General features: G+C 59.9%; 42 protein-coding genes and 10 pseudogenes (2 of these 52 cut by a window edge). 30 read left to right on the forward strand and 22 right to left on the reverse strand.

Going from position 1 to position 57671, the window contains the following annotated elements:
• The 5 genes and pseudogenes from L0U80_RS29455 to L0U80_RS29475 form a co-directional block, all read right to left on the reverse strand.
• Positions 1-88 carry the beginning of a hypothetical protein gene (locus tag L0U80_RS29455; RefSeq protein ID WP_233874593.1) on the reverse strand. The gene continues 194 nt to the left of window position 1, outside the view, so the window shows 88 of its 282 coding nt (coding positions 1-88); it begins with the start codon at positions 86-88; the stop codon falls past the left edge of the window.
• Positions 85-690, reverse strand: coding sequence for an isochorismatase family protein (locus L0U80_RS29460; protein WP_233874594.1), 606 nt, complete (start codon positions 688-690; stop codon positions 85-87). Before L0U80_RS29460 ends, L0U80_RS29455 begins: the two co-directional genes overlap by 4 nt.
• A gap of 18 nt (positions 691-708) precedes the next feature.
• The gene (locus tag L0U80_RS29465; RefSeq protein ID WP_233874597.1) at positions 709-1446 is read right to left on the reverse strand and encodes a pirin family protein; all 738 of its coding nucleotides are present in this window, start codon (positions 1444-1446) and stop codon (positions 709-711) included.
• Between the two features lie 25 nt (positions 1447-1471).
• Positions 1472-1684, reverse strand: a pseudogene (locus tag L0U80_RS29470) (oxidoreductase); the annotation flags it as partial.
• Positions 1685-1741: 57 nt separating this feature from the next.
• Entirely contained in the window at positions 1742-2479 is a 738-nt protein-coding gene (locus tag L0U80_RS29475) for an SDR family NAD(P)-dependent oxidoreductase (RefSeq protein WP_233874600.1), read from the reverse strand.
• 180 nt (positions 2480-2659) lie between these two features.
• Between L0U80_RS29475 and L0U80_RS29480 the strand changes: the two genes are divergently transcribed.
• The 11 genes from L0U80_RS29480 (at position 2660) to L0U80_RS29530 (ending at position 12770) form a co-directional block, all read left to right on the forward strand.
• Positions 2660-3484, forward strand: coding sequence for a TraB/GumN family protein (locus L0U80_RS29480; RefSeq protein ID WP_233874603.1), 825 nt, complete (start codon positions 2660-2662; stop codon positions 3482-3484).
• Positions 3485-3740: 256 nt separating this feature from the next.
• Positions 3741-3974, forward strand: coding sequence for a hypothetical protein (locus tag L0U80_RS29485; protein ID WP_233874605.1), 234 nt, complete (start codon positions 3741-3743; stop codon positions 3972-3974).
• Positions 3975-4039: 65 nt separating this feature from the next.
• A complete protein-coding gene (locus L0U80_RS29490; RefSeq protein ID WP_233874607.1) occupies positions 4040-6235 on the forward strand; it encodes a sigma factor-like helix-turn-helix DNA-binding protein in 2196 nt (731 codons plus the stop codon).
• A gap of 72 nt (positions 6236-6307) precedes the next feature.
• Positions 6308-7147 carry a toll/interleukin-1 receptor domain-containing protein gene (locus L0U80_RS29495; RefSeq protein WP_233874609.1) on the forward strand — a complete coding sequence of 280 codons (840 nt, stop codon included), beginning with the start codon at positions 6308-6310 and terminating at the stop codon, positions 7145-7147.
• Between the two features lie 17 nt (positions 7148-7164).
• On the forward strand, positions 7165-7392 hold the full coding sequence (locus L0U80_RS29500; protein WP_233874830.1) for a hypothetical protein: 228 nt from the start codon (positions 7165-7167) through the stop codon (positions 7390-7392).
• Between the two features lie 8 nt (positions 7393-7400).
• Entirely contained in the window at positions 7401-7634 is a 234-nt protein-coding gene (locus L0U80_RS29505) for a hypothetical protein (protein WP_233874611.1), read from the forward strand.
• An 18-nt stretch (positions 7635-7652) separates the two neighbouring features.
• Positions 7653-8732, forward strand: a complete 1080-nt coding sequence (locus L0U80_RS29510) for an Lnb N-terminal periplasmic domain-containing protein (protein ID WP_444544287.1) — start codon at positions 7653-7655, stop codon at positions 8730-8732.
• A complete protein-coding gene (locus L0U80_RS29515; protein WP_233874614.1) occupies positions 8729-10690 on the forward strand; it encodes an esterase/lipase family protein in 1962 nt (653 codons plus the stop codon). Before L0U80_RS29510 ends, L0U80_RS29515 begins: the two co-directional genes overlap by 4 nt.
• Before the next feature lie 884 nt (positions 10691-11574).
• Positions 11575-11859, forward strand: a complete 285-nt coding sequence (locus tag L0U80_RS29520) for a hypothetical protein (RefSeq protein ID WP_233874617.1) — start codon at positions 11575-11577, stop codon at positions 11857-11859.
• A gap of 148 nt (positions 11860-12007) precedes the next feature.
• Entirely contained in the window at positions 12008-12352 is a 345-nt protein-coding gene (locus tag L0U80_RS29525; protein WP_233874620.1) for a hypothetical protein, read from the forward strand.
• 22 nt (positions 12353-12374) lie between these two features.
• The gene (locus L0U80_RS29530; RefSeq protein WP_233874622.1) at positions 12375-12770 is read left to right on the forward strand and encodes a peptide arginase family protein; all 396 of its coding nucleotides are present in this window, start codon (positions 12375-12377) and stop codon (positions 12768-12770) included.
• Positions 12771-12848: 78 nt separating this feature from the next.
• On the opposite strand, the gene L0U80_RS29535 is transcribed toward L0U80_RS29530, so the two are convergent.
• Positions 12849-13301, reverse strand: a complete 453-nt coding sequence (locus L0U80_RS29535; RefSeq protein WP_233874624.1) for a hypothetical protein — start codon at positions 13299-13301, stop codon at positions 12849-12851.
• Positions 13302-13362: 61 nt separating this feature from the next.
• Positions 13363-14406: a hypothetical protein gene (locus L0U80_RS29540; RefSeq protein ID WP_233874625.1), complete on the reverse strand. Its 1044-nt coding sequence runs from the start codon at positions 14404-14406 to the stop codon at positions 13363-13365.
• Between the two features lie 396 nt (positions 14407-14802).
• Between L0U80_RS29540 and L0U80_RS29545 the strand changes: the two genes are divergently transcribed.
• The 4 genes from L0U80_RS29545 (at position 14803) to L0U80_RS31990 (ending at position 15850) form a co-directional block, all read left to right on the forward strand.
• Positions 14803-15102, forward strand: a complete 300-nt coding sequence (locus L0U80_RS29545; RefSeq protein ID WP_233874626.1) for a hypothetical protein — start codon at positions 14803-14805, stop codon at positions 15100-15102.
• 95 nt (positions 15103-15197) lie between these two features.
• Complete coding sequence (locus L0U80_RS29550; protein ID WP_233874627.1) at positions 15198-15569, forward strand: hypothetical protein; 372 nt, start codon at positions 15198-15200, stop codon at positions 15567-15569.
• Positions 15570-15619: 50 nt separating this feature from the next.
• Complete coding sequence (locus L0U80_RS31620; RefSeq protein WP_267955016.1) at positions 15620-15754, forward strand: hypothetical protein; 135 nt, start codon at positions 15620-15622, stop codon at positions 15752-15754.
• A 9-nt stretch (positions 15755-15763) separates the two neighbouring features.
• Complete coding sequence (locus L0U80_RS31990; RefSeq protein WP_505880165.1) at positions 15764-15850, forward strand: hypothetical protein; 87 nt, start codon at positions 15764-15766, stop codon at positions 15848-15850.
• A 141-nt stretch (positions 15851-15991) separates the two neighbouring features.
• On the opposite strand, the gene L0U80_RS29555 is transcribed toward L0U80_RS31990, so the two are convergent.
• Complete coding sequence (locus L0U80_RS29555) at positions 15992-17146, reverse strand: porin (RefSeq protein WP_233874628.1); 1155 nt, start codon at positions 17144-17146, stop codon at positions 15992-15994.
• 130 nt (positions 17147-17276) lie between these two features.
• Here L0U80_RS29555 and L0U80_RS29560 point away from each other — a divergent pair, with 130 nt between their 5' ends.
• The 3 genes from L0U80_RS29560 (at position 17277) to L0U80_RS29570 (ending at position 19080) form a co-directional block, all read left to right on the forward strand.
• The gene (locus L0U80_RS29560; protein ID WP_233874629.1) at positions 17277-17825 is read left to right on the forward strand and encodes a hypothetical protein; all 549 of its coding nucleotides are present in this window, start codon (positions 17277-17279) and stop codon (positions 17823-17825) included.
• A gap of 288 nt (positions 17826-18113) precedes the next feature.
• Entirely contained in the window at positions 18114-18254 is a 141-nt protein-coding gene (locus L0U80_RS29565; RefSeq protein ID WP_233874631.1) for a hypothetical protein, read from the forward strand.
• A gap of 16 nt (positions 18255-18270) precedes the next feature.
• Complete coding sequence (locus L0U80_RS29570) at positions 18271-19080, forward strand: DUF4349 domain-containing protein (protein WP_233874634.1); 810 nt, start codon at positions 18271-18273, stop codon at positions 19078-19080.
• Between the two features lie 525 nt (positions 19081-19605).
• Here the strand turns inward: L0U80_RS29570 and L0U80_RS29575 are convergent.
• From L0U80_RS29575 to L0U80_RS29585, 3 genes and pseudogenes are all read right to left on the reverse strand, one after another.
• A complete protein-coding gene (locus L0U80_RS29575) occupies positions 19606-20682 on the reverse strand; it encodes a hypothetical protein (RefSeq protein ID WP_233874637.1) in 1077 nt (358 codons plus the stop codon).
• A 19-nt stretch (positions 20683-20701) separates the two neighbouring features.
• Complete coding sequence (locus L0U80_RS29580) at positions 20702-21766, reverse strand: hypothetical protein (protein WP_233874640.1); 1065 nt, start codon at positions 21764-21766, stop codon at positions 20702-20704.
• Positions 21767-23390: 1624 nt separating this feature from the next.
• Positions 23391-23771 (reverse strand): annotated as a pseudogene (locus L0U80_RS29585) (transposase); the annotation flags it as partial.
• A gap of 148 nt (positions 23772-23919) precedes the next feature.
• Here L0U80_RS29585 and L0U80_RS29590 point away from each other — a divergent pair.
• The 3 genes and pseudogenes from L0U80_RS29590 to L0U80_RS29600 all read left to right on the forward strand — a co-directional run.
• Positions 23920-24249 (forward strand): hypothetical protein, encoded by a 330-nt coding sequence (locus L0U80_RS29590; protein WP_233874835.1) that lies wholly within the window; start codon positions 23920-23922, stop codon positions 24247-24249.
• Between the two features lie 367 nt (positions 24250-24616).
• On the forward strand, positions 24617-24904 hold the full coding sequence (locus tag L0U80_RS29595; protein ID WP_233874643.1) for a hypothetical protein: 288 nt from the start codon (positions 24617-24619) through the stop codon (positions 24902-24904).
• A 363-nt stretch (positions 24905-25267) separates the two neighbouring features.
• Positions 25268-26931, forward strand: a pseudogene (locus L0U80_RS29600) (ShlB/FhaC/HecB family hemolysin secretion/activation protein); the annotation flags it as partial.
• Positions 26932-27244: 313 nt separating this feature from the next.
• On the opposite strand, the gene L0U80_RS29605 reads toward L0U80_RS29600, so the two are convergent.
• The 3 genes from L0U80_RS29605 to L0U80_RS29615 are packed head-to-tail and all read right to left on the reverse strand — an operon-like array spanning position 27245 to position 28954.
• Positions 27245-27811 (reverse strand): hypothetical protein, encoded by a 567-nt coding sequence (locus L0U80_RS29605; RefSeq protein WP_233874646.1) that lies wholly within the window; start codon positions 27809-27811, stop codon positions 27245-27247.
• A 2-nt stretch (positions 27812-27813) separates the two neighbouring features.
• On the reverse strand, positions 27814-28377 hold the full coding sequence (locus L0U80_RS29610) for a PAAR domain-containing protein (RefSeq protein WP_233874648.1): 564 nt from the start codon (positions 28375-28377) through the stop codon (positions 27814-27816).
• 10 nt (positions 28378-28387) lie between these two features.
• A complete protein-coding gene (locus tag L0U80_RS29615) occupies positions 28388-28954 on the reverse strand; it encodes a PAAR domain-containing protein (protein WP_233874651.1) in 567 nt (188 codons plus the stop codon).
• A 297-nt stretch (positions 28955-29251) separates the two neighbouring features.
• Here L0U80_RS29615 and L0U80_RS29620 point away from each other — a divergent pair.
• A pseudogene (locus L0U80_RS29620) lies at positions 29252-30929 on the forward strand (site-specific integrase).
• Between the two features lie 26 nt (positions 30930-30955).
• A pseudogene (locus tag L0U80_RS31895) lies at positions 30956-32674 on the forward strand (DUF4158 domain-containing protein); the annotation flags it as partial.
• Positions 32675-32690: 16 nt separating this feature from the next.
• Here the strand turns inward: L0U80_RS31895 and L0U80_RS29635 are convergent.
• Positions 32691-33501 (reverse strand): IS5 family transposase gene (locus tag L0U80_RS29635; protein ID WP_233874659.1). Its coding sequence is split into 2 segments (ribosomal slippage): positions 32691-33153 and positions 33152-33501, totalling 813 coding nucleotides; the frame shifts between segments, so codons are not numbered across the junction.
• A gap of 57 nt (positions 33502-33558) precedes the next feature.
• On the opposite strand from L0U80_RS29635, the pseudogene L0U80_RS29640 reads away from it, so the two are divergent.
• From L0U80_RS29640 to L0U80_RS29655, 4 genes and pseudogenes are all read left to right on the forward strand, one after another.
• Positions 33559-34452 (forward strand): annotated as a pseudogene (locus tag L0U80_RS29640) (Tn3 family transposase); the annotation flags it as partial.
• A 22-nt stretch (positions 34453-34474) separates the two neighbouring features.
• A pseudogene (locus L0U80_RS29645) lies at positions 34475-34765 on the forward strand (transposase); the annotation flags it as partial.
• 67 nt (positions 34766-34832) lie between these two features.
• Positions 34833-35990: an IS30 family transposase gene (locus L0U80_RS29650; protein WP_233874526.1), complete on the forward strand. Its 1158-nt coding sequence runs from the start codon at positions 34833-34835 to the stop codon at positions 35988-35990.
• A 9-nt stretch (positions 35991-35999) separates the two neighbouring features.
• A pseudogene (locus tag L0U80_RS29655) lies at positions 36000-36884 on the forward strand (IS3 family transposase); the annotation flags it as partial.
• Between the two features lie 331 nt (positions 36885-37215).
• Here L0U80_RS29655 and L0U80_RS29660 read toward each other — a convergent pair.
• Both L0U80_RS29660 and L0U80_RS31740 read right to left on the reverse strand, forming a co-directional pair.
• The gene (locus tag L0U80_RS29660) at positions 37216-38409 is read right to left on the reverse strand and encodes an ATP-binding domain-containing protein (protein ID WP_308444899.1); all 1194 of its coding nucleotides are present in this window, start codon (positions 38407-38409) and stop codon (positions 37216-37218) included.
• On the reverse strand, positions 38406-38681 hold the full coding sequence (locus L0U80_RS31740) for a DEAD/DEAH box helicase family protein (RefSeq protein ID WP_308444900.1): 276 nt from the start codon (positions 38679-38681) through the stop codon (positions 38406-38408). The genes L0U80_RS29660 and L0U80_RS31740 overlap by 4 nt, the downstream gene beginning before the upstream one ends.
• A gap of 112 nt (positions 38682-38793) precedes the next feature.
• On the opposite strand from L0U80_RS31740, the gene L0U80_RS29665 reads away from it, so the two are divergent.
• On the forward strand, positions 38794-39081 hold the full coding sequence (locus tag L0U80_RS29665; protein WP_233874661.1) for a CppA family protein: 288 nt from the start codon (positions 38794-38796) through the stop codon (positions 39079-39081).
• Positions 39082-39175: 94 nt separating this feature from the next.
• Here the strand turns inward: L0U80_RS29665 and L0U80_RS29670 are convergent, their stop codons facing one another.
• The 4 genes and pseudogenes from L0U80_RS29670 to tnpC form a co-directional block, all read right to left on the reverse strand.
• The gene (locus tag L0U80_RS29670; protein WP_233874664.1) at positions 39176-39475 is read right to left on the reverse strand and encodes an H-NS family nucleoid-associated regulatory protein; all 300 of its coding nucleotides are present in this window, start codon (positions 39473-39475) and stop codon (positions 39176-39178) included.
• Positions 39476-39518: 43 nt separating this feature from the next.
• Positions 39519-39722 (reverse strand): cold-shock protein, encoded by a 204-nt coding sequence (locus L0U80_RS29675; protein ID WP_233874665.1) that lies wholly within the window; start codon positions 39720-39722, stop codon positions 39519-39521.
• A gap of 468 nt (positions 39723-40190) precedes the next feature.
• Entirely contained in the window at positions 40191-40709 is a 519-nt protein-coding gene (locus L0U80_RS29680; RefSeq protein ID WP_233874666.1) for a hypothetical protein, read from the reverse strand.
• A gap of 60 nt (positions 40710-40769) precedes the next feature.
• Positions 40770-42087: pseudogene (tnpC, locus tag L0U80_RS29685) on the reverse strand (IS66 family transposase); the annotation flags it as partial.
• Positions 42088-42757: 670 nt separating this feature from the next.
• Here tnpC and L0U80_RS31900 point away from each other — a divergent pair.
• A pseudogene (locus L0U80_RS31900) lies at positions 42758-42880 on the forward strand (hypothetical protein); the annotation flags it as partial.
• 23 nt (positions 42881-42903) lie between these two features.
• On the opposite strand, the gene L0U80_RS29690 reads toward L0U80_RS31900, so the two are convergent.
• On the reverse strand, positions 42904-43386 hold the full coding sequence (locus L0U80_RS29690; protein WP_233874667.1) for a hypothetical protein: 483 nt from the start codon (positions 43384-43386) through the stop codon (positions 42904-42906).
• 461 nt (positions 43387-43847) lie between these two features.
• Between L0U80_RS29690 and L0U80_RS29695 the strand changes: the two genes are divergently transcribed.
• Positions 43848-57671, forward strand: partial view of an ESPR-type extended signal peptide-containing protein gene (locus tag L0U80_RS29695; RefSeq protein WP_233874668.1) — the 5' portion only. 14907 nt of this gene lie beyond the right edge of the window; the window shows 13824 of its 28731 coding nt (coding positions 1-13824); it begins with the start codon at positions 43848-43850; its stop codon lies beyond the right edge, outside the window.

Consider the following 57671-nt stretch of genomic DNA (forward strand, 5'->3'; position numbering starts at 1 on the left):
CTATCTCATTGCAGCGTACAAGCAGAGGAAAGGATCTGTTGGCCGAAGCGTCAGGCGCTTCGGTCAACAGGCCGAGGTTGTGGGTCAAGCGATGCTGGCACCAAGCGCCGGGAACACATCGCTGAACAGCAAGCCGATCAGTTGTTGTCCGGCAGGCGTTGACCAGTCCTGCGCGATCTCCGCCATGAGCGTATTGGTGGCGGTGAGCACCACGCCGGCATCGTGCATGCGCTGGCGAGAGAATTCTTCGGAAAGATCGCTGGGCGACCCCGAAGCATCCATCACCGCCTGCACGGCGAAGCCTTCGCGTGCCGCGTCGATGGCCGGGAAGATCAGGCAGACATCGGTGGTCACACCGGCCATGACCAGGTTCTTGCGCCCGGTGGCGAGCACCGCGTCGCGGAAGTCGGGATAGGCCCAAGCATTGACCACACCGGGACGCTTGACCCGCGCCGCGTGCGCTTCGGGCAGGATCGCGGCGATTTCCGGGAGAATCGGGCCTTGGGCGCGATCTTCCTGACTGGACGTAATCACGACAGGAAGGTTGAGAATCTTCGCCATCTTTGCCAATGCGATGGACTGCTTGGCGGCCAGTTCGCGGTCGATGTTCTTGATGAGTTGCATCGTGCCGACCTGATGGTCGATCAGCAGCAATGCGGTGTTTTCAGCGGTGAATTGTTCGTAAGCCATGTTGAAACTCCTTTGAGGTCAGGTTGCAGTGAAGTGCAGCGGCGACCCGGCGAAAGGCATGACCTTGGCACTGCCGCGGGGGGATCGGAGAGAGATTGCGTGCGATGTGTTTTGCGCCGGGAAAACGGGGAGCTTGAGGTCGTTGTGATCGAAGTTCTGGCCATCCACCATCGCCTTGCCGAAGATCGGCATGAAGAAGGCGGAATCTCCCGCCGCGATGGGTACGTCCAGCTCGTCACCTTGTTCCATCGAAATAACGAGCATCGTCACTTCGGTCGGCTGGTTCAGCGGGGAGTGTGCCTCTGCAAAGCTCCCAACGGGAATACGCACCTTGATTCCCGGCAACTGCACAAGAGGCACGTCATGCGATTCGAGCGTCAGAGGGAACGGCGCTATATCCCGTCGTGCCGGGGTAAGCGCGACGAAGATTTGCAACCCGTGAACCGTCTTGCCGGTTTCAGCCGGAACTTCCTCATGCACCAGGCCACGTCCGGCAGTAGTCCACTGCAAGCCACCTGGCCGAATCAGGTTGTGGGTGCCGATCGAATCACAGTTGACGATGCCCGTCTCGGAATCGAGAAGCAGGTACGACACCGCCGAAATGCCGGCATGAGGATGTGGTGGGAAGGTCGGCGCACTCATCCAGTAGTGATCGACCCCGATGATCGGAGAGATCAACGAGGCATCGCCGCGCAGACGGTAAGCCCGGAACTGGCTGCCGTGATGAACACGCTGGATTGGAGCGATGGTGGGCATGGCGGCGGCCTCAGACGCTCTGGGTGCCCGGCGTGGTCAGGCAGCCCTGTCCATCGTCGGACGGCTGGGTGCCTTCGGCGACGATCAGGCCCATGCCAGCTCGCTGGGCGTAGTACGTGGCGGCCCGTTTGCTCGGCGTGCCGTCGAACTGCGCGCGCGAACGGGTCATTGACCCCATGACCAAGCGATTTTGCAGGGTGTAGCGGCCAACGCGGATGGGATCGAACAGTTTGTTCATGACGAATCCCTGGTAGTTGAAGTAAGGGTTGCGGAAGCTGTTGTGGCTAGGGCTTGCTCAAAGCCGAACTTGGCCACCGTCAACGGCGATGGTCTGACCCGTGACAAAGGCGGAGTCCGCGGAACAGAAGAACGCGACAACACCTACGAGGTCTTTCGGCTCGATCAATCGCGGGATGGCCTGCTGCTTCGGCAGGTAGTCGTAGATTTCTTCGTTGACCCCACGCATGGTCTTGGTGTTGGTCAGACCCGGTGCGACGACATTGGCTGTGACGCCAGACGTACCAATCTCACTGGCAAGTGCGCGGGTGAAGCCGATGACACCCCCCTTGCTTGCAATGTAGGCGGTCATCTGCGGGGCGTTCAGCCAGAACGTCGTGCTTGCAACGTTGACGATTCGCCCTGATTTGCGGGCGACCATCCCCGGAACAAACGCCTTGCACATGAGGAAGGCTCCGTCGAGATTGACGCCGATCACCTTGCGCCATGTCGCGTAATCGGTTTCCTCAAACGACTTCCAGGGGTAAATGCCAGCGTTGTTGACCAGCGCGACGATGGGCGGCATGTTAGCGTCAACATCAGCGGCAAATTGCTTCGTGGAATCGGGCGAAGTCACGTCAACGATGGCCGAAAAGAACTTTCGGCCCGCCGCTTCGACAAGGGCACGTGTGGCTGCGGCCTCGACAACATCGGCGACGGCAATATCGAATCCGTCAGTAGCCAGCCTTTGCGCATATGCCTGGCCGATGCCGTTGGCCGCGCCGGTTACGACTGCGGTTCCTTTGGAAGTGCTCATTATGATCGCCTCTGAATACGGGTGGAGGCATCATCATCTTCCGCTTCTCGTCCGGGATAAATATGGTATTTCGGAGAACATTGATCCACCATTGGAGCAATGAAAGCGGGGCGATTGAACGACAATTCATGTCCTTTCCTCCACTGACGTGAGTTCCATGAACACTCGCGCCCGATTGGAGTGGAAGATGCGGCGACGTTCTACCGGATCATGATCGAAGAGCGTAACCGGGCGTGGATGACGCCGCTGCAGCGCTACCTCGACCAGGGCAACGCAGTCGTGCTGGTCGGTGCCGGCCACCTGCCTAGCCCTGCGGGCCTGATCCGGCTACTGACTTTGGCCGGCTACCGGGTTGAGCCCACCAAGCTGACCCCGGTCAGGGGTTCAAAGGCGACGGTAGTACGTGTTAGGCAATCGAAGACTGGTCCGATGGTGCGGTGTATGGGTGAGGCCAATAGACGGGGAAGCCGCGAACAGCGCGTCGTGGAGGCAAAAGAGCGGACTATGGGTTCGCTTTCACAGATGGCAGAGTGGGTGAATTTGCCTGTTGACGAGAACCTGTACCTGTTCTGTAGCAACCTGTACAGCGCGGCGGCTCATATGAGCATGCCGGTTGAGAACCCCGAATCGAAGGAGCTTCGTATTGATGGGTTCGGGACGGTCGCCTTCTCGGACATTCCCGTCAATCGAGGCATGCTTGCGGTGACGAACGAACTCAACGAGCAAGGCGTTGACCAAAAGACGCGCTTCTCAACGTGTTGGCGGATCATGCACTTCGGCGACGTGTTGGGCGAAACGGAACGCTTTGCGAAGTGGCTGAGGCCCGGAGAAGAGCCCGGCGCGATCGACGTGGCAGAGGCGCTTATCAGGGCGTGCGCGATTGCAAGAATCGATATGTCCAACGACAAGGGCTCGTTCGACATGGATGACGTAGCCCGACACGCAGCAGAAATTGCAGTTCGACTGGACGCCGAGGACCGCGTCGGTCCGTCAAGTGGCGCATAGGAAAAGCAAATGGGTATTAAAGCGAGCATCAACGCAATGGAGTTTTGTGAACCGACAATAGAGTTCGACACAAAACAATAGTGTTTGACACAGTATGCAGGGGCAACGCTGGCGAACGAACTGCACTGTACGGTAGCGCAAGCGTGCTACAGCGATGTTTGTGTCAAACGGTATTGTCGCGAGGTCAATGGCGACTTGCGCATCGAGGCGGTTGTGTCAAACTCTACTCTCGTTGCTCGAGTGCGAACGGGGTTCTATGTCCCTGATTGAAAACGGGGCCCTGTGGCAAACACTATTGTTCGTTCACAAGTTTCCGAAACAAGGCACGCTAGCCGGTAAGCGAGTGGAGGTGTGCTTTCACAACGATACGCCTCGCGTGATCGAGAGCGTCGTGATGCGCGACGACGTGGAAAGTCCGTTTCGCACGATCATCGACCTGGACGACGGTCGTATGGTGCTCGATGCCGAGTGCCAGTTCCGGCCACTTTGACGCACTGGAAAAAGCCGTGCGTTCGGTACGCACGGCAGTACGTTTGAGAACCGCAGCGTATGGTCATGGCAAGAGAAAAAGAAACGGGATTGCCTCGTCACGCCCGTGTGGTACCAGCCTTTGTGGCCGCGATAATTCGCCGCCCTCTGGACACCTGGATTGGATCAGTTAGACCAGCAGAACTGTTGCGATGGGAGCGCAAAGGCGATCCGCCCGAATCGGTACGTCGGGATCTTCGGCAGACCATCATCCGGCGCACGCGCGTACGCGCCGAGCGCCTCTGGACGCAACGCGTCAATGTCCGGGTTGCCGATGGATGGCGTGAGCATCTCAGTGAGCAGGATCGAAAACGCATTGAGGCGCTTCCCCTCAGCGAAGACAAACCCCTCGAGAACTGGACCTTGCGGGAGGTGAAAGAAGCCTTGCATGTGCCCCTAGAGCACACGCTGGACCTCCTCGCGCGCCTCGAGGCGATCTACTGGGAACCTCCACCTTTGTCGTTGCGCCGTGCGGTCGAACCCCCGCATGTGCAGGGCCCGCCTGTCGAGATGACACAGGCATTGCGTGAACAGGCGCAGGCGGTGCTTGCCCTGCCTTGGCTCGATAAGGTAACCCGCTACGACCTCCGGTTTGCCTATGACGGTGATGAACCGTTGTTCAACTGGATTAACAGACTTATCGATTCGACGAGAGTGCCGGAGTCTTTTCCTGGCATGCTGGAGCGGCTGCTCCAGGCCGACAGGTTCACGGCTGAAACTGAAGCCCGTGAACTGGCTATATGGGCTGCCCGGGAGTGTGCTCCGCGATCGGGAAGCGAAGAGACCGCTCAACGATGGGTCGCGATCCTGATGCGCCGACATATCAGTCGTACAGGCGCCGGACGTACTCTGGCTGAAGTTGGCGCCGAATTCGGCGTGACACGTGAGCGAATCCGGCAGATTTGCGAAGCGTTCGAAGATCTGTTTGTGCAGGCACAAGCCGTTACCCCGGCGCTTGACCGCGTACTCCAGGCAGCGGCCAGAGTCTCACCTGCAGGCGTAAATGAGCTCGACGAGCAATTTCGCCGTTTTATCGGCGAAGACGCTGGTATTGAATCACTTGTTTCATGGGCGGCATTATTGGGACGGGAGAACACCCCGGTTCAATGCGAACGTGTTCGCACCAAGGCACGCGGTCAAGTCGTCGAGGTGACGATGGTGCAGGTACCCGATGCAGCACCGTGGGTCGAAGCACTGATTCGTCACGTTAGCCGAGATAGTTCGATGTTTGGTTGTACAAACATTTTGCGGGTCGCAGGTAGGCTCGCACTGAAGGAGGGTGTCGCTCCCGGACAGGAAGCCATCGAGTCGGCGATCGAAGCCGCCACGGGATTCCGGTGGCTGGACAAGTCGGCCGGGTGGTTCACACTTGGCGACAGCGCGGGCTGTTCGGCAGCGTCGCGGGTTCGGAAGATCGTGGCCGTTGCTCACGACAGCATTGGAACCGACGAGATTGCGGGTGCGCTGGCTAGCGACGATATGTGGATGCTCCGCGAATCGGGCAGCCTGGGTCTGGCGACACCACCGGTCCACGTGTTGCGCGAACTGTTCCTCGGCTGGCCATGGCTCAGTGTCGTACAGCGGGGACGATTTGTAGCCAGCCCCGAGTTTGACCCAGCCGGCGTACTCTTCGCAATCGAACAGACCATCGTAGAGGTCATTACAGCGCATGATGGCGTGGTCTGCCGGTTCGAACTCAAGGAAGCTGTGGTCGAGCAACTGGGCCTGACAGATATGCTGCTGGCTGCGCAACTTGGCAGTTCGCCTATTGTCGAGCGCGTTGAACATGGTCTGTACCGGCTTCGTGGCCGGCGAGTCGGGAATGGCGCGCTTAATGCCGCACGGCAGAGGCTCAGTAACCGCGCAATGCTACCAGGCAGCCTTCTGCTGGAGGCAGGGCCCAATGAGTTTTTTGCCCGTGTCACGGAGGCGTCCTTAAGGAACGAGCAGTACCACATTCCTACGCGATTTCACTCCAGGCTTGCCGGAAAGCGCCACAATACGGTTTCTGCGGAAGGCGGCCCACTTGGCGAAAGTCGCGTCAGCCAGTCGGGCTCGCTGTCAGGGCTCAACAGACTTTTCCCGGAAGTGAAGGTTGGTAATCACTACCGCATCGAGGTGGTGGAAGACGGTCTTCGTGTGGCTCTTTGTGTGGGACCGCTTAGTGATCTTCCGGGCAAAGAGAGTAGGCGCGTTGACGATGTTCGTGAAGCGTTGAATTGATCGGAAAAGCATCGACACCGAGCGATGCACACCACTGAGCAACGGTAAGGGTAAACAGGGTAGAAAGCGACAATGAATCTATGGGCACGAATCCGAAGCACCGTCCGCGGCGCACAATCTGCAATCGCATCAGAGCCGAAGCAATTGGCCCCCCTGCAACCGATGGTCGAGGACGCACTTGCAATTCTCGCAAAAAATCCGTCGGAAGGTGCTTTGAACGAGCTTGAATACCTTCTCACCAAGATTCAAGAATTTGTTGTGCGCTGGCGTCCTTCGCCTCAACCGACGCCGGGGATTTTCTACGTGCAACCAGGCTGGGCGCGTAGCACGGACGAACAAGCGGGCGAGGCACTTTCCATCCTGAAGCAACTGCGGGAGGACGGCCACCGAGGCACCCCAAGTCAGGATATCGCTACGACCATGAAGGTATTCGTCAGCCACAGCAGCATTGATGCACCAGCAGCCCAAGCGCTCGTCGAGTTCATTCGCGCCGGATTGAATATCGGCGCCAAAGAGATTCGCTGCACCAGCGTAGCGGGATACAAGCTGTCAGCAGGGGCTGACTCGAACGAACAACTCCGTGCCGAAGTCTTCGAATGCGAGGCGTTCATCGCCTTGTTGAGCCCGTCAAGCATGGTTTCGACCTATGTCATGTTTGAGCTCGGCGCTCGATGGGGAGCCAGGCGCTATCTGGCTCCCGTCATGATAGGCGGAACGACCGGCGTCGATCTAAGGGCACCGTTGTCAGCGATACATGCCGTCAGCGGTTCCTTGGAGGCCGACCTACATCAGCTTCTGGCAGATCTTGCCGAGCGACTGGGCCTTCAACTCGAAAATCCGTCTGCGTATCTTCGGGCGCTTCAAACCTTCGCTAAGTTGGCTTCGGTGCCACGCCACAAGAGCGGCGCATAGGAAAGGCAACCGTGACAATGATCGATGATGCGCGTCACTACCGAGAGCAGGAAGCGCTTGTTGGCAAGGGTGGCGTCGTGGTGTTTTTTCAAGGTGAGGTCCAGGGCGGGGTGAACCAACTGCGTAACCCCGAGCATTGGCAACCCGGCTGCGTCGCGGTCGATGAGCAAGGCCGCAAGTGGACGACTATCGCGGGTAGCGAGCGCGATGGCGCGCTGATGTGGCTCGCGAATCACGAACTGTAGGAAAACCCATGATTCCGCAAGAGCTATTCGACTACGCCAGTAGCTTCGCGCATCCTCGCTGCCAGCACCCGACTGTGCGTGAAGTGGCCAGGCAGTTTCGTAACACGCAGAAAGCCGTGGTCGATGCGTGCGAAGACTGGCAGGGCGATGGCAACATGAAGCTCGCGACGGGCTTTCGTGCCGGTAGCGGAATCGGCTCTTTCGAGCGCGTTGGTGACTATCTCGTTGAAGCGTACAAGTAAAGACAGAACGCGATGAATATGACGATGAACCCCTATCTCGCCGGTCTCGACCTGGTGAGGCGCATGCTCGGCGGCGCCCGACGTTGCGCCTTGATCCTGCTTGGCCTTGCCGCCTCGGGACTGACCGCCTGGGGCGCACTGGCGCTTGGGTATCTGCTCCAGGACCATCCGGCCTGGCGCTGGGCGGTCGTGCCGGCGTGGACGGTGCTCGGGTTCGTCGCGGCGGTGCAATTGCTCCGGTCGCGAAGCCGCGGGACCGGAGCGGTCCCGGTCGTGCTGTACGCCTGCGCCGTACTGGCGCTGCTCGCGGCGTGGAGCCTGCAGCGGCCCTCCCACCAGCGGCTTTGGGCCGATGATGTCGCCCGGCTGCTCAGGGCGCAGGTGCACGGGAACCGCGTCGAACTGGAGAACGTGCGCAACTTCGACTGGCGCAGCGAGACCGACTACACCCCGCGCTGGGAGCGGCGCAGCTACGATCTGGACCGCCTCACCGGCGCTGACCTGATCCTCTCGTACTGGATGGGGCCGCAGATCGCCCACACGCTGGTGTCTTTCGAGTTCGATGACGGCCAGCGCGTGGTGTTCTCGCTGGAGATCCGCAAGGAGCGCCACGAATCCTTCTCGGCGATCGGCGGCTTCTTCCGCCAGTTCGAGCAGGTGCTGGTGGCGGCCGACGAGCGCGACATCGTGCGCACGCGCAGCAATGCGCGGGGCGAGGACGTCTACCTCTACCGGATGCAGGCCGATCCCAGCCAACTGCGCCAGTTGTTCCTCAACTACGTCGAGGCGGCCAACGACATCGAGCGTTCGCCGCGCTTCTACAACACGCTGACCAGCAACTGCACCACGATCGTCTTCGATCTGGCCCGGTTGATCGCGCCCGGCCTGCCGGCGGACTACCGCCTGCTGCTGTCGGGTCATTTCGCCGAGTACGTCTACGACCAGAAGGCGCTGACGCCGGGCTACTCGTATCAGGAACTGCAGCAGGCCGGCCACATCAACGCGCGTGCGAAGCAGGCCGACGCTTCCGGACAGGACTTCTCGCTGACTATTCGCGAAGGCGTGCCCGGCGCACTCGCCAGAAAGGCCCAACCATGAAATACCCCCATGCTGTCCGGCGGCTGAGGCTGGCCTCAGCCGCCCTTGCGCTGATGCTGCTCAGCGGTTGCGCGACGCTGCGCGAATTCGGCCCGTCGGTCGAGGTCCAGACGATGGACGCTGGCGAGTACATCACCCTCAAGCGCGGCGACATTCTGACCCGCGGAAGCCTCAGCGACGCCACCGCCCAGACCCTGCGTGTTGCGGGACTGGACGAAGGCGCCTGCGAGAAGGCGTCATCGCTGCCGTGCGTCGAAGGCCTGTCCGCCCTGACGCGCCTGGCCGAGGATCGCCGCCTCTCGGCTGTTTCGGAACTGTGGATGCTCAGGGCCTCCGAGGCGAAGACCACTGACGAACGCATGGTCGCGTGGCTGGAGGCAACGCGGTTCGCCTATGCGTATCTGTTCTTCAGCAGCCGGCGGCCGGGCGACCGTGCCTTCGAAGATCGCCAGACCCAGGTGCGGGACTGGTACAACTACGCGGCACAGCAGGCTTCGGTGACCTTGTTCGACCGCAGCCGTCAGGAAGGCTCCCAACCCGTCGAAGACCACGTCACCCGGGTCGCGGGCGGCTGGACGTTGCACATCGACAGCCGTGGCGTCCGCCTGCCGGCTGGGGCCTCGATGCCTGCGGAATTGCTGCCGGCGGCGTCGTTGTCGTTTCGCGGACTCAGGAGCCTGTACCGGCACGATGGCCTCGGCGCCGAACTGGTGGCCGTGATGGAGGATGCGCCCTTGACCGCCGCTCCGACGCCGAAGGGGCGGCCGGTGACGGGGGAGCGGCCGCCCGTACCGTGGAGCGAGATGCCGACACCGTCGATGACGGTGCTGCTGCGCCCTGCGGGCGCTTCGCTTGAGGCGGTGCTCGCCACGAAGGAAATGACCCTGTCCGCGCACGACCCTTATCTTGAGGATGCGGTCGACTGGCAAGGGCAACGCGTCCCCTTGGCCGCTAACTACACCGCTGGTTATGGGTTGTGGCTGGCGCGCTCCGGCTTCAGCCGGCAGTCGCTGCGCAGCCTGTTCGGCCACGAGGGAGGCATCGACCGGCCGCACATCTATCTGATGCAGCCCTACGATCCCAATCGGCGCATCATCGTCATGCTGCATGGACTGGCCAGCAGCCCGGAAGCCTGGGTCAATCTCGCCAACGAGATCATGGGCGACGAGGAACTGCGCAAGCAGTACCAGATCTGGCAGGTCTACTATCCGACCAATGTCCCCATCGTGATCAATCACGCGATGATCCGCCGCGCCCTGGATCAGACGCTGGCGCATTTCGATCCCTCGCGGCAGGCGCCGGCCTCCAAGGGGCTGGTGCTGGTCGGGCATAGCATGGGCGGCGTGATCTCGCGGCTCATGGTGTCCTCGGCCGACCAGCAACTGGTGCAGTGGGCGCAAAAGGACTCCGACGTTTCCGAGCAACAGCTCGACCGCGCCAATGCGCTGCTGCGCTTCGCCCCGTTCCCGGAGGTCGAGCGGGTCATTTTCGTCGCGGCGCCGCACCGTGGTACCGTGGTGGCCGGCCAGCGGCTCGCGCGCTGGATGTCCGGTTTCATCCGGCTTCCGCGGACAGTCGTTGAAGGCATCGTGCAGAACGTGCTTCCGGGAGCTACGGCCGCCGACCACCAGCGGCTTGAACTGATGCCCAACAGTGTCCATAACCTCGATCAGAACGATTCGTTCATCCGCGCCGCTGCCGACCTGCCGATCTCGGCCGACGTGCACTACCACTCCATCATCGCCCAGGCCGACCCCCGGGTGACGCTGGAGGACTCCGACGATGGGCTGGTTCCGTACCGTAGTGCCCATCTGCCGGCAGCAGTGTCGGAGAAGGTGATCGTATCGGGCCACAGCGTGCAGCAGAATGCTGCCGCGATTATGGAAATCCAGCGCATCCTGCAAGAAGACGCACGGTGGCCTGAAGCTGCCGCCTCGCTTGATCCCGAAGCACTGTGATTGCGGCCGTGGGTTCAGCATTGCAGGGAGGAAGTTGACTTCCCCGGCTTTCACTGGCGCCGTTCGACCAGCACATGGTTCTCTTGCTCGGAACCCTTGCCTGTCTCAGTGACTGCTGACTGATTCGCCACCGTGCAGAGTCAGGTACTCGCCATGCAGGTCGGGATGATGCACGAGCAAAACGATTTGTTGCAGCACATTGCGGGGCGTGTTGGCGATATGGCGACGACCAAGCCGCTACCTTCGCAGGGGCATTCGGCGCGGTCGTCTTTGGAAACATGCTTACCCGCTAACAAACTGGAAAAGGGGGCAAAAAATTCTCCAACATGAAACCTTTCGCTCATGATCAGGCTACTACAGATTCTTGTAATGTCAGTTGCGTCCGGCACTGCTTACGCGCAAGTTCATGCTCCGTCAATACTTGGCACGAGCCGAGATGAAACGACGAGCTTTCTCCGCGATCGAGGATACGAGGTGCGTCCTTACGGTGACGACGACGCCTCTAGCTACAAGGCGATCTTTTACGATCGCTCGAAGGACTACATGGACGGCAGCTTCACGTTGTGCAAGGGGAGGATCGTTTCCGCGTCGGTGGGCCTCGATCCCGACACTGAGTACCCGCGACAGATGGCTTCGTTGATTGCCGAATACGGCCAACCAACCGTCAAAGTCCGGACGGCGCACCTGAAGGGGGGTGATACCACGTACATTGACTTTCGATGGGTAGCAGGTACCGATAAGATAGTGCTCTCGGACCTTCCTCCGTCGCCCTTTTGGGCAACCTCCTCGCCGCACCGGACAGTGCTGCTGAGTCTGGAAGACAAGGCGCAGACGTGTTTCGCTTTGCCTCTTGGGAGTGGTGACTGAATCATCGGAAAAACCGGATGACGCATCTAGCGGGGATTTTGAACGTCGTCGGACTTGGTGCAAATATGGTTGGTGTCGTCGTGCTGTTCTTTTTTGGGTTCCCGCAGCCGACCCACGACGAAGGTGTTGGCCTCGGTCTTCAAGATGCAACGCGCCTGGCAAACGGTATGACGGTAGCCGAGCACAACGCGTCAATTCGACGTCGGCGCGTATTTTACAAAATCTGTTCGACCGTAGGCTTGGGGCTGCTTTTTGTCGGCTTCCTGTTGCAGTTGCCGGCGGCTATCTGGGCTATAGCGTAGGAAAACGAAGGCGAGGGGGGCGATGTTGAAGAAAGTAATGGATCGAATCAGCGCGTTCGGGATCGGCCGCACTCCGGTCGGTTCGATCTTCCTTCTCGCCGTTTTCGGTGTGGTGGTGCTGGGCGTGCTAGTCGCTTAATGGTACGTAATGGACTTCGTTCCACGTTGGGTCGACAAGATCGCGTTCTTGTACGTGGCGCTGTTCGCATACGGCTACCACATTGAAAAGACGCAGATGAAATGGATGGATCGACGCGAACATTTGTCTTTCAGAATCGAGTTGAAATGCTCTGACCTCGACCTGATTCCCGGTAGCTCCGTCGATTTCGGGATTATTGGAAAGCTAGGCGAGAGAAGCGTGCGCTATGCCGAACTTTCGACCGGCCAATTGGAAAAGGCGACTAGCTGGAGGAAGGTTTTGGACGAAACGAAGCGCCCGTATAAGTACGTCACGAGCCTAGGCACATTGACTGCCAATGACCCCGAGTGGTAGATGCAGTGAAAAGGAATAGGCGATGAACGATGTCGACTTCAACCAACTGCGCCCTGATGGCGAGTACCTTCGCAATCTTGGAGCCGACGTCTGGTTGATGGACGACCACCATTGGGCGCTCTCTGTGTGGACGCGCTTCGGTTTCGAACGCGACATGACAGGGCTTTCGCTGGTGCATGCCGATCACCACTGGGATGGGGTCGACGACTTCCAAGAGACCGACGAGGAGCGCGACCGGCTGCTAGCGGCGAATCCGGCGGAAATTGAGGCGATGGTTCGCAACGAAGAGCGCGAGGATGTCGCGCTCCTGCTGGCCGGCGTATTCAACCTCGGTACGGACGATCTAACCGCCGCCCGGATCAGCCTGGCCAATCCAGACATGCGGGTGCTCCGACCGAGCAACATCACGGGCATTTAGCGGCCAACGCGATTTGAGACTCCACCTGGCTGATGCCTGTGAGAGTCTCGGTGTCCGGATCCGATGCCGGGTTCAACCCTAAAACGTCATGTGATAGACGGACACGCGGCCAGATGGGGCGTCCGTCCGATTAAATCCGTTCCAATGGCGCGATTGCAGAGCTGCTTGAAACGATTCGCGAATCGCTGATTGAACCACTACCAGTGAAAGGCCCTGAGTCCCTGCGGGTTTTTGATTGAGTTTCATGATGTCCAGCCCGATCGAGTCGAGAAACCGATTGGTGTCTCCTTCCCGGAAGATGCCATAGGCCTTGATCTCAACCCACGTCGTCACACCATTGACCATGACAACGAGGTCGCAGCGTTCTGCGCGGCCCGGGTATGCGACCTCACGCTCAGGCGACTCATTCCTCGTTGTCGTCAGGTAACTCCATAGTTCACACTGCAACCACCCTTCCCAACCTCCCTTGCTCAGGCAAAGGGATGCAGCGGCTTCGCTATCGACTACCGCGATCACATCATTGATGTCCATTTCACGACCTCATTTAAGTCACTAATTCGATTATCTAAGGAAAACTCACAAGCGCGCAGATCTATCGGTCGGCGGAGAGTTTCTTCCAGACCCGGACCATTTCGTCGATGTACCCTTCAACGACGGCTAGCCCTGCGGGATTCGTGCGAATTGCGGGCGTGGCCGTGTCCAGGTTGCCTTTGAACGTCAGATATTTCCCGGCCTGGCCTTTGTGATCGGCCTCGGCCCACACGACGATCTGCGGGACATCCTGGGACAGGATCCGGGACACGAAGGTACTCCAGAAAATCTTGCGCTTGTCGTTGTCGGGGTTGGTGGTTAGCTGCACCCGCCTGATGGAAGTGGTGGGGTTGGAGCCTGATTTGTATTCAATAACGCCAGCAGCGGTCAAATATTTGTAGACGTCGTCATCCGCCTTGATCCCCAACGCCCCAAGTGCGGCAGGAACGCCGGCGGCGTCGACCGGTTCTTTATACAGGTCTTTGTTCTTCTCCTTGTCGTCGACGAACGCGCCGCTCGAGAGTGCTTGCGTGACCAGATAGATCAGTTCATCCAGGGTGATCTGTGTGTGATCGATGACCGACTTGCACAGAACGTACGCGACCGCGGTGTCGTGCTGTTCGAGAATCTTGGCCTGATCGAAGTGGTACTTCCAGCAGACCACATCAACCCGGACAAAAGCGTTATTCTCCGGGACCACAAAGTACATCTGATCCTGGGATTCGCCCACCTCAGTCGTGCCAATAAACGCGCTGAGTCCCGTCTGGATCACCTGCTTGAGTCCTTCCTGGATGGCGCCCTTGTTGTTACCATCGCCGAGCGAAAAGAACGCGTCGATGGCATGCCCTAGGTGATCCGCCACTTGCTGATTGAATTGGGTCGCGCTCGCAACGTGATATTGCTCAATGTAGCGGATGGCCCTGGTTCCCGGAACCTGGGTCTTGTTGATCAGTCCCGGATTGGAGAACCGCTCGTCCAGATCCGTGCGAAATTTGTCGATTTTTCCTTTGGCCAACGCGAGCAGCATTTCGAGGCGCTGCTTCTGCGCCTGTTCATCTTCTGCGGCGCCGTCCATATCATTAATGAGCTTGCTGAGCGATCCCATTGTCAGTTCCCTCTAATTGGTTAGTTGCCTATTCAACTATTGACGGGCGATGTGTGGCGCATCATCATGGCAACACAGTTTTCCCTGTACCGGACACCGCGAAAATGCATTCGCTAATGACGGCCAATGCGTAGCGTAGGCAAGGGGCTGCACTGAGAATGTGGGGTAGGCCGCTTATATCTAACGTGAAATATGCTGAATGCGTCGTTTGTGTCCAAAGGAAAGAGCGGGGTGGCGCAGAGTGGAAGTCGACTCGTTAAACGGCGACGTCGCTAGGGCGAAGCACGTAACACATTCTGTTCTCCGGGAGCGGATCGTCGAACACGTCTTCGTCGGCGATGCAATGAGGCGTCTTTGGCAGCTCGGGGTGGGATGGGCAGTCAGGACTCGGCGGGCATGGTCAGCATATTCAGGAAAGCACGTCGAGGTGAGGAGCGGTTGTGGAAGGTGTGGTGGCTGATAGGCATTCCACAAAGCGTCGTGCTTGCGCTTCTATACGTGAACGTACTGCAAAAGACCCCGCATTCGGTGGCATACTTTCCCGCGTTGGTGCTCTACATCGTTGTGTATTTCACATGGGTGCGGATGGCATGGCTGTGTGCGCCTAACGTCAAGCACGGAATATGGACGGCAGTGAGCTACGTGGTGATCGTGCTCGGCGTGCTGAATCTGGCTAAAACACTTTTGCTGGTCTGACTCGGCAAGAAACGTAGGAATCCACAATGAATTGCGCAGGCAAGCGCCCGTCTCAGGCGCAGCAATCCCGACACAACAAGGCACTTTATCTTCCTATGTCCCGCGCGACGGCCGATGGCCTGGTCCTGCCGGTCCGGGTTGCGCTGGAGTCGATACGGCGCGGGCACATGGACCGCGATGCCGTAGTCACACTGTCCGAGGTTGTCCTGTTGACGGGCTTTTTGACGGCAGAGGGGCACGGCGCGCTCCAGCCGGGTTTGCTGGACGATTCCGAAAGGCGTCTGCTGGCCGCGCTCAACGCGCCAGAAGGCGCACGCGAAGCTGCGCTGGACATGATTGAGGCGTTGACGCTAATCGTCAACGAGTACGACCGTCTGATGCGCGAGTGCCGCCTTCTCGCGATTGTCCAGGCGAACGAGCACTTCGAGCGGCTGAGTCGGTCGGCCGTTGCCGCCAGACTCGCGTAGATGAACCGACTCACCGGCCGCTCAATGCGGCCTTTATTGCAGGTATGCAGATGGTTTCGAATAAACAGGTTCCAGCGAACTACGACTATATGGGCAAGGGTCGGGGCGAGCCACAGCGCAAGGCACTAGCTGACGCGGGCGGTGCGCGCGTCGAGGCGTATCTTGACGCTGACGAACTGGCGTAGCTCGATACGCTGATTACGGCGGGCGTCGCAGGCTCGCGACGGGCGGCATTGAAGTATCTGGTGCAGCAACTACCGGAGACGGGTAAAAAATCTTGATACCGTAACCGGCTACGGCAGAATTTGATTCATGGTCGGCGCACGTGTGCCGATAGTTCAAGGGTATCCACGCCGTTTCCCGTGAGGAAGGACGGCGTGTGTCTCAAGGTTGCAGCCTGGCGTCAGGCCGCGAGGCTATGCTCAGAAGCGATGACGCAGCCCGACTGCAGCGCCAGCCTGATTGGCTGTTGTCGACGGGGACAGAATACCCGCGATCGATGTTGTGTTGCTGATCGCGGAGCCCTGATCGTTGTTGTACATGTCGCCCGATGCGTGCTGATAAACCCCGGCGAGGTACACATCGGTGCGCTTGGTGAGCGAGTAGTCCAGCGCCAGCGTGACCGAATGCCATTTCGGATCGCTCGACGTCGTGCCGGAGCCCGACGTCTTGCCGAAGGTGTATGTATAGGCACCCAGCACGGCAAGTGCAGGCGTGAGGTTATAGATGCCGTTCAGCTCGACATTGTCGAAGCGGGCGTCCAGTGGAAGCGCCACGCCTGCGAAATGTGTTTGCTGGAGTTTCGTGTGCGTCCAGAGCACGCCGACCGTCGCCGGGCCAAACGCATACTTTGCGCCTACACCGAAGACGCGATGCACACCTGCGGGCAGTGCGTCATCCGCCGCGGCACCAGCGGAATTCAGTGAAGCGGGATCATTGTTTAACTGGTCATAGGCCGCGGCAACCTTGAGCGGACCGTTCGAATAACCTGCGCCGACACTCCACGCGCGTCCGTTGGCGAACTGGCCGGGGTCATTGCTGAACCCATAGAGGCCACCAAAATGGAAGCCCGAGTAGTTCGCGCTCTCAAACTTGACAGCATTGGCGATGGAGCGCTGGGTGCCCAGATTGTCATTGTTCAGTGGATGCCCCGCCACGTTGACTCCCGCTCCGCTTCCAGAGAGGGAAAGCGGAGAGAGGTAATCGACCACTGAATCGAACTGACGGCCAAGGGTTAATGTGCCGTAGGTGTCGCTCTGAAGCCCGACGTACGCCAGCCGGTTGAATAGCGACTGGTTCCTGGCGAATCCGCCATTGTTGATGTTGAAAGCCGACTGCAGCCTGAAGATTGCCTTTGTGCCGCCCCCCAGATCTTCTGCGCCGCGCAGTCCGAAATAGGTATTCGAGAGTGCACTGCCGCTCTGTTGCCACAGACTGTGGCCACCCGCATTGTTCAGGTACAGGATACCGGCGTCGATTGAACCGTAGAGGGTGACGCTGCTCTGTGCGTGCGCGGTTGCGCTGAATACGCCCAGTACGCCAATGGCAGCCAGGGCTTTCTTGAAAATGATCTTCACGTTCTTCATTCCTTTCCCCGGCCTGCATCGGCCAACTATCCGCCGATTGAAATATGGGAAATACTTCTTTTGCCGGGGCAGGGCGACTATAGCCATATCGCTGTATCGGGCCGTTGCGTGCGGACAACGAATGGAATTCAATGCGTTAATTCTTTGGGACCCTGCGCGAAAACAGCTTTCGGATTGGTCGCGATTGACTTTGTTGACCCTGGACTGTTGGTCGCGGCGTCTGCTCTGCGCGAATATCCCATTCCCTTTTGCCATGTTGCTGATTCCGTTCCGGATTGCCCGCCGTAGCCGGGGAGTGCCAGCCCTCGCCCGTGTGCCGCTAGCCGCGGGCGTGTTGAACGGCACGGTCCAGGCCGCCCAAGTACTGCAGAGATGCGACTATTTCGGATTCCTGCCGGGTGACGCGCCGCAGTGGATTTTTGCCGACGATCAGGGAAATGCGCTTGTCACGCCCAATTCGCTGGTCGACCTCGGCTGTCGCGGCGAGGAGCGCGTCGTGTCGCATCCGGTCGAGGAGGGTTCTTTCGCTTCGGTCGCGCGGCCGCAGGAACTGACGCTTCGCCTGTCGTGCGGTGGCAGGAACATGGACCACGACACCTGCCTCGCAGAACTCGGGTTCCTGCGCACGTCGCTCACGCCTTCGGTGTACCTGCTCCTCTTCACGGCATGACCTCCTGGTCGGGTGTCGAAATCATGTCGGAATTCTCCAGTTTCAAATGGAACGGTTTTTCGGGCCAGGGTCAGGAGGGGCGTCGTTCGTGGATCGCTTACCTCGTCGTGACAAAACAGTCCGTCAATCCCGGCTACATCAAACAGATGCATCAAACGCGGGCGAAACATGGCTTTCGCATGGGTTGTTGACGGTATTTAACAGAGAAAGATTCCAGATCGGTGCACGATTTGCCGCACGCGCGCGTAGAGGTTCGATGCTGGACGGTCTCTCACCGAGACTCAGGCCATGACTGTCTGTGTTGCGTGGGAAACGTTTGCAGCGATGCTTGCCGATCCGAACGCCTTGGGCATTGGCGATAGCGCTCGAGAGCTGGCAGATCTGTACAAGACACGACTGGCACAAGTGCAATTGCTGATCTACGTCTGATCGCAGGAAAGCGCATATGACGAAGTGGCGGAAGCTGATTTGGATGATAGTGTGGTTGCCGATGCTGGCCGCCTGCTCGAAAAACCTGGAACCGACATCGATGGAAGCGACATCGGCTCCTGTTGCTGGGGAAACGCCGAAGGCGGGAGCGTTGCTGGCCTATGAGCACAGCATCGGCATCACTATGCCAGTGGCGCAGATTTCAGGCCGCGTGTCGGCGGTGCGCGAGGCTTGCGATTCGGTACGTTTCGGTGCGTGCAATGTACTACGCATCGAACAGAGCGATCGCGACGCGTCGCTGACTGTCCGGGTAGTGCCTGCGGGGGTGGAGCCGCTGTCGGGGCTCGCCTCCCAGGGTGGAGCGATCTCGTCCCGGGAGACGAGTGCACAAGACCTGAGCGAAGCGGTGGGAGACAATCGGCGGCAGCGGGAACAGCTCGACGCCTATATGACGCGGCTCGGTGAACTCGCCCAGCGCAAGGATCTGGCCGTTGCCGACCTGATCGCCGTGAGCCGTGAGCAAGCGCAGGTACAGACACAGCGAGCGACGTTGGAGAAAGAGGCCACTCAGCAGCAGCGGCGTATCGATACTAATCTGCTGGAGATGCACTTCAGCGGCAGCGACACGGACTCCCGCAGCGTTCGTGTGGGCAAGGCGTTCAGGGAATCTCTAGATCATCTGACCGATGGGGTTGCCGATGCCATTCATATGTTGTCCTACGCCATTCCATTTCTGCTGCTGGCCTTGCCGATCTGCCTGGCGTGGCGCTGGGTGTGGCGTCGCCTGATCGGAAAATCGCGTAAGCGGTCAACGGGAACTGATTGAATGCATGTCGAAGGCACGGCTGTTTCCGCATGGCACTCTCGCTAAAAGGCGGTCCGCGTTGTACCTGATCGTCTCGGCGAATTCTCCTGGCATGTTCGGTGGGATTCAGAGGTCCTGTAGAGGCAGTCAGCCGCGATGAGCGTTCCTGTGCGGGTCCGCCTACATCGTGACAGCTCCACTGTCGAACAGAATAAACTCATCATCGGCGTGCAGCAGGCGCACGAAACGGATGATGTCGGTGGGTGCGGCCATGAAGTCCTGTTTTAGTGGGGCGCCGTATCCAGCCGGAATTGTTCGCTTTTTTTTTGCGGCAGATGATGTGTAGCCTGCCTGCGCTCCACGACTTCCGTGGCGATTCCTTCGCGGCGGCCGCACGACGTCGGCTCGCTCGCAGATGACCGTAACGATGCCGTTCTGTAGCGCCCGCCATTGGAATCAGCGTGCCGCGGAAGTGCCGGTTGCCACCTGAGAAAAGCGGCCCGGAAAATCTGGGTCACTGCCGGTAGTGGTGGCTTGCCGCTGGCTTTAGTGGGACTGATCCGGAAAGCTGCCCTTCGCGGCCGCATCACGCAACGAGTCGGGCAGTGACCAGTGAAACAATTCGCGGTCGCCTAGCGCCCACAGGTCTGCGCCATTCCACGAAAAGGCCACGGCGTGCAGCTCGCTTCGTGAGGAGGTCTCCAACTGCACCGGTGTCCGTGCCTGGGCGATGTCCCAAAGCACCACATGGGGGCTGCCGGGCTTCATGCCGCCCAGGGCCAGGAATCGCCCGTGAGCGGAACGCGCTGCAGCCGCCAGTTTCTCACTGCGCCCCAACAGGGCGGATAGCGCATGGCCATCCTTGAGATTGACCACGTGCATGCCAACGAAACTGCCATTGTCATTGCTCACGCTATACAACGAGGATGGCATGTGTCCGTCGTCCGCCAACCGCAATTCGAAGCCAGTGGCAATCCAGCCGGCTTCCGGCGAGCCCAGCGGCGTGGGCGCTCCCTGCGCCACGCCGGTGGCGTTGTGAGGATCAGGGGCGCCGAATCCGAATCGTTGGGGCAGGGCCAGCGCGCGCAGGACGCGGCCGCTGGCAGCGTCGAGTTCGGCAATGCCGGGCTGGTCTTCCACCCAGAAGACCTTGGGGTCGCGCCAGCGCACGGGCCATATCAGCGTGTTGCCTTCCATGTCCGCGCCCATCATCGCCTGCCGGGCGGACAAAAAGGCGGTTCCGAACGGCCAGGCGTCATGTGCCAAAGAAGGCGGTGCTGTCGGTCGCAGCACGCTCAGGAGTACGCCTCCGAGCGGGTTTTTCTGCCTGTCGCCGAGCGAAATGTTGTGGTCGAAGACAGCCGGCAACTGGTCGCCCGCCAGTTCCCAGCGTAAGCTGCCAAAGTCACCGCGATCGGCGTCAGACCGCGTCATTGCGTAGTGGGTCAGGCGGCGCGCATCCACGTCGTAGGCAAACCATTCGTGTGTGGCCTGACGCGTGCTGGCGCCATCGAACCAGGCGGTGTGCCCGTTCGCGCTGAGCGCCAGCTGGCCAGCTCCCTCCTCACCACGCCAGATCTCTTCCGCCTTCCAGCCGCCGTTGGCCTGATGCAGCCGCCACACGCGTTGCGACCAGCCGCTGTCAGTCCAGCACTTGAGAACTGAACAGCAGGTCGCCGTCGGGCAAGGCTAGCAGGTCGTGGGGATAGAGCGCGGGGCGTTGATCCGTGACCAGCGCATCCCAGCGAATCGCCTGCGCCTTGATGATGGGGACATTGCGGGCTGGCGCAACCAGCGCCAGAGTGGGCGTAGCGGTGGTCCGGGGCACGGGCTGCACCCAAGCCCTGGGCGAGCGCGCGATCTCCACCTGGCCAGGCAGGCCTGCCAGTGCGTCGCGAACGGCCAGGAAAACCGGTGCCGGCACAATGTCGTCGCCCAAGGTAGCGCTCGGTCCAGTACTCAGGATGTTGAAGTCGTCGCTAAAGAGTCTGGTAAATGGGTGATAGTTGGGGTTGGCGTAGCGATCCTCACGGCGTATTTGTACTGCGGTGGCCGGATGTGCAAACATGGCAGTGACGTCAGATACGTCGATAGATAGCGTGCTCTCCTGTTTGCCGAAAAGACCGTATTTGAGGTGTTGCGTCGCGGACCAATAAGGGTAAGTGACGCGGAAGGCATCGAGTGTGTACCGGTCTGCCGGTACCGATGCGTCGCGATCTAGCGGTATGGGATCCAGGCGCGCCCGCGCCCGGGCGAGCCAAGGCTCGATTTCTGATGGCGTAAGCGCACCCTGCGCGACCGCCTGCTGCAAGCGGGGCAAGGTAAAGCGTTCCACCAGCGCGTTGCGCAGATCAGCGCGGCGCGACAGCAGAACCGCGTTCCAGTCGTCCGGCAGGTAGGCCAGTGGCTTGTCTCGTACTTCGGTGGTGAACTTGCCGAACATGCCCAACGCTTGCTGTACGATGGGCTGCACTTCGCCATAAGGCGCTCCGACCAGCAGCACGACCGAGCGGGCGATCTGTGCACCCTTCGCGCCATCCCACACCAGGATCTGCTCCTTGTTCCTGGCAGCCACAGTCGCATACTTGGGGAGCGCAGCCGCGGATTCGGTGCGCCAGCCCGTTCCCTCGACAGTCGTCTCCGGCGCCGTTGCCATCGCGCCCGTTGCCAGCAGACCCATTGCAATGCTCACGATCCGCCTGATCATCCGGTTTCCTCTCCGGCGTCCGCCGAAAAACAAATGGCCCGCACAGCGGCGGGCTGTCGCGATCACTCCAGGTCGGACAGTCTGCTCGTGCGACCGAACTACATGAGGCGCTGCTTCGCGATGGTGAGCGACAGGCGCTCGATCTGAATGGCTCAAGACGGGAGTTGTTTCTGCAGTTCGGTAACTGTGCATGGTGTTTACGCACAACCTCATCGCGCTCGCGAAGTATCTCGTTGCGAGCGAACACTAACGCTTTCGGTGCGTCGATGTCGTCGGGCAGGACTGTCGCGCGAAGTTCATATGGCCACAACCTACGTTACGCGCGCGGGACTGACCGGAAGTTGACGATGGACAAGGCTGTTTGCAGTGCTCTGCGTGGGCGTCGAGCGGTGTTCGGAAGTGGTTCAGGTTCGGCCGCCGGCTGGGCTTGCGCGGTGCAAGCCACGGGTTCGGCACGCCGATGCGCGTGTTGCCTGCGGCATGGTCGATCCACGTCAGAGTTTATTGCCCTCTCCCAGCCACCTGTCCGAATTCCGTGGTCGTATACCCGGTTAATTCCGAATTCAGCGCGGCCTGCAAGGGCGGCTGCGCGTTTAACCACCAAAGGTGAAACAATGAAAAAAATCGTGACATTCGCGGCATGTGCTGCGCTAGCTACCCTGCTGGGTGGCTGTTTGTGGTGGCCTCCAGGCGGTGGGCCGGGTGGTGGACCAGGCGGCCCCGGTGGAGGTCCGCGTGGCTACGGCGGGGGGCCAGGTGGCTACGGTGGAGGTCAAGGCGGCTACGGTGGAGGTCCAGGTCCACGCAGCGAAATCGTGGTGCCCCATGCGACGCGGAGTGTCTGACCGGGTGCTCTGAGCTCGGCGGTTGTACCGCCGTGAGCGCGTTCGGTCCGGAGAGTTGCGCCAAGCCCTCCACGAGCAAAAGGGGGAGAACTGCCTAATCCAATGCCGTCGCCCCTGAATCGTTCGATTGGAACGAAAACGCCAGCCTTGGGGGCTGGCGTTCGTGCCGGTCTTTCCCGACGGTCAGTTCGCGTGCAATGCGCCGGCATTTCCGGCCCCGGCGCGGGCGAATTATCAACGGTCGCCCTTGCAGGCGTCGCGGTGTGGATGATAGCGCACGCGTATGTGTGTTGTGTTACCGGGTCCGGCGCGAGTGAGGTTCCCCCGGTTTTTCGCCTTGGGGCTGCGGACGAAAACTTGGACTACCTGGATGTGGTTCATGTACGCGAACGAAGACCGCGGTCGAGCGGTCCGACTCGACATAAAACCAGGTTATCCACAATTGAACTTGGCGGGGACATGAACCGCTGTAGCTTTATGGAAATGTCGTTTTCTGAACATCATCTTTAAAGGACCGTATGAATCGCAGGATTTTTGTGTTCGCTTCAGCAGCTATCGCTATTGGGTCCATCGCGGGTTGCATGACCCATGACTTGTACGAAAACATCAACAGACCTGAGTATCGGACCTATAAGGATGCTCTGCACAGTTCAATCTGAGGGAAAACTGACTGATCGCCGATCATCGATCGATGATGTCGGTGTCAGATTGGCAGGCTGAGCGCACGCGTCAGGCGCACAACCGAGCGCCCAACCTCTGCACAACTCGCTTTTTCGCCATTACGGGCGCACGTCTCCTGTCAACGCGAGCAACGACCGCCGCGCCATCCAAAGATTCGACAGTGCAAACAGCGTGATGATCTGCGAGGTATTCTTGGTCAGGCCGCGGTAGCGGGTCTTCTGATAGACAAACTGTCTTTTGATGACGCGGAAGGGATGTTCAACCTTCGATCGCACCACCGATTTGAAGTATTCCAAACGCTTGGTCATCTCTTTGAGTTCGCCTTCGGGCAGTGCTTTGACGCGACCACGCCGGGCCGCGACGTGCCAGATCGGGCCTTCACGGCCGGTACGCTTCTCCACCCCTTGATAACCCGCATCGGCGTAGGCCACGCGCTCCTTGCCATGAAGCAAGTGCTCGGCCTCGAGCACATCGGCGACCGGCTGCTTGAGCACGATGCCATCGTGGGGTTGTTCAACGAGACGGTCGAGACGGCGCACGCACGCGGCTATCCGGCATGGTCGGTCGTGAATGCGCAGATGACGCAGGCAAGTGTGAGTGTCAAACGCAATCTCAAGTTGATACAGCTTGTCCAACGGGGGCGCCTCGGAAACCGGCTCGGACTTGTTGGGCAACCTGACCGCGAATGTGGCGGCAGGCGTGGGCGGTGCGCTGGTCGGAGGCGCCGCAGGTGCGTCTACCGCATCGAGCGTATATTTGTACAACCAGGGTAATGATCGAAAAAGCATGATCGCATGCGACATTATTTCTGCAGAGTGTAAGGGCTCCGTACTCCGAGAATTCCCTGGGCAGTACTTGAATTCACCATTGAGTGACATTATGAGTGATGCGGCTAGTGGTGGTAGTGATGCACGCAAAGCACTTAAATTGCTCAAGGACAATCGATTCAAGAAATGAGGGTATGAGAAATGGATAATTTATTTAATCTTCTTGATCGACTTGATGCCGCAAATATTTACTATACGCTGGGTCGGAATCGTTCCGACACGGTGCTCGTGACAATGACCGTAGTCGGAATGCGGGTTGAGATCGATGTATTCCGCGATGGGCATATGGAGATGTGCGTCTTTTGCGGGAGTGAGTCTCCGATCGAAAATAGCGATGTCTTGGACGAAATAATAAAATCAAATTCTAGTTAGTGATAGTCACGACTTCGCGAACAACGCTAGCGGGTTATAAGACTGAATGGTGCTGTGCTTGGGCCGGTTTTCGGAAAGGCTGCTCAAGCTATCGTAAACCAGTCAAAATAAATGATAGTCAAAAAATGAACCACGATATCATCCATGGTATTTTGTCGGGCTTGATTGGCCCCATTGCTTCAAAATGGGCGTCAAGATTTAAGTGCAGGCTGATATTTTTGGTAACTGTCGTCGGTCTTTATTTATCTGCACTCATGGGCCTCGTCTATGTGCACGGTTGGCGCATTGGGTTCAAATTGTTCATGAATAGGACGACTAACTTTGCTGGGATTCTTGTTCCGATGGCCTTGGGATTGCTTGCCGTTTTCATAGTCTTCATCTCATCTATTGGCGAACAACGCAAGAAAGAATAAATAGTAACTTGCATCCATCGATCCAAGATTTGTTTTGAATTATTCTTGGAATCGCATTAGTAACCAGTAGGCGGGAAAATGAAATTTCGATAATTGAGGATGAGAATTTCTCAAAATGGTTTAGAAGCACATTAATAATTGGCGGTCTTGTTTTGCCTTTGTTTGAATCGGCGTAGAACAGTTCTCGCATTGGTTTGGGGTATTTTTTTACGGGATTCCTGCTTGCAGTAATTGGCGGATATTCGACCCAGGCGGATACGTTGGGACTCAAGCCCTTCGACTACAGCTATAGAAAGGCCCGTAAGTGCTACGAAAAGTACTACGGCGAAAGCAGACAGGACGATAACAAAAGCAACAAGGCAGATGAAAATTAACAGAAACCTTTTGGCTGTTCCGCTCGCGGTTCTCTTCCCTCTCGCTGTCCATGCGCAAACTCCGCCCGACGTGGCAGCGGCGGCGGCCCGCGCGAACGCCGAGCAGCAACAGCAGGTCCAGCAGCAACGCGACGGGCAGCAGCGCGCGGCAACGGTTGCCGCGCCCGTTGTGCGCTCGGCGGCGCCTGTGGCGGGGAAATGCCGGTCCTGCCGGTCGAGACGCCGTGTTTCCGTATCGACTCGTTCTCGGTCGAGGTGCCCGACACACTGCCCGAGGTGACCCGTGTGAAGGGCGCGTCAGCCCTGCCAATGGACCCGTTCGCATTCCTGCACGACTGGCTGCGGCACTATGAGGGGCAGTGCGTGGGCAAGCAGGGCCTCGACCTACTGACCAAAGGTCTGCAAGGCGTCATCCTGAGCCGGGGCTACATTACGACGCGCGTCCTCCTGCCGGCGCAGGACCTCTCAAAGGGGGCGCTCAAGTTCGCCCTCATACCGGGCGTGACCCGCCACCTGAAGTTCGCCGACGCCGACACGCGCGGCACCCTCAAAACCGTGTTCCCGGCGCGGGACGGGGACGTACTCCAGTTGCGTGACCTGGAGCAGGGTCTGGAGCAGATGAAGCGCGTACCGAACCAGGATGCGAGCATGGAGATCGTGCCCGGTACGGTGCCGGGTGAAAGCGATGTGGTCATTACCGCCAAGCGCACCAAACCGTGGTCGCTCGTAGTCTCCGCAGACAACTCGGGCACGCGTGAGACGGGCGGCTATATCGGTAACGTGTCGCTCGGCCTGTACAACCTGCTGGGCCTGAATGATGTGCTTTCGGCAGGCTTCAACCACGATCTGCAGTTCGGCAATCACGACCTCGGCACGCACGGCTGGAATGCCTCGTATGCAGTGCCGTGGGGCTACTGGACCGGCACGCTGTACGGCTATACGAATACGTACTACCAGCAGGTTGCCTACGCCAACGACAAATTTGTCGCGAGCGGCAACGCGCAGACGGTGGGCCTCAAGCTGGAGCGGGTCATTCGCCGCAGCCAGAGCGACGTAACGGGCGTCGAGTTCCAGCTTATCAAGCGGTGGGGCGAGAGCTTTATCGCGGATACCTCTATACCGCAGCAGCACCGCGACAACACGTTCATTGAGGCTGGGCTGACCAACCGTCATTACTTCGGCGCGTCGCAGTTCGACGGCACGCTCGCTTACCGGCAGGGCATCGGTGGACTCGGCGCGCAGCCCGATACGCCGGGCGGTCCGACCTACCGCTTCAGGATGGCGACGCTCGACGCGAACCTCTCGGTGCCGTTCGCGCTCGCGGGGCAGTCGTTCCGCTATGTCGGCACGCTGCACGGGCAGTTCACCACCGACGAGCTGAACTACATCGATGACCTGACCATCGGCAGCCGCTACACCGTGCGCGGCTTCAGCGGTGAAACGATGCTCGCGGCGGAGAAAGGCTTCTACTGGCGCAACGAACTGCAGTATCCGCTCGGGCAGACGGGGCAGGCGGTCTATGCGGGGCTGGACTACGGTCGTGTATGGGGACCGTCTACTGCGCTGCTGGTGGGAACGCAACTGGCGGGCGCAGTCGTGGGATTACGCGGGGGTGTACCGACACGCTTTGGCGCGTACAGCTATGAGAGGTTTGGCCGGGATTCGCGAAAAATCCGCCACATCAAAGTCTAACCTACTGATTTAATGTCGAAATTTTGCTTGTCGATAGTCCATCCGCGTCCGCTCTTGCACTGAATCTCGGTGTGCAGATATGCCTTCATCACAATGCTACGCAGTGGTGTGCAAGTATCGCCGGTGGCTAGCGTGAACAGAATTCTCGCTTCTGTGTCACTTTCCGAGGCGTATACAGGGGTGGCCGTGGTGGCCACCCATACTTCGTGCGTTTTGTTTGAGCAAGCCGACATCGGGATTCCGATCGCGACGATGATCGCTGTAAGAATGTTTCTCATGAGCCGTCTTTGGGGTAGAAGCGCCTCTCCTTCACCCGCTTGGAATGTGATAGACCGACAGCGATGTCTTCTGGGCTGACCATGCCAAAAGCAGACCATCGCGGATCATAGGCAACGATCCCAACCAGATTTAATACGTCAGCCACATTCGATGAGCAACTGTTATCCAGAAGGCTGTATTCGTGCCGTGCTGGATCGCCGTTGGTTACGGCCACGCGGCGCTTCAGTTCGGCTTCAATCTTCTTCTTTTCTTCCGGAGACACGCGGAGGACATAGCCAACAGAATCGCGAAAGCTCTCTTGTACAGCAACATACTGGGCATATGTCTTTTTTGAATCGTACCCGTCATGTGCTCGTGAGTACGCTATGCCATCGACAATGATTGCCACGTGACCGAATTGTGATCCCCGGCTGACCAGTCGCGAATCGCTGACAATCACCTCGACGCTATCTGTCTCCGTTCGAATTTCCTTCGCATCGGAATCGGTTGTTGGCGTGGTGGTTCGAGTCGCGATCAATCGATATCTCACCCCATCGGGGGAGACGTGAATCTGCTCTGGCATGGCTATCCTGCAAGGTAAACGTTGACGTTCTCGGCGGAGGCGGTGGAGGCAAGCAAATGCGTGTGCCCATCATCATCCGTTTCGCCGTACTCGAAAATGCCACTTTTTCGCTGCACCGCATAGGCGGTATGAGTCAGTACTTGCCCGTCTGCATTGCGCAAGACGAAATGGTCGTCGTACTGACCAATGACAGGAGAAGCGGTACAGGACGCTCCTGCGTCCGTCACGCCATGGCGTGTGGCTGTTGGTGTCGCCACTCCCATCGTTTCCGCCATGTCATCGCACCACGAATCGCCGGAGAGCGTGGCGACAATTTGCGGGGGCGTTGGACACTTGCAGAGAACGATATCGCGATCGGCTGCCGTCTCTCCCATAAAGTCGATGCGCCGGGGGCCGCCGGCCTTCGCTATCACGCCCGTGCTTTTACACGCTTCGCACCAGGCAGTCCCGCCAATCAGCGCAACCTGGTGCCCCGCGTCGCCTATCGTAAAGACTGGACCACTATAGGGAAGGACTTGCCCACCTGTTTCCAGCTGGTCGCCGACAACGGCAATTCGACGCATCATGTCCTATTCCTCACCCTGCAAGAAACACGCGAATGCTTTCCGCGGCAGCGACCGACGAAAGCAGATGTGTATGTCCTTTCTCGTCTGTTTCGCCGTACTCGAAGTCGCCCGTTTCGCGTTGGACTACGTACGCCGCGTTGGCGATTGACTGCCCGTTCGCATCTCGCAATACAAACCGGTCATTGAAGCTCGATTCCTGTGCGGGCACAGCTGGCACCTCCGCAGCCTTGCCCGCTGCCGCACTCGCGTTGCCGCCTGTCTCGATCATCCAGCTACGGCCATAGCGTGCGATGACGACCGGTCGTTGCGCGCATTTGCACATGACCAGATCGCCGCCCAAGGCCTGCCGAGCGTTCAGCTCGTGGTCGTGCATCCGGTCGGTATCCGGCGAGCCAGGCGCGGCGACGATCACGCCAAGGCTCTTGCAGGCGTCGCACCATGCCCGTTGACCCAGGTAGGCTAGATACCTGGTTTGCCCGTCCTCGCACTCGATTGTGTCGTTCCAGCCCTCAACAACCCGGCTATTGCCGCCACTGCTGAGCGGGTCGTCTTTGACCGCGCTGTAGAAAATTGCCATGCACACGTCCCTTGTGTCAGTCGTTGTTGACCGGAAATGCGGCGGATTACGATACCTCATAACGTCGTCTGATACTGTCAAATCTATTTTTCATTCTGTGGTGGTGGCGACTCAACTTTCCGGCGCGAGATCAATGAATGAGGAGAACGAATCTCGTACGAATAGGATTTATAGCGATACCCTATCGCTAACCCTTATTATCGATAGGGTGACGTTTTTTTACAAAACTGTCGTTTTCGGAAACGCACCACACTTGACCTTCACCTGTGGTTTCATCATGTTGCCTATAATCTCCGGATGCCGAACGCTCCGTCGCCACCGTCCTTTCCTGATACCGCGTCCCTGTCCGCGCTGCGCGCGTGGTATGCGGGCGTTGGCGCGCGAGAGGCGGTCGAGCGCTATTGTCCGCAGGCGCTCGAAGGCGACCAGTCGGCGCGCGGCGTGATTGGGCAGATTCGTCGGCAGCTCGCCGGCTTCGCCCTCAGCCGGCATCGCGCAGATCTGGCCCGGCTGTTCCAGTGTGCAGTGAGCGAACGGACCCGTCATCGCAAGGCCGCGACCCGGGCGCTAGACATCCTGGACGCTTGCGGTCCCGCAACCACAGGTTAGCGACGCGGTCGATGTCTGGCTACCAGCCCGTGTTGTCACCGTGCTGCATCAGCATGGCATCCGGACGCTGGCCGATCTGACCGTACGCATCCCTCGTCGCCAACGCTGGTGGCGGGCGATTGCCGGACTCGGCGTGCGCAGCGCACGTCATATTGAAGCCTTCTTTGCCGCGCACCCGGTGCTCACCGAACGCGCCCGCGCGCTGGTTGTCGTAACGGTACCGGAGCCCGTGGTGCCGTGGGAAAACATTCGCGTGCCACATGACGTCGACGGCTCGCGCGGCGTCTTCCGGGCGCCTAGGCCCATGTGCGCGCTCAAGGCCGATAACGACTATCAGGCGATCAACGCCTGGCTTGACCGGCACGAAGCTGCCGAAACGCAACGCGCCTATCGCCGGGAAGCCGAGCGCCTGCTGCTGTGGGCGATTGTCGAGCGTGGTCGCGCGCTGTCTTCGCTCACGAGCGAGGATGCGACCGCTTATCGCGGCTTCCTGCGCCATCCCGCACCCCGAGCCAGGTGGGTTGCACCGGCGCGACCGCGAACGTCGTTCGAATGGCGACCGTTCACGGGCGCGCTGTCGCCAGATTCCATCGCCTATGCACTGTCGGTTCTGAGTGGGATGTTTCGCTGGCTGATCGAGCAGCACTACGTGCTAGCGAATCCGTTTGCCGGCCTCAGGGTGCGCGGCGCGCAGCGCAATGGTGAGCTGGACATCTCGCGCGCCTTTACGGCCGGAGAGTGGGAGCTGATCCGCACGATTGCAGATGGTCTCGAATGGTCGTGTGGCTGGGCAGTTCCCGCCGCACAGCGTCTGCGCTTTCTCCTCGATTTCGGTTACGCGACTGGCCTGCGCGCAGGCGAACTGGTCAGCGTTACACTCGGCGGCATCATGACCGGCACGCGCGGCGAGCGGTGGCTTCACCTCACCGGTAAGGGGGCGAAGGCCGGCAAGGTGGTGCTGCCGCCGCTCGCACGATTTGCGCTGGACCAATACCTGATGCAGCGCGGTCTGCCCGTGAGCCCCGCACGCTGGGCACCGGATACGCCGCTGTTTGGCCATCTCGACGAACCCGGCGGCATCACCACTCCGCCCCTGAGAGAGGTGCTGCGCAGGTTCTTCCAGACCGCCGCCGACGCAATTCGGGCCGACCACCCGGCACTCGCCGGCAAGCTGCAGCGCGCGACGCCACACTGGCTGCGGCATACGCACGCAACAAATGCTCTCGCACAGGGCGCCACGCTAACGACTGTGCGTGACAATCTGCGTCACGCGTCGATCACAACGACCTCGATCTACCTGGACGACGACGAAGTTCAGCGGACCCGGCAGATCGAGCAGATCTTTGCGCGGCGGCAGCCAACGTGACGACTGTCCACGAGACCATCTATCCGGTGCCGCCTGCCATCGTCGATCACATCCGGACGTCGATGCGGGCCCGCGCCCTGTCCCGGACGGCGATCGCACGGTATGACGTGTCGGGCACCCGCATCCGTCACCAGAAACCGCTGCGCGGCTGGCTTGACATTCGGGCGTTCGATGCGGGTGAGGCGGCTTCGCTTGCTGAGCTCGCGTCGGCCGAAGCCCGGACAAAGATCGAACTGCCCGACCTCATCAACGTGCTGATCGAGGAACTGGTCCGGCGCCGGTACGAGCTGCCGCCGCTGGCGACGCTGCGGCGCATCGCCACGCAGGCGCGCAACGATCTCAACGAGGCGATCTATGGGGCGATTACCGGCGCACTCGACGCAGCACTCATCGAACGGATCGACGCGCTTCTCGTCGTCAAGGCCGGCAGGTCTGGCTGGGACGATCTGAAACAGGAGCCGAAGCGGCCCGCTGCGCGGGCGATCGCCAGCTTCCCAAAACATATCAACGGAATCAGGAAACTGGCGGAAGGTTTGCCGGCGCCGCCCGCGATCCTGTCTGTCAGCAAGCGGGCCCAACTGGTCACCGAAGCGCGGGCGCTCGACGTTTCGGAACTGCGTTCGCTCAGGACCGCGAAGCGTCATGCGCTTGCGGTACTCTTCATTCAGGCGCGGTTGCAGAAGGCGCTTGATGACGTCGCTGAAATCTTCATCAAGGTGGTGCGCAAGCTGGAGTCCTACGCAAAGGTCCGGCTGTAAAAATACCATCTTGAACACGCCGGTATGCTGGAGGGGCTGGTCGGGCAGTTCCGGGACGTCCTGCAGATTCTTCAGGACGAGGGCGTACCGGAGCCTAAGCGGTTACCGAAAATCCGCGAAGCGCTCGGCGACCCGGCCGAGGCGCTTGCTCAGTGCAACGAGCACATCGCTTATGCCGGGCAGTTCGACCTGCCGTTCATGCTCGTACCGTACCGCACCCAGCGCTCGCTACTGTTCCAGTGCATGGACGTGCTGCCGTTGCAATCGAGCTCGCAGGATCGTGCGGTGCTGGTCGCGCTCGCGTGGCTGCAAGGTTTCCGGAACGCGCACCGCGAATACCTGCTGCTGACAGAGAACGATCTCGCGAATCTGCCGCTGGACTGGTTGCCGGAGAAGTGGGAGCGTGCCGTGTTCCCGCACGGCCGGGACAGCCGGATGCTGCACCGCCGGTTCTTCGAATTGGCTGTCTTTAGCCAGATCATGCGGGAACTGAATTCCGGCGATCTTTACGTCGAAGGTAGCGATCGTTTCGACGATTATCGGGTGCATCAGGTTTCCGACGAGGAATTCCGGCGTGAGTTGCCGCGCTACTGCGAGATCGTGGGTTTGCCCACAGACGGCAAGAGCTTCGCTAAGGATCTGCGAGACAGGCTGAACGCGGCGCTCGACGAGGCAGATGCAAACTTCCCAGCAAACGACAGTATCGAGTTCGTCAATGAGGAACTCGTCATTCACAAGCCGGGCAAGGAGCCCGAGCCGCCGAACCGCACGCTGATCGATCAGGCCATCACGGCATCGATGCCGCAGCTCAGCATCCTGGATCTCCTCAGCGAAACCGAGCAGTGGCTCGATCTGCATAAACTGTTTGGACCGCTGTCCGGGTTTGACGCGAAAGTCGACGATCCGCGCAAGCGTTTCATCACAACGCTGTTCTGCTACGGCTGCAACCTGGGGCCGAGCCAGACGGCGCGTTCGGTGAAAGGACTTAGAAGCTGTTGCGAAATTAGTTAAGCATTGGCTTGAGTCGTGTCCAGCAAATCAAGGCGCAAGCCAGAGAGAGAAAGGCTTCATGGACATGGGCATAACGTTCGTAACGAATCTTCAGGCGTCGAAACGAGTGAAGCCATGCAATCGAGCGCTCGACTGGCCAACGCGTTTTTCCGAGACCACTGCCATGGGGCGAACCAATCTTTGCGAGCACCGGCATGATGCCGCGTTCTCTCAAACGCTGTCGATGTGGTTCGGAACTGTAGCCCCGGTCGCCCTGAACGATTTGCGGTTTATGCAGGGGACGCCCACGCTTGCCTCTAATGTGTGGAATGGCATCGACGAGTGCATCAAGCTGGGTGACGTCATGGCGATTCGCCCCGCTCAGGATGACCGCGAGCGGGATGCCTTTCGCGTCGACGATGAGGTGGTGTTTGCTGCCGAGCTTGCGCCGGTCCGTGGGATTCGGGCCGGTTTTTTCCCGCCAGCACCGCGCGAATCGACGAGCTGTCTACAAGTGCTCGTGACAAGTCGATTTCGCCACGACGACGCAGTTCGGCCAGCAGCGTTTCGTGGATGCGTTGCCAGACTCCTGCTTCTTGCCATGCCACGAGCCGTCGCCAGCAGGCGGTGCCCGAACCACATCCCATCTCCTGCGGGAGCAGATTCCACGCAATGCCGGAGCGCAGCACGAATACGATGCCCGTCAGCGCGGCACGGTCGGGAGTCGGCTTGCGGCCCGCATACTGGCGATTGCGTGGTGCCCGAGCAGGCAAAAGCGGTTCGATAAGTACCCACAATTCGTCGTCGATAAGTTCTTTAGGCATCGCTTCCTGTCAGGCAAAACAAGACAGAAGTTAACACCACGTCGGAAAAGTTAACAGACCCAAAACTTAATTTCGCAACAGCTTCTTAGCCGCAAGCAGGTCGCCTGGCTGAACCTGAAACACGTCACGGAGGAGCGACTCGACAAGGCGAACGTGAAGGTGATCAACGCGTACAACCAGTTCGCGTTGCCAAAATACTGGGGCAGCGGCAAGCGCGCGTCGGCCGATGGCACCAAGTGGAGCCTATATGAGCAGAACCTGCTGTCGGAGTATCACGTCCGCTATGGGGGATACGGTGGGATCGGCTACTATCATGTGTCCGACATGTACATCGCGCTGTTCAGTCACTTCATCCCGTGTGGCGTTCACGAAGCGGTCTACATCCTCGATGGACTGATCCCGAACGGCGCCGACGTCAAGCCCGATACGATCCACGGCGATACGCAAGCGCAAAGCGGTCCAGTCTTCGGTCTGTCGTACGTGACGGGTATCAACCTGATGCCGCGCATGCGCAACATCAAGGATCTTGTGCTGTACAAGGCGGACAAACGCCGCAAGTACAAGCACATCGACAGCCTGTGCCGCTGGACGATAAACTGGGAACTGATCGAACGGCACTATGCCGACATGATGCGCGTTGCGGTGTCGATCAAGGCGGGCAAGATGACGCCGTCGACGATCCTGCGCCGCCTAGGCTCGGAGAGCACGAAAAACAAGCTCTACTTTGCATTCCGGGAGCTGGGACGCGTGATCCGGACGCTGTTCCTGCTGAAATATCTCAATGAACCGGAGCTGCGTCGCACGATTCACGCGGCGACCAACAAGAGCGAGCAGTTCAACGACTTCGCACAGTGGCTGATGTTCGGTGGCGAAGGCGTGATCGCCGAAAACGTCCGGCACGAGCAGCGTGACCATGCCTCGATTTCGCGTACAGCAGGAATTTTGTTAATTTCCTGTGTGTACGGAGGATTGCATGTCAGAAAAGTCAGTGCCGAAACGGCAATACACGGACGAATTCAAGGTCGAGGCCGTCAGGCTTGCCGAATCAGTCGGTCAGCATGAAGCCGCCCGCCGGCTCGGGGTACCGGTGGCGACATTAGGGAACTGGATGCGGCGTAGCCGCGCCGACGGCGTTGGCGAGGCAAGCGGTCGTGAAGCGGTCGCGGCACGAGCAACTCGCCCGATTAGTGAGCTGGAAGCGGAGAACAGTCGGCTGCGCAAAGAATTGGCCAGCGCGAAACTCGACATCGAAATTCTCTCAAAAGCAACGGTAGGTTCAATGAGTCGTTGCAACACCTTCCTATTAGTATCGAATGAGGGAGGGTTGGCGAATGGCACAAATGGGACGGCCTGGGTTGCCGCCAGAAGGCAAGTCAGAGGTTTGGCGGCGGTGGCGGGCAGGCGAATCGTTTCTTGGTATCGGTAAGGCACTAGGCAAGCCTGCAGGGTCGATTTACGGCGTGATCCGACTATGCGGAGGGTACACCCCTGCTGCTCGTAAGCGGCCGTTGCGGGCATTGACGTTGAGCGAACGTGAAGATATCTCGCGCGGCATCTCCGCTGGACTTTCGATTCGAGCGATTGCCCGCGATTTGAGTCGCGCGCCTTCCACGATTTCCCGTGAGATTGCGCGTAACGGCGGAACAGGCCACTATCGAGCTCTGGAAGCCGAGGAGCGAGCCTCGAAGGCCGCTCTGCGACCCAAACACTGCCTCCTGGAGCAGAATCGGCGCTTGCGCTACGCGGTCGAGCGTAAGCTTTGCCGCGAATGGTCTCCAGAGCAAGTGAGCGGTTGGCTTAAGAACCGATATGCCGATGACGAGTCGATGCGCGTGTCTCACGAGACGATCTATCGCAGCCTGTTTGTGCAAGCGCGCGGCGTCCTGAAGAAGGAGCTGCAGTATCACTTGCGGACCCAACGGAAGATGCGTCACTCACGCTTTTCTAGCACGAAGGGCGCTCGCAACAAGATCGCTGACGCGGTTTCGATTCACGAGCGACCACCTGAAGCAGCTGACCGTGCGGTACCTGGTCATTGGGAAGGAGATCTCGTCAGTGGCGCCAACAATACTCATGTCGCTACGCTGGTCGAGCGGCGCTCGAGATTCACCATCCTCGTCAAGGTAAAGGGAAAAGACACGGTGAGCGTTGTCGCGGGCCTCAAGCGCGAGGTTAAACGGCTGCCGCGGCATCTACGCAAGTCGCTCACCTGGGACCGTGGCATGGAGCTAGCGAACCACAAAGACTTCACCATTGCCACGGATGTGAAGGTCTACTTCTGCGACCCGCGAAGTCCTTGGCAACGCGGTACCAACGAAAACACGAACCGACTTCTGCGTCAGTACTTGCCTCACGGTACGCAACTTGATCAATATTCGCAGGCGGAACTGAACAAAATCGCGGCGCGACTCAATGAAAGGCCCAGAAAGACATTGGGCTTCATGTCTCCGGCCGATAAACTACGCGAGGCTGTTGCAGCGACTCATTGAACCTACCACGGCGTACTTCGCGAAGGGGTCGCGGTGAAGTACGCCTGGATCGATACTTACCGCGACCGGTACAGCGTCAGTCGCGTGTGCCGAATACTTGATGTATCGCGCAGCGGCTATTGCCAGTGGCGGCGGCGTGGCGCAAGCGGACGCGCTCAGGCCAATGCAGCGCTGGACGCTGCGGTCGCCGCCATCCACCGGTCGAGTCGCGGCAGCTACGGCCGTCCTCGTATCGTGCGGCAGTTGCGTGACCAGGGCCAGCCGGCGAGCGCCGAACGCGTACGTCGCAGCTTGCAACGCCAGGGGCTGCGCCCGGTCTACAAGCGTCCGTATCGGGTCACGACGGATTCGACGCATCGCCTGCCGGTGGCGCCGAATCTGCTTGATCGTCGTTTCGACGGCTGGCTGCCCAATCAGGCGTGGGTCAGCGACATCACGTTCGTCCGGACCGGTGAAGGCTGGTTATATCTGGCGGCGATCCTGGATCTGGCGAGCCGACGCGTCGTGGGCTGGTCGATGTCCGAACGAATCGATGCCGACCTGGTCTGCCAGGCACTGCGCAGCGCGTGCTGGCAACGCAAGCCGGCACCGGGACTACTGTTACATTCCGCCCACTATCGCTGGCCGGGATGGCTATCCCGGATGCGCGATGCCAGGCTCGTTCGCTCTATGTCACGCAAAGGATGCTCGCCTGATAATGCAGCCTGTGAAGGATTCTTCGGGCGGCTCAAGACGGAACTGTTTTATCCTCGAGACTGGCGGAAGACGACCGTTGATCACTTCATTGAGGTCCTCGATTCTTACATCCGCTGGTACAACGCAACGCGGATCAAGGTCTCGCTTGGCTCTTTAAGCCCCCTCGAATACCGGGAAAGCCTCGGTATTGCGGCATAACCCAGTCCAAGATTTTAGCCGCACCGCCCTCCGGCCTGCTGCCCTCGTATAGCACGGAGATTTCATTTGCCGAGATTGATCCGCCAGATCTGGATCGGGTCGTCGAGGGCGCGGTCTTTGACTGGACGTTCGGCCGCTTCGATCTTTCACCGGGGAATCGGGCCAGTTTCGACCAGATCCGGTTCCGGCGTTGCCCCACTGGGTCAAAGGCCCATCTGGCGACGTTCAGCAAGGAAGCGGACAGCCTGTACACGTTCTTTCAGTCGTAGACCTGTATTGCCTGATAGCTAGGTGATTCGCAGTCCAGAAGTATTCCATGCAGGTGCCAGAGCTACCGCCCGAGTGTAACGATTCTCACCAGCTCATCGCGCAGCGCCGAGATGTCCAGAAGATGCTGCGCACGCGTTACTGCGACATAAAGCAGGCGCAGCTCATTGTCCTCGGGCCACGGGCTGCCGTCGGGGCCTCTCAGACGAAAGTCGCCCGCCACCTTCACGCGCTTCCACTCCAGTCCCTTCGCGCGGTGCACGGTCGATATCACGTAGTCGGCCTGCGCCTCGTTCGCACTGCGCTGCGCGAGTGATCGCAGGTAATCCGTACCCAGCTCGTCGACCATGCGTACCAGTGGTTCGAGATCCTGACCGAAGGGACTGCGCGCGAAGGCCCGCGCGTCGGCCCAGGTTTCGAACAGCGAGAACGCGGCCGGGCGGAATGCTCGCTGACCGGCCTGCAACTGGTCGGCGCCGTCCGCGTACGCGAGAATTTCCGCGGTGCTCATGCGGATCGCTGGCCGTTCGCCCGCTTCGAGACCGGCGGCGTACTGCCAGATCGCCGTCACGTTCTTGCGGCACAGGATGGCGTCCACCGGGGGCACGAGCGCCGGGTCTTCCACCATCATCGAGCCAATGCCATCCCGCCCGCGAATCGGTGTGGGCTCACCCAGCATGGCAAGCAGGCGGCTCGCGAGCCCGGCAAACGTCGGGCCGAAGCGGAACGATTCGGTCAGTGCGCATTCGGGTGCATGGATCTGCGCCATTGCGTTGACCGCGCCTCGCCACTCGTAGATCTGCTGGTACGGGTCACCCACGTAGATGATCTGCGCGTGACGCTGGCGCTCAAGAATCGAGAGCATCACGCCGTCACTGTCCTGCGCTTCGTCGAATAGCAGGTAGTCCGCTTCAAGGTGGGGTCCTGACATCGCCCACAGCTTGAGCAGCACATCGGGCGAAATCGCACTGCGCGCGTGTGGCGCTGCGCTTTCTTCCCACAGCCGTTCGACGTGCGGCAGGAGCCACTTGCGCAACGGGTCCGCCATGGCCTCGTCGATTTTCTCGTCGACCACGATGTGCTGCGTCTGCGGCCGCGCATCGGCCGAGCGGCAGAATCGGCCGAGTCCTTCGGCGATCATGCGTCCGATCTCGAACGGCACGATCTCGACCGCCTGGCCGGTGACGGTACGCACTTCGAGTGCGCCCAGCCCGTAACGGGCGGCCAGTTCATGCGGCGGTTCCGGGGCGAGCTTCATGCGATTGCGTAGTGCCGGGCTGGCTGCAGCCCAGGCGCGCGAGTGCATCGTGCGCGCCTGACGCTGGGCGGAAAGCGCCGGGCGGCACTTGCCGCAATCTCGCGGTTAAAGGCGAGATACAGTCCACGTCGCTGCGGGAACTGCCGGGCCACCAGCTCAAGCGTGGACGTCTTGCCCGCTCCCGCAAACGCCTTGATCTTGAGATCGCCGCCCCGAAGCGCCACTTCGAGCACGGCATGCTGTTCTTCGGTGGGCTCGAATGAAGTCGTCATCGGCGGATTGATTGGGAGACTGATCTTCCGTGCTGCCAGGTATTAAAAAAGCTTGTCCTGATCGCCGTTCGCGAGTACTGTATAAATATACAGCTTTTGTCGGGAGACCGCCATGGAGCATCTTGTCAGAATCATCACCGAGCGCGACCGGCTGGTCCTGGCATGGTTGCGCGAGCATGTGGGCGAAGCCGCGATTGAAAAGGCCGTGGCGCAATGCGGCGGCACGGGCAAGCCCTATCTGTCGGCTATATGCCGCCGGCTGGGTGTGCGCGCGCCGACGCTGGCGATGTCGCGGGTCATTGAGCCAAGCCCGGTGGCCGAGCGCTCACTGTGCGCCATCCGGGGCATTCTTGCTTCGTATCACGCGTCGACGAACTCGCGCCCGGGTGTCCGACACTGAACTGCGCGTGATGCCGGGATTTGATATTGCTGGTCAGATGCGCGACCAGAGCATGAAGATTGCGGTAACTGCATAACGTACCGCAATCACCACTCTATCGGGTTATTCGCCACTCGCAATCGGGTGGCTGCTGACTTTGCATGGTTGGCGTCTGGGCGATACGGAAGAACTCGGGATTCACGCCGGCGTCGCGCGCGGCCCGGAGCCAGTTCGGCATGGCGCCCGATCCGTTCCACTCGTTGCCGAACGCATCGCGGTAGACCGGCGCATGATCCAGGTCGTACTGAATGGAATCCGCGAGTGCCTCTGGTGTAATGCCGAACTCCGCCATGCGGCGGCGCAACCACGCGATCAGCCGCTCGCGGGCCTCGCCGTCGCGAATATTGCCTTTCATAAAGAATATGAACCTCGTAGTGGCAAGGCAGAAAACCCGATGCTTACAGAGGCTGGATATTCGCTGCCTGCTTGCCCTTGGGGCCCAGCTTTACCTCGAACTGGACCTTCTGGTTTTCCTGCAATGTCTTGAAGCCTTCCGTGCGGATCTCCGAGAAATGCGCGAACAGATCTTCACCGCCGCCATCGGGCGTAATGAAGCCAAAGCCTTTTGCGTCGTTGAACCACTTGACGGTACCGGTTTGCATATTGAATCTTCCTGAAGTGATGAAAAGAAGGCCGAAGCCCCGACGTGAATCATAGTCAAAACGGCGTGCCGGAACCAGCCGGAGTCCCGTTAGCGGAAAAGAATCAGGCTCGTGTTGTACTGCTGCCGAGCAATTCTATTCTCTCGCGATTTACACAGTCCTCTTCATCTCAGGTGCTGACTCACCCAGTCCCCCCTTAACGCGATACAACCTTGGCGCTTGCCAACGTGCACCTGTCGCGCACGCGATTGATAGCACAGGTGCGCCCGTAACGGGCGAAAGGCGGGCAAAATACCCGCGTACAATGCGCGCAAGGGCCAAAAACCAAGGGGTGACGGTCGAATTCACGACCTGAACACCACATCGCCGACGCGCCGCCAATTCAGCGGCTTGTTCAGCGTAACCTTAGACAATTTCTGGCAGGTTTGGCGCGTCGTTCTGGAAGACAATTATGGCGTGTGCGACGTCTCATATCTCGCCGAGCAGATCGTGCAGTTCGTCGAGTATCGCCTCGCAATCCTGCGCGCGGTGTGTCTGTCGGGCCTCGGCCACGAGCTGCCGCCATAGCTTCCTGCGCCGGGACGATCCACGGTCCCGCCCCTTGAGCATATGCAGCAGGATCTCGTTCTGCGTGCGATATTGCCTTGCGATGCGTATGGCCTGGGCGAGCAGATCCAGGTCCCGGTGCACGCGTGCAATGCGGCGGGTGGCGTCGTCGTGATCGCGGGAGCCTGGCAGGCTCGCCTGCTGAAGCGCCAGGGCATTCGAGAACAATGACCGCAGTGCCGCACGTTGCTCGGTGAGAGCGAGAATCGTGCGTTCGAGAATCCAGTCTGGGCGCCTGCGCGAGCTGTTCTCCAGGAGAGTTTGTGTCTGAGGGGAGCGGCGCAACGGGAATCGTACTTCACCGTGACGCCGTGTTTCAGAACAAGGTCCCGGTGTCGGGTCTGCATAGGGGGGCAGCGTCCCGGTCATCGTGGATTTCATTATGATTTTTCTCATAGTTTTCCTGAATTCATGGGTTGCAGATACAAAAATGACAGGTGATTAGCCGCGGGGGTAATCACCTGTCATATTTTGTAAGCGCTCAATGAACGACGCCCCTCCGACAGGGGGCGACCCAGATGCTGGTATGCTCCGAGGCATGAGCGCAGCGTAGTGGTCAGCGGTTAGCGCGAGCGGTAACTTCTGGAACAGCCAGACGAGATAGCGGTATGGATTGATGCCATTCGCCTTGCTCTCTACGAGCGAATAGAGATTGGCACTGACCTGGGCATCGGCAACCGTGTCAGCGAACAACCAGCCCCGGCGCTTAGAGAAGCATTTCCATAAGCGCCGCTATCGTCACCTCGTAGTTATCGAACGAACCTTCGATAACTACGAGGTGACGATAGTTGCGACCAGTGACGAACGGCCTGATCGCGTTTTCGCACAGTTCGTTGGATATCGGCCAGTTTCCGTTCTCGAGATAACGGAACAGTTTGGGTCACTGACCGTGCATGTACTGCAGGGCCTTGTCGAGCAGACTCGATGGAATGACAGTCAGCAGGTGCTCGAACATCAGGCGTTCGATGGCGGCGAGCACGCGGTCGCTGTTTCGCGCTCGCAGCCGCTGCCGACGTCCTGGTTTCTACTTTGCGTTGCGCGCCTCAGCGGCGAACAGCTTGCCGATCGGCGCGATGAACCGCGTGGCTGGCAGGTCTGGCGTGCGTGCCGCCTTCGGAATGCTTTCTTCGGCCTTGATGAAGCCGCGACACACGTGTGTCTTATGTAGAGCTCGGCATAAGGCACATTCTCTCGAGATAATGTGCCCAACATCCGAGGTGCACGAGCTGGTGATCGTGTGCGATGCCGTTGTACAGCTCATAACCGTCGGTCATCAGCACAGTGCCTGGCTTCACACCCGCATAGAGCCCTTGGGCGTGCTTCGGGCCTCGCCGCGCAGAGTACGACAACTCCGCACTGGCAGTCCAGAGTCGTTCGGCTGCACCCAGAGATAGCTCTTTGATTGAGGTCGTCGTCCCGGCTTCTTCTGCATTTGGAAGGTTGTCTCGTCACCGTAATTGAGTTCCGACTCAAGCAGCACATCACGCATCAGGTTATTCAGCGGCTGCTTTGCCAACCCAACGCGAACAACGCTTGCGGTTGGCGTATTCGATGAGATGTCACCACCGAAGCGGCGCAGCAGGGTTGCCTGCCGGTACAGCGGCATACCGTATTGATATTTGCTGGTGATGATCCACGCGAACGCGGATTCCGTGAGCAGTCCGCGAGCGATGATCCTCGCCGGCGCTGGCGTGATCCTGATATCGAGATTGCAGCAGGGGCATGCGTATTTCACACGCTGATGCTGGATGACGCGTACGGTCATCACCACACGCGGCCGACCATAGTGCGAAAATCAGACCGGTACGAATCGCCGGGTTGGCCCCATCGTTCTGGACGAAATGTCGTACGCCAGACGGATGCTGGGAGTTTGTCGGACCGCCCCGACCGGCCGGCAGCGGTCGGGCATACGCCGGTGCAACGGGAATAGCAATGATCCGCGGTGTGTTGTCGACTTTTGCGCCACCACCACGAATTATTGATGAAGTGCAAAGGAGAGGGGTTAAAAGGTTAAAGAAGTTGAAATATAATCGATGTCGCGCTCTGGGTAACGTAGCATCTACGTGTCCGCCATCTGAAGATCGTGGCGGGCGTCTGCCGGAAACACTGGCAGCTAGGTCTGGCGACCTAGATACGTAGAACCCCGTCCGCCCGCAAGGGTGGACGGCTGCCTTCGCGCGTCCTTCCTATGGGCGGGCCTTGGGAGGGAGGTCTCGGACCTGCCGGTTCTGGTTCTACACCGGTTCGCCAGCCCTGTCATAAGCCCGCTCACCCATTCCTTTTCGTGGTTGCGGGCCTTCCGATAAACGGAAACAGGACGCGCCATGAATAATCCCTCTGTCCAAGCCACATCTGCGGCCGATGCGTCACGGGCTGCCCCGCGCGATTTGACCGATGATCAGTGGCGCCGTGTGCGGTCACTGTTTCCCATGTTTGCTGTAGACGTGACAGTGGAAAAGCCTGGGACCGGGCCGAGAGATGTGCTTAACGGCATTCTGTGGAAAGTCCACACCCGCCGCCCGTGGTCGCATATCCCGGCCAATTATCTAACAAGACGATGTTGCAAAAGCATCTGTCAGGCTTGGGATCGGACGGGTCTGCTTGCGGCCATCCTGCGCGAGCTGTATCGCGACAGCGCCGGGCGTATGCTCGCCGAAACCAGGCGGCTGACACCTCGCGACCGTGTAGGTCGGCTGCGGCGGTTTTCGCCGCCGCCTAAGTGGGGCTTCGATGCGCAACCGGAAAAGGAGGCGCAACGATGATGAAGAACAAAGCGCCCGTTACGCACGAAGTTGCGGCCGGAACTGGTCATGCCCCCCTTAACCCCGCAAGGCCGCATCGCCATCTCGAAGACCCGGTTGCCTTCCACCGCGAACGTGCCCGCAAGGGCCCGGTCGAACTCCTCAATATCGTGGCCGGCTGCGCGGTGCAATCGAGCGCGATGGTTCACGCGGACCTGCGCCCGATTCCAGCTTTCAGGCGATCCTGTCACCGTAGAAACGCAGGCGGCACTAAGGCGCTGGCCGTTCATCGCGCCGTATTCAGAGAGGCTGTCCATGAGCGCGGTCCTGAATTTTCCGCATGCACTGCAGCGCTACGATATTACCGAAGAGGCGTTCATGCAGGACGCCGGCGCGATGTTCAAGCAAGCTTGGCATTAAATACGTTGGCTGGAATAACGCGAACGAAATGCCATCTTCTGCTACCTGTTTCATCACCTGCCCCCAAACGGCTGGATTTCAACAAGTTAGGGCGAACGGTGTGGGTGTTCAATGCGCCGAGTGCACTTTTCGCAACGACTTCTTGGATTGGTTAGTGCGCGTCATATATCCCATACAGTCGTGCTGTTTCGATGATTGAAGGCGGTGTTAAGGGCTGCAATTTTAGGGTCAGCCGCGCAGGTTGTTTGCTTTAGCAGTGCTAAAGCAAGGCTGAACGAAGCGTTAATGAAAATCGCGCGCTGCGCCATTCAGATGGCGAAACGTTAAATATTTTTATAGATTTATAGGACTACGAAAAATGAACAAGGGGCGATTCAGGAAGATTTTCAGCAAGCGGTTGGGCATGCTCGTTGCGGTAGAGGAGACCGCAACAAGTCAGGGCAAGCAACCGGGGCAAGGGAATGGGAATGGCGCTGCGACACCTGTCGTGGGGCGGGCCGTTGTCTCCCTGCTGAGCTCGATCTGCCTCGCCCTGTTGCTGGCTGACCCACGGACGGTTCTGGCGACGACGCTGCCGACAGGGGGCCAGGTGGTGGCTGGGCAGGCCAGCATCAGCGAGAGCGGCAACACGATGACGGTCACCCAGAGCACGCAGCGCGGCGTGATCAACTGGAACACGTTCAGCATCGGCTCGGGCGACACCGTCCAGTTCATCCAGCCCAGTGTGACGTCACAGACACTGAACCGGGTGGTGGGCGGTGTGCCGTCGAACATTCAGGGCCAGCTGCTGGCCAACGGCCAGGTGTTGATCCAGAACGCGAACGGGATCCTGTTCGGCAGCGGCGCGGTGGTGAACGTGGGGTCGCTGCTGGCGACGACGAAGAACATCGACCCGACCCAGTTCATGGCGGGCGACACGCTGAATCTGAGCTCGACGGGTATAAACGCCGGGATCGTCAACGATGGCACGATCAACGCAAAGGGCTATGTCACGCTCGTTGCCGACCAGGTGAAGAACACCGGCACCATCACGGTGCCGAACGGGACGGTGGTGCTGGCTGCGGGCGACAGCGCGACGGTGGCGCTGGACAACGGGCAGGGGATTTCGGTCACGCTGAACAATGCCACGGCCAATGCGCTGGTGGACAACAGCGGGAATATCCAGACGGGCAATGGAGCGGTGCTGCTGACAGCCCGCGGTGCCGATACCGTGCTTGAGACCGTGATCAATATGTCCGGGGTGGTCAAGGCGGGAACCGTGGTGGCCGACGCAGGCAACACGGGTGATGCGATAGTGACGGGCCAGATCGACGCTTCGAACACGACGGCGGGCGGCGTGGGCGGCACGGTTGTCATCACGGGCGACCGGGTAGGCATCCTTGGCAATGCAAGCATCAACGTGAGCGGTGATGCCCAGGGCGGCACGGTGATCCTGGGTGGAGACACGTTGAATCACGTGCCCAACAGCTCAGCTGCATCGCTGATCTCAGACGTGAACTTCGCGAACCTGACCGTGGTGGGGTCAGGCGCAACCATTGACGCGGGGTCGGCGCACGGCAATGGTGGTTTCATTGAGACCTCGGGCCATGACCTGGAAGTCCAGGGCAACATCACGGCGGCGGCGCCCAACGGCGTGGGTGGGCAGTGGCTGATCGACCCGACGGACCTGACCATCAGTTCCGGGACGGACGCGAACTACAGCGGGAACCTGGGCGACGGGACGTTCAGTGGCGGAAGCAATTCAACGGCGACGGTAAGCAATACGACGATCAGCAATACGCTGAGCTCGGGCACGAACGTGACGATCACGACGGCGAGCAGCGGCAGCGCGACGGGCAACATTACGCAGCAGGCGGGCGCAGATATCGTTGACACATGCACCAGTGAGACGTCGCTGACGATGCTGGCCAACGGCAGCATCAACCTCAGCGGCAATATTACGTCCACCGGTGGCGGCGCGCTGGACCTGAACCTGACAGCGGACATTGGAAATAACGGCACGGGTTCAGTCACCACTGCGGCAACGAGCACGATCGGCCTGAGCGGCGGCACGTTGAATATCTGGGGCAATACGACAAATACCAGCACTATCGCTGTTAACCTGTCCGGTTCGCTGAACAACATCGGTGGCGGCTCGATCGCAGGGAGTGCTAACTCCAACACAGGTGTTTATCTCGGCAGTGCGTTGAACTTCGGCGCACCCGGTACGCTGAACATCACAGGTTCGACCAGTGCTACTGGTGTCGGTTATGGCGTTTACGTGAATGGTGCGCTGAATGTGAGCGCCGGTACCGTGACCATCAATGGGTCGTCGGCCAGCACCACTTGTGTCGCCGTTGCAGTGAACGCTCCGCTGAACGTGACGGGCGGTAACCTGACGATCACAGGTACGTCGACGGCGTCAACCGGGAGTGCGAATGGTGTGAATCTGTCCGGCGCCGTGTCGGTAGCCGGTAATGGCTCACTGAATGTTACTGGATTGTCGTACGGCGCGACTGGTACCGGTGTATACATGAATGCCCCGGTGACCATCAGCGGCGGTAGCGTGATGTTCAATGGCACGGGTGGGTTCGGCTGCGCGACGTCCTCGGGTAATGGCGTACAGCTAGTCGGTAATGTATCGGTGTCCAACAACGGTGCGCTGAACATTACCGGCACGGGGTTGGGTACGGGTACTGCCATGGGTGTTTACGTCAACGGCAACCTGTCGGTGGCGGATAGCACTACGATGATTAGTGGCACGACGAATGGTTCTAATCAGGGTGTGTGTGTGTCCGGATGCGTGGCGGTAAGCGGCAGCGGAAACGTGACCATTGCTGGTACATCGAACTCTGGCGTTGGTGTGTGCATATCCGGGAACAACGTAACGGTAAGCGATACCGGCGTCTTGAATATCGCCGGTAAATCGGGGTCCGGTACCGGTATGTGTGTATCCGGGAACGTGGTGGTAAACGGTAGCGGCAACGCTGTTATCAGTGGCGCATCAAACTCTGGTACCGGTGTGTGCATATCCGGGAACAACAATCTGTCGGCAAGCGACAACGGCACGCTGAATATCACAGGTACCTCGAACTCCACCACCGCCAGTACCGGCGTGTGCATATCCGGGGCTAGTGAAAACGTGACGGTATCCGGAAACGGGACGCTGAGCATCAATAGTACTGCGAATAACAGTACAGGAACCGGCTTGAGTTTTTATAACCCGGTGAAGGTCGCCGATAACGGCACGTTGAATCTCGTGGGTGTCGTGGGCGGCACCCAGGATGGCGTGGATTTTCAGGGTGGGGTGACGGTTTCTGGCAATGGCACGCTGAACGTCTTCGGGCAATCGAAAGGCGGATTCGGCGTATATAGTAGCAGTACCAATGGGGGCATAAACGTTAGCGGTGGCAACGTTTCGATCTTCGGCGTATCAAATACTTCTGCTGGCGTCGAAACACCGGCTGTTACGTCTCAGGTGCTTACCGTCAGTGGCGGAAATGTCACTATTAGCGGGCAATCCAATTCCGGCGATGGCGTGGATTTGTTTGGATGTTCCACGATAACGGGTGCCGGCAGCAGTTTGACGATCACAGGTATATCGAATACCGGGGCCGGTATCATCCGCTCCTGCGCGGGGTCGGCCCCGATGAACATTAGCGATGGCGCGACCGTATTGATGAACGGCACGTCGAACAGCAACAACGGCGTCGTCCTGAACGGTCTTAACAATATCTCGGGTGGTCATTTTACCGTTATTGGTACCACTTACGGCAATGCTGCGGGCGTTCTCGAAGGCACGGTCGGTTCGCCAAACTTTACGGTGAGCAATGGGGGATCGGCGGACGTTATTGGTACGGCCTATGGCAGTACCGGTTATGGTGTGAATGTCGGTTCGGGTCTGACCATAACGGTGAACGGCAGCAGTACTGCCAATATTACCGGCTACGCGGACGGAAATGGCACGGCCGTGTTAATGGGCGGTAGTCTCAATGTGGTCGATACCGCCAATGTATCTATTAACGGGACATCGAATGGAGGCGGTTTGGGCACGACCGTCACCGGTTGTGTCACGGTGAATGGCAGCGCGGTGGTGGATATTGCGGGCAACTCGGGCGGTAACGGCACCGGTGTAAATCTTGGCGGCTGTGTCACGGTGAATGGAAGCGGGGTGCTGGACGTCGCGGGCAACTCGGGCGGTAACGGCACCGGTGTGAATCTTGGCGGCTGTGTCACGGTGAATGGCACCGGGGCGTTGGATATTGCGGGCACCTCGGGCGCTAACGGCACCGGTGTGAATGTTGGCGGCTGTGTCACGGTGGATGGCAGCGGGGCGCTGGACGTCACGGGCAACTCGGCCGGTAACGGCACCGGTGTAGCTTTCAGCGGGAAGTCTAACAACGTGACCGGCAATGGCACGCTGAATGTTACCGGCCAGTCGGACGGCGGTTCGGGCGTGAGCTTTAGCGGGTGTGCGACGGTTAGCAGCAACGGTGCGCTGAATATTTCAGGTAGTTCGAATATCAGCAACGGTGTGAGCTTCAACGGTAGTATCGCGACGACTGGCGCGGGTTCGACGAACGTCACCGGCGTGTCGAATGGCGCCGGTGCCGGCATTCAGTTTTCGTCGTCGCAGGGAAATATTAGTGTGAACGCCGGCAGCGTGGTGTTCAATGGTACGTCGAACACAGGTCAGGGTCTGAATGTCGGGACCAACGTGGCGGTCAGCGGAACCGGCAGTGTGACGCTCATTGGCATGACGTCGAACGGTGGCATCGACGGCGTTGACTTGTGCGGGAGCCTGTCGATTTCAGGTAATGGCACATTGAACATTGCCGGTACGACGGCCAGTACGACCGGCAACAGCAGTGGCGTGGCGCTGAACTTGAGCAAGGTTACCCAAAGTGGCGGCACATTCACGGTCACTGGCGTGGCGGAAGGTAGCGGGTACGGTATCAGCTTCATCGGCTCCCCGTCGTCGTACGTGGTCAACGCGGGTAATGTGGTGTTCAATGGTACGTCGAACACAGGGCACGGTTTGAGCCTGCCTTCAAACATCAGCCTGGGGGCCAACGGCAATGGAAGTCTGACGCTCATTGGTAACACCCAGAGCGATTCCATCGACGGCATAGATCTCGCGGGGAACGTCTCGGTGTCCGGTAATGGCGCGCTGAATGTTATTGGTTCTTCGAATGGCGGTTATGGTGTTTTCGTGAACACCTCGCTGAATGTCAGCGGCGGTAACCTGGCGGTTAGTGGCACCTCGGATACCAACACGGGCGTGTATTTCGCCGCTAACCTTACCGACAACGTTGCGGGTAACGGCACATTGAATGTGACGGGCGACTCCACCAGTGGTAGCGGGATTGTTTTTTCGGGTAACACCAACTTCAATTTGTCGGGCAACGGCGCTGTCAATCTGACCGGCTCCGGTAGCGGTGATAATGGAACCGGTATTTCCTTCGGAAACAACCTTACGGTAGCCGGTACCGGCAGTGTGACCGCCAATGGCAACGGGGGGGTGTACGCGAACGGCGTCGTTGCGGTGAGCGGCAATGCCACCGTGACGCTCGACGGTACATCGGACACATATGATGGCGTTTCGTTGGGCGGTGGCGCGGCGGTAACCGGCAACGGCAACCTCACACTTATTGGCGCATCGGATTCTGGAACAGGCCTGAACCTTTCGCAGTCGGTGACCGTATCGGGTAATGGCACCCTCAACGCAACCGGCATGTCGAATACCGGGACGGGCGTGTCGCAGGATGTGAATAGTTCACTGAACGTGAACGGCAGCGGGAACGTGAGCCTGGCCGGCACGGCGTCGGGCAACGGGACGGGCGTGCGCCTGAACGGCAGCACGAACGTGTCGGACAACGCGACGCTGAACATCAATGGCAGTTCGGTGGATGGCATCGGGGTACTGGAGAGCATGACGCCGCACGCCACGATGAACATCAGTGGCAACGCTGTGGTCAACGCGTTCGGCAGCTCGGTGAACGGCACGGGTAACGATTTCAACGGCGATACGCAGATCACGGGCAACGGTGCGCTGAACCTGGCGGGCACGTCGGTCAACGGCACGGCCGTGGAGCTGAGCGCGAACCTCAGTGCGACAAACAACGGCACGATTACGGTTTCGGGGAATTCGACCAGCGGGACGGGCTTCCAGGAGGATGTGGGCAGCAGCCTGACGCTGGGTGGCAACGCGACAGCGAACATCTCGGGCAATTCGAGCACGGGTGATGGCGTAGACCTGATTGGTAACACCACGTTGACGGGGAATGCCACCCTGATTGTCCAGGGCAGTTCGGATAGCGGCAATGGCCTCGGCCTGGGCGGGACGCTCAAGTCCGCGTCGGGCACGAACGTGTCGCTGGAGGGTACGTCGAACACGGGTGCGGCGATCTACCTGGGCGCGGGCGATGGCCTGACGCTGGATGGCAACACCACGATGAACATGTCGGGCAGCTCGAACGCGGGCACCGGCGTGGAACTCGGCAATGTCACGGTGACGGACACTGCGTCGCTGAACGTGACGGGCAACACGGTGACGGGCACCGGCGTGTCGCAGGATGTGAATGGTTCACTGAACGTGAACGGCAGCGGGAACGTGAGCCTGGCCGGCACGGCGACGGGCAACGGGACGGGCGTGCGCCTGAACGGCAGCACGAACGTGTCGGACAACGCGACGCTGAACATCAATGGCAGTTCGGTGGACGGCATCGGGGTACTGGAGAGCATGACGCCGCACGCCACGATGAACATCAGTGGCAACGCTGTGGTCAACGCGTTCGGCAGCTCGGTGAACGGCACGGGTAACGATTTCAACGGCGATACGCAGATCACGGGCAACGGTGCGCTGAACCTGGCGGGCACGTCGGTCAACGGCACGGCTGTGGAGCTGAGCGCGAACCTCAGCGCGACGGACAACGGCACGATTACGGTTTCGGGGAATTCGACGAACGGGACGGGCTTCCAGGAGGATCCGGGCAGCAGCCTGACGCTGGGTGGCAACGCGACAGCGAACATCTCGGGTAACTCCAGCACGGGCATTGGCGCGGAACTGAACGGCACGACCACTGTGTCGGGTAACGGCACGATTAGCGTGTCGGGTGACTCGGGGACGAATACGGGCGTGGAGATCGGCTCGAACGGTTCCACGGACGCGACGGACAACGGCACGATCGCAATCCAGGGCGATTCGACGAGCGGGACGGGCGTCGAAAACAACGGTTCGATAAATACCGATAACGGTACAACCCATATCACCGGCAACTCTGCCAGTGGTACGGACGTTGCGAATAACGGGACGATCAGCACGTCGGACAATGGTTCGACAACCATCACGGGCAACGTCACGAACGACGCGAACGGCACGATCGACACCAGCAATGGCGGCACGACCGATGTCAACGGCAGCCTGGATAACAACGGGACGGTGGCCACCGACAACGGCTCGCTGAACGTCAACGGCAGCGTGGACAACAACGGCACGCTGAACACGACGGGTGACAATGGCACCACCAATATCGGTGGCGACCTGAACAACAGCGGCAACGTCAGCACGACCGACAACGGCACGCTGAACGTGTCGGGCAACGTCACGAACGACGCGAACGGCACGATCGACACCAGCAATGGCGGCACGACCGATGTCAACGGCAGCCTGGATAACAACGGGACGGTGGCCACCGACAACGGCTCGCTGAACGTCAACGGCAGCGTGGACAACAACGGCACGCTGAACACGACGGGTGACAATGGCACCACCAATATCGGTGGCGACCTGAACAACAGCGGCAACGTCAGCACGACCGACAACGGCACGCTGAACGTGTCGGGCAACGTCACGAACGACGCGAACGGCACGATCGACACCAGCAATGGCGGCACGACCGATGTCAACGGCAGCCTGGATAACAACGGGACGGTGGCCACCGACAACGGCTCGCTGAACGTCAACGGCAGCGTGGACAACAACGGCACGCTGAACACGACGGGTGACAATGGCACCACCAATATCGGTGGCGACCTGAACAACAGCGGCAACGTCAGCACGACCGACAACGGCACGCTGAACGTGTCGGGCAACGTCACGAACGACGCGAACGGCACGATCGACACCAGCAATGGCGGCACGACCGATGTCAACGGCAGCCTGGATAACAACGGGACGGTGGCCACCGACAACGGCTCGCTGAACGTCAACGGCAGCGTGGACAACAACGGCACGCTGAACACGACGGGTGACAATGGCACCACCAATATCGGTGGCGACCTGAACAACAGCGGCAACGTCAGCACGACCGACAACGGCACGCTGAACGTGTCGGGCAACGTCACGAACGACGCGAACGGCACGATCGACACCAGCAATGGCGGCACGACCGATGTCAACGGCAGCCTGGATAACAACGGGACGGTGGCCACCGACAACGGCTCGCTGAACGTCAACGGCAGCGTGGACAACAACGGCACGCTGAACACGACGGGTGACAATGGCACCACCAATATCGGTGGCGACCTGAACAACAGCGGCAACGTCAGCACGACCGACAACGGCACGCTGAACGTGTCGGGCAACGTCACGAACGACGCGAACGGCACGATCGACACCAGCAATGGCGGCACGACCGATGTCAACGGCAGCCTGGATAACAACGGGACGGTGGCCACCGACAACGGCTCGCTGAACGTCAACGGCAGCGTGGACAACAACGGCACGCTGAACACGACGGGTGACAATGGCACCACCAATATCGGTGGCGACCTGAACAACAGCGGCAACGTCAGCACGACCGACAACGGCACGCTGAACGTGTCGGGCAACGTCACGAACGACGCGAACGGCACGATCGACACCAGCAATGGCGGCACGACCGATGTCAACGGCAGCCTGGATAACAACGGGACGGTGGCCACCGACAACGGCTCGCTGAACGTCAACGGCAGCGTGGACAACAACGGCACGCTGAACACGACGGGTGACAATGGCACCACCAATATCGGTGGCGACCTGAACAACAGCGGCAACGTCAGCACGACCGACAACGGCACGCTGAACGTGTCGGGCAACGTCACGAACGACGCGAACGGCACGATCGACACCAGCAATGGCGGCACGACCGATGTCAACGGCAGCCTGGATAACAACGGGACGGTGGCCACCGACAACGGCTCGCTGAACGTCAACGGCAGCGTGGACAACAACGGCACGCTGAACACGACGGGTGACAATGGCACCACCAATATCGGTGGCGACCTGAACAACAGCGGCAACGTCAGCACGACCGACAACGGCACGCTGAACGTGTCGGGCAACGTCACGAACGACGCGAACGGCACGATCGACACCAGCAATGGCGGCACGACCGATGTCAACGGCAGCCTGGATAACAACGGGACGGTGGCCACCGACAACGGCTCGCTGAACGTCAACGGCAGCGTGGACAACAACGGCACGCTGAACACGACGGGTGACAATGGCACCACCAATATCGGTGGCGACCTGAACAACAGCGGCAACGTCAGCACGACCGACAACGGCACGCTGAACGTGTCGGGCAACGTCACGAACGACGCGAACGGCACGATCGACACCAGCAATGGCGGCACGACCGATGTCAACGGCAGCCTGGATAACAACGGGACGGTGGCCACCGACAACGGCTCGCTGAACGTCAACGGCAGCGTGGACAACAACGGCACGCTGAACACGACGGGTGACAATGGCACCACCAATATCGGTGGCGACCTGAACAACAGCGGCAACGTCAGCACGACCGACAACGGCACGCTGAACGTGTCGGGCAACGTCACGAACGACGCGAACGGCACGATCGACACCAGCAATGGCGGCACGACCGATGTCAACGGCAGCCTGGATAACAACGGGACGGTGGCCACCGACAACGGCTCGCTGAACGTCAACGGCAGCGTGGACAACAACGGCACGCTGAACACGACGGGTGACAATGGCACCACCAATATCGGTGGCGACCTGAACAACAGCGGCAACGTCAGCACGACCGACAACGGCACGCTGAACGTGTCGGGCAACGTCACGAACGACGCGAACGGCACGATCGACACCAGCAATGGCGGCACGACCGATGTCAACGGCAGCCTGGATAACAACGGGACGGTGGCCACCGACAACGGCTCGCTGAACGTCAACGGCAGCGTGGACAACAACGGCACGCTGAACACGACGGGTGACAATGGCACCACCAATATCGGTGGCGACCTGAACAACAGCGGCAACGTCAGCACGACCGACAACGGCACGCTGAACGTGTCGGGCAACGTCACGAACGACGCGAACGGCACGATCGACACCAGCAATGGCGGCACGACCGATGTCAACGGCAGCCTGGATAACAACGGGACGGTGGCCACCGACAACGGCTCGCTGAACGTCAACGGCAGCGTGGACAACAACGGCACGCTGAACACGACGGGTGACAATGGCACCACCAATATCGGTGGCGACCTGAACAACAGCGGCAACGTCAGCACGACCGACAACGGCACGCTGAACGTGTCGGGCAACGTCACGAACGACGCGAACGGCACGATCGACACCAGCAATGGCGGCACGACCGATGTCAACGGCAGCCTGGATAACAACGGGACGGTGGCCACCGACAACGGCTCGCTGAACGTCAACGGCAGCGTGGACAACAACGGCACGCTGAACACGACGGGTGACAATGGCACCACCAATATCGGTGGCGACCTGAACAACAGCGGCAACGTCAGCACGACCGACAACGGCACGCTGAACGTGTCGGGCAACGTCACGAACGACGCGAACGGCACGATCGACACCAGCAATGGCGGCACGACCGATGTCAACGGCAGCCTGGATAACAACGGGACGGTGGCCACCGACAACGGCTCGCTGAACGTCAACGGCAGCGTGGACAACAACGGCACGCTGAACACGACGGGTGACAATGGCACCACCAATATCGGTGGCGACCTGAACAACAGCGGCAACGTCAGCACGACCGACAACGGCACGCTGAACGTGTCGGGCAACGTCACGAACGACGCGAACGGCACGATCGACACCAGCAATGGCGGCACGACCGATGTCAACGGCAGCCTGGATAACAACGGGACGGTGGCCACCGACAACGGCTCGCTGAACGTCAACGGCAGCGTGGACAACAACGGCACGCTGAACACGACGGGTGACAATGGCACCACCAATATCGGTGGCGACCTGAACAACAGCGGCAACGTCAGCACGACCGACAACGGCACGCTGAACGTGTCGGGCAACGTCACGAACGACGCGAACGGCACGATCGACACCAGCAATGGCGGCACGACCGATGTCAACGGCAGCCTGGATAACAACGGGACGGTGGCCACCGACAACGGCTCGCTGAACGTCAACGGCAGCGTGGACAACAACGGCACGCTGAACACGACGGGTGACAATGGCACCACCAATATCGGTGGCGACCTGAACAACAGCGGCAACGTCAGCACGACCGACAACGGCACGCTGAACGTGTCGGGCAACGTCACGAACGACGCGAACGGCACGATCGACACCAGCAATGGCGGCACGACCGATGTCAACGGCAGCCTGGATAACAACGGGACGGTGGCCACCGACAACGGCTCGCTGAACGTCAACGGCAGCGTGGACAACAACGGCACGCTGAACACGACGGGTGACAATGGCACCACCAATATCGGTGGCGACCTGAACAACAGCGGCAACGTCAGCACGACCGACAACGGCACGCTGAACGTGTCGGGCAACGTCACGAACGACGCGAACGGCACGATCGACACCAGCAATGGCGGCACGACCGATGTCAACGGCAGCCTGGATAACAACGGGACGGTGGCCACCGACAACGGCTCGCTGAACGTCAACGGCAGCGTGGACAACAACGGCACGCTGAACACGACGGGTGACAATGGCACCACCAATATCGGTGGCGACCTGAACAACAGCGGCAACGTCAGCACGACCGACAACGGCACGCTGAACGTGTCGGGCAACGTCACGAACGACGCGAACGGCACGATCGACACCAGCAATGGCGGCACGACCGATGTCAACGGCAGCCTGGATAACAACGGGACGGTGGCCACCGACAACGGCTCGCTGAACGTCAACGGCAGCGTGGACAACAACGGCACGCTGAACACGACGGGTGACAATGGCACCACCAATATCGGTGGCGACCTGAACAACAGCGGCAACGTCAGCACGACCGACAACGGCACGCTGAACGTGTCGGGCAACGTCACGAACGACGCGAACGGCACGATCGACACCAGCAATGGCGGCACGACCGATGTCAACGGCAGCCTGGATAACAACGGGACGGTGGCCACCGACAACGGCTCGCTGAACGTCAACGGCAGCGTGGACAACAACGGCACGCTGAACACGACGGGTGACAATGGCACCACCAATATCGGTGGCGACCTGAACAACAGCGGCAACGTCAGCACGACCGACAACGGCACGCTGAACGTGTCGGGCAACGTCACGAACGACGCGAACGGCACGATCGACACCAGCAATGGCGGCACGACCGATGTCAACGGCAGCCTGGATAACAACGGGACGGTGGCCACCGACAACGGCTCGCTGAACGTCAACGGCAGCGTGGACAACAACGGCACGCTGAACACGACGGGTGACAATGGCACCACCAATATCGGTGGCGACCTGAACAACAGCGGCAACGTCAGCACGACCGACAACGGCACGCTGAACGTGTCGGGCAACGTCACGAACGACGCGAACGGCACGATCGACACCAGCAATGGCGGCACGACCGATGTCAACGGCAGCCTGGATAACAACGGGACGGTGGCCACCGACAACGGCTCGCTGAACGTCAACGGCAGCGTGGACAACAACGGCACGCTGAACACGACGGGTGACAATGGCACCACCAATATCGGTGGCGACCTGAACAACAGCGGCAACGTCAGCACGACCGACAACGGCACGCTGAACGTGTCGGGCAACGTCACGAACGACGCGAACGGCACGATCGACACCAGCAATGGCGGCACGACCGATGTCAACGGCAGCCTGGATAACAACGGGACGGTGGCCACCGACAACGGCTCGCTGAACGTCAACGGCAGCGTGGACAACAACGGCACGCTGAACACGACGGGTGACAATGGCACCACCAATATCGGTGGCGACCTGAACAACAGCGGCAACGTCAGCACGACCGACAACGGCACGCTGAACGTGTCGGGCAACGTCACGAACGACGCGAACGGCACGATCGACACCAGCAATGGCGGCACGACCGATGTCAACGGCAGCCTGGATAACAACGGGACGGTGGCCACCGACAACGGCTCGCTGAACGTCAACGGCAGCGTGGACAACAACGGCACGCTGAACACGACGGGTGACAATGGCACCACCAATATCGGTGGCGACCTGAACAACAGCGGCAACGTCAGCACGACCGACAACGGCACGCTGAACGTGTCGGGCAACGTCACGAACGACGCGAACGGCACGATCGACACCAGCAATGGCGGCACGACCGATGTCAACGGCAGCCTGGATAACAACGGGACGGTGGCCACCGACAACGGCTCGCTGAACGTCAACGGCAGCGTGGACAACAACGGCACGCTGAACACGACGGGTGACAATGGCACCACCAATATCGGTGGCGACCTGAACAACAGCGGCAACGTCAGCACGACCGACAACGGCACGCTGAACGTGTCGGGCAACGTCACGAACGACGCGAACGGCACGATCGACACCAGCAATGGCGGCACGACCGATGTCAACGGCAGCCTGGATAACAACGGGACGGTGGCCACCGACAACGGCTCGCTGAACGTCAACGGCAGCGTGGACAACAACGGCACGCTGAACACGACGGGTGACAATGGCACCACCAATATCGGTGGCGACCTGAACAACAGCGGCAACGTCAGCACGACCGACAACGGCACGCTGAACGTGTCGGGCAACGTCACGAACGACGCGAACGGCACGATCGACACCAGCAATGGCGGCACGACCGATGTCAACGGCAGCCTGGATAACAACGGGACGGTGGCCACCGACAACGGCTCGCTGAACGTCAACGGCAGCGTGGACAACAACGGCACGCTGAACACGACGGGTGACAATGGCACCACCAATATCGGTGGCGACCTGAACAACAGCGGCAAC

The sequence above is a fragment of the Paraburkholderia adhaesiva genome, assembly GCF_021390575.1.
Lineage (GTDB): Bacteria > Pseudomonadota > Gammaproteobacteria > Burkholderiales > Burkholderiaceae > Paraburkholderia > Paraburkholderia adhaesiva.

Bases quoted from the DNA above. Each gene is read 5' to 3' on its own strand.
- L0U80_RS29460 (WP_233874594.1), bottom strand. From the start codon at position 690: ATGGCTTACGAACAATTCACCGCTGAAAACACCGCATTGCTGCTGATC.
- L0U80_RS29465 (WP_233874597.1), bottom strand. From the start codon at position 1,446: ATGCCCACCATCGCTCCAATCCAGCGTGTTCATCACGGCAGCCAGTTC.
- L0U80_RS29475 (WP_233874600.1), bottom strand. From the start codon at position 2,479: ATGAGCACTTCCAAAGGAACCGCAGTCGTAACCGGCGCGGCCAACGGC.
- L0U80_RS29485 (WP_233874605.1), top strand. From the start codon at position 3,741: ATGTCCCTGATTGAAAACGGGGCCCTGTGGCAAACACTATTGTTCGTT.
- L0U80_RS29490 (WP_233874607.1), top strand. From the start codon at position 4,040: ATGGCAAGAGAAAAAGAAACGGGATTGCCTCGTCACGCCCGTGTGGTA.
- L0U80_RS29495 (WP_233874609.1), top strand. From the start codon at position 6,308: ATGAATCTATGGGCACGAATCCGAAGCACCGTCCGCGGCGCACAATCT.
- L0U80_RS29500 (WP_233874830.1), top strand. From the start codon at position 7,165: ATGATCGATGATGCGCGTCACTACCGAGAGCAGGAAGCGCTTGTTGGC.
- L0U80_RS29505 (WP_233874611.1), top strand. From the start codon at position 7,401: ATGATTCCGCAAGAGCTATTCGACTACGCCAGTAGCTTCGCGCATCCT.
- L0U80_RS29510 (WP_444544287.1), top strand. From the start codon at position 7,653: ATGACGATGAACCCCTATCTCGCCGGTCTCGACCTGGTGAGGCGCATG.
- L0U80_RS29515 (WP_233874614.1), top strand. From the start codon at position 8,729: ATGAAATACCCCCATGCTGTCCGGCGGCTGAGGCTGGCCTCAGCCGCC.
- L0U80_RS29520 (WP_233874617.1), top strand. From the start codon at position 11,575: ATGACGCATCTAGCGGGGATTTTGAACGTCGTCGGACTTGGTGCAAAT.
- L0U80_RS29525 (WP_233874620.1), top strand. From the start codon at position 12,008: ATGGACTTCGTTCCACGTTGGGTCGACAAGATCGCGTTCTTGTACGTG.
- L0U80_RS29530 (WP_233874622.1), top strand. From the start codon at position 12,375: ATGAACGATGTCGACTTCAACCAACTGCGCCCTGATGGCGAGTACCTT.
- L0U80_RS29535 (WP_233874624.1), bottom strand. From the start codon at position 13,301: ATGGACATCAATGATGTGATCGCGGTAGTCGATAGCGAAGCCGCTGCA.
- L0U80_RS29540 (WP_233874625.1), bottom strand. From the start codon at position 14,406: ATGGGATCGCTCAGCAAGCTCATTAATGATATGGACGGCGCCGCAGAA.
- L0U80_RS29545 (WP_233874626.1), top strand. From the start codon at position 14,803: ATGGTCAGCATATTCAGGAAAGCACGTCGAGGTGAGGAGCGGTTGTGG.
- L0U80_RS29550 (WP_233874627.1), top strand. From the start codon at position 15,198: ATGTCCCGCGCGACGGCCGATGGCCTGGTCCTGCCGGTCCGGGTTGCG.
- L0U80_RS31620 (WP_267955016.1), top strand. From the start codon at position 15,620: ATGGTTTCGAATAAACAGGTTCCAGCGAACTACGACTATATGGGCAAG.
- L0U80_RS29560 (WP_233874629.1), top strand. From the start codon at position 17,277: ATGGAATTCAATGCGTTAATTCTTTGGGACCCTGCGCGAAAACAGCTT.
- L0U80_RS29565 (WP_233874631.1), top strand. From the start codon at position 18,114: ATGACTGTCTGTGTTGCGTGGGAAACGTTTGCAGCGATGCTTGCCGAT.
- L0U80_RS29570 (WP_233874634.1), top strand. From the start codon at position 18,271: ATGACGAAGTGGCGGAAGCTGATTTGGATGATAGTGTGGTTGCCGATG.
- L0U80_RS29580 (WP_233874640.1), bottom strand. From the start codon at position 21,766: ATGATCAGGCGGATCGTGAGCATTGCAATGGGTCTGCTGGCAACGGGC.
- L0U80_RS29595 (WP_233874643.1), top strand. From the start codon at position 24,617: ATGAACCACGATATCATCCATGGTATTTTGTCGGGCTTGATTGGCCCC.
- L0U80_RS29605 (WP_233874646.1), bottom strand. From the start codon at position 27,811: ATGCCAGAGCAGATTCACGTCTCCCCCGATGGGGTGAGATATCGATTG.
- L0U80_RS29610 (WP_233874648.1), bottom strand. From the start codon at position 28,377: ATGATGCGTCGAATTGCCGTTGTCGGCGACCAGCTGGAAACAGGTGGG.
- L0U80_RS29615 (WP_233874651.1), bottom strand. From the start codon at position 28,954: ATGGCAATTTTCTACAGCGCGGTCAAAGACGACCCGCTCAGCAGTGGC.
- L0U80_RS29650 (WP_233874526.1), top strand. From the start codon at position 34,833: ATGGCACAAATGGGACGGCCTGGGTTGCCGCCAGAAGGCAAGTCAGAG.
- L0U80_RS29660 (WP_308444899.1), bottom strand. From the start codon at position 38,409: ATGAAGCTCGCCCCGGAACCGCCGCATGAACTGGCCGCCCGTTACGGG.
- L0U80_RS31740 (WP_308444900.1), bottom strand. From the start codon at position 38,681: ATGACGACTTCATTCGAGCCCACCGAAGAACAGCATGCCGTGCTCGAA.
- L0U80_RS29665 (WP_233874661.1), top strand. From the start codon at position 38,794: ATGGAGCATCTTGTCAGAATCATCACCGAGCGCGACCGGCTGGTCCTG.
- L0U80_RS29670 (WP_233874664.1), bottom strand. From the start codon at position 39,475: ATGAAAGGCAATATTCGCGACGGCGAGGCCCGCGAGCGGCTGATCGCG.
- L0U80_RS29675 (WP_233874665.1), bottom strand. From the start codon at position 39,722: ATGCAAACCGGTACCGTCAAGTGGTTCAACGACGCAAAAGGCTTTGGC.
- L0U80_RS29680 (WP_233874666.1), bottom strand. From the start codon at position 40,709: ATGAAATCCACGATGACCGGGACGCTGCCCCCCTATGCAGACCCGACA.
- L0U80_RS29690 (WP_233874667.1), bottom strand. From the start codon at position 43,386: ATGGACAGCCTCTCTGAATACGGCGCGATGAACGGCCAGCGCCTTAGT.